Genomic DNA, 40,470 nt, shown 5'->3' with positions numbered 1-40,470 from the left:
CCGCGCGGCAGACCCCGGCCCCGATCCGCCCCGGCAAACCCCTTGCTGCCGCACCACGACCAGGAGAACGCTGGGAGGCGTCCCCGCCGCCGCACCAGCCGCAGCGCGAAGGAGCGCCCGCATGACCGCATCGGTGAGCACCCAGGACGTCGACGGCCTGCGCGCCCGGTTCTCGGGCCGCGTCGTGGAGCCGGGCGACCCGGACTACGACGCCCTCCGGGTGGTCGTCCTCGGCGGCGTCGACCCGCGCCCCGCGGTGATCGCCCGACCGCACGACGACGCGGACGTGGCCGCGGCGGTCGCGTTCGCCCGGGACACCGGCCTGCCGCTCGCGGTGCGCAGCGGCGGGCACAGCGGTGCGGGGCACGGCACGGTCGACGACGGCCTGGTGATCGACCTGCGCGACATGCGCGCCGTCGACGTGGACCCCGGGGACCGCACGGCGTGGGTCCAGGCCGGCGCGACCGCCGGCGAGACCACGGCCGCCACGGCGGCGCACGGGCTCGCGGTCGGGTTCGGCGACACGGGCTCGGTCGGCGTCTCGGGCATCACCCTGGGCGGCGGGGTCGGCTTCCTGTCCCGGTCGCACGGCCTCACGGTGGACAACCTGCTGGCCGCCGACGTGGTGCTCGCGGACGGCCGGGTGGTGCGCGCGGACGCCGACCAGCACCCCGACCTGTTCTGGGCGCTGCGCGGGGGTGGCGGGAACTTCGGGGTCGTGACCCGGCTGCGGTTCCGGCTGCACCCGCTCGACGGCGTGACCGGCGGGATGCTGCTGCTGCCCGCGACGCCGGCGGTGCTCGCCGGGTTCGTCGCGGCGCTGCGGGACGGTCCCGACGCGCTCACCGCGATCGTGAACGTGATGCCGTGCCCGCCGCTGCCGTTCGTGCCCGCGGAGCGGCACGGCGTGCTGTCGGTGATGGCGCTGGTCTGCTGGTCCGGACCCGCGGAGGGCGCCGACGCCGCGCTCGCGCCGGTCCGCGCGCTCGCCGAGCCGATCGCCGACCTGGTCCGCCCGGTCGCCTACCCCGAGCTGTTCCCGCCCGGCGACCCGGAGTACCACCCGACCGCCGTGGCCCGCACGCTGCTGCTGGACGACGTCGACCTGCCGCTGGCCGAGGCCGTCGTCGAGCGGCTCGGGCAGCTCGACGGGATGCGGGTCGTCCAGCTGCGGGCGCTCGGCGGGGCGATCGGGCGGGTGCCGGCGGACGCCACCGCGTTCGCGCACCGGTCGAGCCGGCTCATGGGGAACGTCGCGGCGTTCGTGACGGGTCCGCAGGACCGGGCGGCCCGCACCGCGTGGGTCGAGGACACGGTCGCGCTGCTCGACCAGGGCGACGCGGGCGCGTACGTGAACTTCCTCGGCGACGAGGGACCGGAGCGGGTGCGCGCGGCGTACCCGGGCGCGACGTGGGACCGGCTGGCGGCCGTCAAGGCGGCGTACGACCCCGGCAACCTGTTCCGGCGGAACCAGAACGTGCCGCCGGCGGGTGACCTCGCCCCGCGGACGGGGCGCGGGCGTCATCGCCGCGCACCCGCCCGCGGCGGACGCGGCGGCCGGACGGCGGCGTGCGTGGGCGGCGGCGGGGCGACGACGTACCCCGCGTCCGCGGACCCGTAGACGACGAGCGCCCCGGGCCGGTGGTGCCACAGCCAGGCCAGGTGCGCGCACAGCACCGCGTCGAGCTCGTCCTCCACCCGGTCGAGGTCGCCCGGCCCCGGGTCCGCGACCACCGCGCGCAGGTGCGCCCACCGCGGGCTGTCGCCCACCCGCAGCCCCGGCACCGACTCCAGGTGCCCGACGAGCGCCGCGAACCCGGCCCGCCGCCGCTCTCGCGGACCCCTCTTGTAGTCCAGCCGGTACGGCAGCCCGAACAGGGCGACCAGCGCGGGGTGCGGGTACACCTCGAGGCAGACCGTGCGGCCCGCGCCGCCCACCGGGGTCGCCGGGTCGACCGCCCAGCCGAACCGCTCGGCCAGCCGCCACGCGCGCGGGTCCGCTCCCCCGGAGGTGCCCCGGTTGGCCGTGTGCGCCGACGCGCCGTAGGCGCCGAACGCGCGCCCGATCGCCCGCTCCGCCTCGCGCTGCCCGGTCGCGTTCGGCACGACCAGCGGGGCGTCGACGCCGACCACCGCGACCGTGCCGTCGAGGCGGCCCAGCCACGCCGCGATCTCGTCGTCGGTGCGGCACGACCCCGAGTCGAGCAGGCGGCCGGCGTCGTCGACGACCGCGAGACCGGTGACGCCGGTGGACCACGCGAGGTCGAGGCCGACGTGCAGCGCGGTGGTCGTCACGCGCCCGAGCCTACGGAGGACCCGGACCGTGCCTCACCCCGGCCGGGCGACGCCCGGTCACGCGCCCGCGCGGTGGGATCGGCGCATGACCGCGCACCCGCACCCCGGCCACGAGCACCCGCATGCCTGCTGCGCCCCCGGCCCCGCACCGCGCACCACCGGCGACGCGTCGTCGGCACCCGGCCCCGCGGCCGCCCGCACCCCCGGCACCGCCGCCGACCTCCTCGCCCTCCCCGGCGGCGAGTTCGTCATGGGCCACGACGGTCCCGACGGCTACCCGGAGGACGGCGAGGGCCCGGCGCACCGCGTCCGCCTGGCCCCGTTCCGGATCGACGCCACCGCGGTGACGAACGCGCGGTTCGCCGCGTTCGCCGCCGCGACCGGCCACGTGACGCAGGCCGAGCGCGACGGGTGGTCGTTCGTGTTCGCGGGCCTGCTCCCCGACGACTTCCCGCCGACGCGCGGCGTGGTCGGGGCGCCGTGGTGGCGGCAGGTCGAGGGAGCCGACTGGCGGCACCCGCGCGGGCCCCGCTCGGACCTGGACGGGATCGCCGACCACCCCGTCGTGCACGTGACCTGGGACGACGCGGCGCGGTTCGCCGCGTGGGCGGGCGGGCGCCTGCCCACGGAGGCGGAGTGGGAGTACGCGGCGCGCGGCGGCCTGACCGGCGTGCACTACCCGTGGGGCGCCGAGCGCGAACCGGGCGGCCGGCACCGGATGAACGTCTGGCAGGGCGACTTCCCCGCGCGCGACACCGCCGAGGACGGCTACGCCGGCACGGCGCCGGTCGACGCCTACCCGCCGAACGGCTTCGGGCTGTCCGGGACCACCGGCAACGTGTGGGAGTGGTGCGGCGACTGGTTCGCCGCGGACACCTACCGCGCCGGCCCGCGCACCGACCCGCGAGGTCCCGCGCGCGGTGACCGGCGCGTGCTGCGCGGGGGGTCGTACCTGTGCCACGCGTCGTACTGCTTCCGGTACCGCGTCGACGCCCGCAGCTCGAGCACACCGGACTCGGCCGCCGGGAACGTCGGGTTCCGGTGCGCCGCGGACGCCTGACGCCGCGACCGGTGGTCGCCGGGACGCCCGTCGCGGGTGAGGCGACCCCGCACCCGGCCTCCGTAGCGTGCGAGGCACGTGCCCCGACCCGTTGGAGACCCGCCATGCGCCCCGACACGCACGCCCGCACGATCCTGCCGATCCCGGACCGGGTGCCGACGGGGCTCGTCACCTACGACGCCAAGGACCCCGAGACGGCGTTCCCGCCCATCGAGCCGCTGCTGCCGCCGGAGGGCGCGCCGAACGTGCTCGTGGTGCTGCTGGACGACGTCGGCTTCGGCGCGCCCAGCACGTTCGGCGGCCCGTGCCGGACCCCGACGGCCGACCGGCTCGCCGCCGGCGGGCTGCGGTTCAACCGGTTCCACACCACCGCGCTCTGCGCGCCGACGCGGCAGGCTCTGCTGACGGGCCGCAACCACCACTCGGTCGGGATGGGCAGCATCACGGAGACGGCGACGTCCGCGCCCGGCAACTCGTCCCTGCGCCCCAACACGATGGCCCCGCTCGCGAAGACCCTGCGGCTGAACGGCTACGCGACGGCGCAGTTCGGCAAGTGCCACGAGGTGCCGGTGTGGCAGACGTCGCCGGTCGGGCCGTTCGACGCCTGGCCGACGGGCGGCGGCGGGTTCGAGACGTTCTACGGCTTCATCGGCGGCGAGAACAACCAGTGGGACCCGGCGCTGTACGAGGGCACGACGCCTGTCGAGCCGCCGGCGACGCCCGAGGAGGGCTACCACCTCACCGAGGACCTCGCCGACCGCGCGACCGCGTGGATGCGCATGCAGCGCGCCCTCACGCCGGACCGGCCGTTCTTCGTCTACTTCGCCCCGGGCGCCACCCACGCCCCGCACCACGTCGACGCCGCCTGGATCGACCGGTACGCCGGCCAGTTCGACGACGGCTGGGACGTCCAGCGGGAGCGGACCTTCGCGCGCCAGGTCGAGCTCGGCGTGGTCCCGCCGGACGCCGAGCTGACGCCCCGGCACGAGGAGATCCCGGCCTGGGACGCGATGCCGGAGGACCTCAAGCCCGTGCTGGCCCGGCAGATGGAGACCTACGCGGGGTTCCTCGAGCACACCGACGCCCAGGTGGGGCGGCTCGTCGACACCCTCGAGGAGCTGGGCGAGCTGGACCGGACGATCGTCTACTACATCCTCGGCGACAACGGCGCGTCGGCGGAGGGCACGGTCAACGGCGCGTTCAACGAGATGGCCAACTTCAACGGGATGGCCGCGCTCGAGACGCCGGAGTTCCTGCGCAGCCGGATGGCCGAGCTCGGCTCCCCCAGCTCGTACAACCACTACGCGGTGGGCTGGGCGTGGGCGATGGACACCCCGTACCAGTGGACGAAGCAGGTGGCGTCGCACTGGGGCGGCACCCGCAACGGGACGGTCGTGCACTGGCCCGCCGGCATCGCCGAGCCCGGCGGGCTGCGGTCGCAGTTCACGCACGTGGTCGACATCGCGCCGACGATCCTGGAGGCGGCGGGGCTCCCCGAGCCCGTCTCGGTCGACGGCGTCCAGCAGGCCCCGATCGAGGGCACGTCGATGCTGTACGCCTTCGGCGAGGCCACGGCCCCCGAGCGGCACGACCTGCAGTACTTCGAGATGTTCGGCAACCGCGGGATCTACCACCGGGGCTGGAGCGCCGTCACGAAGCACCGCACCCCGTGGGTCATGGTCGGCGGCACGCTCCCGCCGTTCGACGAGGACGTGTGGGAGCTCTACGACGGCCGGAGCGACTTCAGCCAGGCCCACGACCTGGCGGCCGAGCGCCCGGACCTCCTCGCCCGGCTGCAGCGGCTCTGGCTGATCGAGGCCGTCCGGCACCGCGTGCTGCCCCTGGACGACCGCACGTCCGAGCGCCTCGACCCGGCCGCGGCGGGCCGACCGACCCTCGTGCGCGGGGACACCCAGCTCTTCTACCCGGGGATGGGCCGCCTGTCTGAGAACAGCGTCGTGTCGATCAAGAACCGGTCGTTCGCCGTGACCGCCGAGGTCGACGTCCCGGCCGGCGGCGCCCGCGGCGTGCTCATCGCGCAGGGCGGCAGGTTCGGCGGCTGGGCCGCGTACTGCGCCGACGGCCGGCTCGCGTTCGTCTACAACGTGCTCGGCCTCCGGGAGTTCGTCGTCACGGCCGGCTCCCCGGCCCCCGAGGGGCTGCACCAGCTCCGGGTCGAGCTCGCGTACGACGGCGGCGGCCCGGGGCGCGGCGGCGACGTCACCCTGTACGTCGACGGGGCGCCGGTCGGCGCCGGCCGGGTGGAGGCCACGCAGCCGCTGGTGTTCTCGGCGGACGAGACGACCGACGTCGGCCGCGACACCGGCACGCCGGTCGGCTCCGGCTACACCACCGCCACCAGCCGGTTCACCGGGCGGATCCACTGGGTGCAGCTGGACGTCGGGCCGCTGGACGCCGACCACGTCGTGAGCGCGGAGGAGCGGATGCGGGTGGCGATGGCGCGGCAGTGACCGGCGCCGGCCCCGGACGAGGTTGACGCGACAGGCGCTAGTAAGGATAGGTTGCCCTTACTTCGGCCGCTGGTCCCTGTCACCGACTCCCTGGAGCCACACCCATGCCCACGCGCACCCCCGCACGCCGGTTCGCCGCCGTCCTGACGGCCGCACCGCTCGCCCTCGCCCTCGCGGCGTGCGGCGGCACCGCCGACGCCGGCACCGACGCGGCCGAGACCACCGCGACGCCGACGACGGTCACGATCGAGGACAACCACGGCAGCGTCGAGGTCCCCGTGAACCCGGAGCGCGTCGTCGCGCTCGACAACCACGTGTTCGAGACGCTGTCGGCCTGGGACGTCCCGCTGGTCGCCGCGCCCAAGGGCATCATGGGCGACGGCCTGTGGCCCGAGTACACCGAGGACGACTCGGTGCTGGACGTCGGCACGCACCGGGAGCCGGACCTGGAGTCGGTCGTCGCGGCGGAGCCGGACCTGATCATCGGCGGCTACCGGTTCTCCGACAGCTACGACGACATCGTGGCCCAGAACCCGGACGCGGTCGTGATCGAGCTGCACCCGCGCGACGGCGAGGAGCAGTCCGACGAGCTCGTCCGCCAGGTCGAGGCGCTCGGCCGCATCTTCGACCGCGAGGACGAGGCCGCGCAGATCGTCGCGGACTACGAGCAGGCGATCGCGGACGCCGCGGCGGCGTACGACGGCGAGAGCACCGTCGTCGGCCTGATCACCTCGGGCGGCGAGATCTCCTACAGCGCGCCGGTCACCGGCCGCAGCATCGGCACCCTGTTCCCGACGCTCGGCCTGCGGCCCGCCATCGAGCAGGCGGCCGAGGACACGTCGCACGGCGACGACATCAGCGTCGAGGCGATCGCCGCCGCGAACCCGGACTGGATCATCGTGCTCGACCGCGACGGCGCGGGCGTCGGCGAGGGCGAGTACCGCCCGGCGGCCGAGCTCATCGGCGGCTCCGAGGCGCTGCAGGGCGTCACCGCCGTCGCGCAGGACCAGGTGATCTACCTCGACCCGGACTTCTACCTGACCGAGGACATCCAGGCCTACACCGCGCTGTACGAGCAGGTGGCCCAGGCCTTCTCCGACGCCGCGTGACCCTCGCACCTCCGGCGGCGGACGCCGCCCCGGGCACCCGCCCGGGGCGGCGGTCCGGCGCGCCGCTCCTCGCCGCCGGGCTGGTCACGCTCGCGCTCGTCGTCGCGTCGCTGCTCGTCGGCGTCTACGACCTGCGGGCGGACGGCGGCGGGGAGATGTTCCTCATCACCCGCGTCCCGCGGACGCTCGCGCTCGTGCTGGCCGGCAGCGCGATGGCCGTGAGCGGCCTGGTGCTGCAGCAGCTCACCCAGAACCGGTTCGTCGAGCCCACCACCAGCGGCACCAGCGAGTGGGCGGCCCTCGGCCTGCTGCTCTCGGTGATCCTGCTGCCCTCGGCGGGCATCGCGACCCGGATGGCGATCGCCAGCCTCGCCGCGTTCGCCGGGACCATGGTGTTCCTGGCGGTCCTGCGCCGGGTCCAGGTGCGCTCCACGCTGGTCGTGCCGGTGGTCGGGATCATGCTGGGTGCCGTGGTCAGCTCCGTCACCACGCTGATCGCCGTCTCGACGAACTACCTGCAGCTGCTCGGCACCTGGTTCATGGGCAGCTTCACCAGCGTGGTCCGCGGGCAGTACGAGGTGCTGTGGGTGGTCGCCGCCGTGTGCGTCGCGATCTTCGTCCTCGCCGACCGGCTCACGGTCGCCGGGCTCGGCCGGGACGTCGCGACCGGCCTGGGGCTGCGCTACGACCGGCTGATCCTGGTCGGGACCGCGCTGGTCGCCGTGGCCTCCGGCGTCACGACCGTCGTCGTCGGCTTCCTGCCGTTCCTCGGTCTCGTCGTGCCCAACGTGGTCTCCCTGCTCCGCGGCGACGACCTGCGCTCGAACCTGCCGTGGGTCTGCCTGGGCGGCGTCGCGCTGGTCACCGCCTGCGACCTGGTCGGGCGGACCGTGCGGATGCCGTTCGAGGTGCCCGTCGCGATGGTGCTCGGCCTGGTCGGCGCGGCCGCGTTCATCGCGCTCGTCCTGCGGGTGCGGCGCCGTGGCTGAGGTCGCGACCACGTCCCCGGCTCCCGCACCCGCGACGCCGGCCGGTCGCGCGGCGCCGCCCGCGCGCGCCGCGCGGCTGCGGGCCGTCGCCGGCTCGTACGGCGTCCGGCTCGCGGTCGTCACGCTCGTCGCCCTCGCGGCGGCGGTCGGCGTCCTGACCTACGGCAACCCCGCTCCCCCGGGCTCGCCGGGCTTCTGGGTCATCGTCCGCAGCCGGTTCGCGTCGGTCGGCACGATCCTGGTCGTCGCGTTCTGCCAGGGTGTCGCGACCGTCGTGTTCCACACGGTCACGAACAACCGGATCCTCACCCCGTCGATCCTCGGCTTCGACGCCATGTACCGGGTCATCCAGACGGCGCTGGTGTTCCTGTTCGGCGCGGGCACGCTCGCGGCCACGGACGGTCTCGGCAAGATCGCCCTGCAGAGCCTGCTCATGGTCGGCGTCGCGTCGCTGCTCTACGGGTGGTTGTTCACCGGGACGCGGGCGGACCTGCACCTGCTCCTGCTGGTCGGCGTGGTGCTCGGCATGGGGTTCGGCTCGCTGTCGACGTTCATGCAGCGGCTGCTCACGCCGAGCGAGTTCGACATCCTGTCGGCCCGGCTGTTCGGGAACATCAGCGTCTCGGACGCCTCCTACCTGCCGTGGGGCGCGCTGGTCTGCGTCGTCGTCGGCACCGTGCTGTGGCGGCGCCGGCACGTCCTCGACGTCGTGGCGCTCGGCCGCGGGACGGCGACCAGCCTCGGGGTGCGGCACCAGCGCGAGGTGCTGCTGACGCTGGTCCTGGTCGCCGTGCTCATCTCCGTGTCGACGTCGATGGTCGGCCCGATGACGTTCTTCGGGTTCGTCGTCGCGATGCTCACCTACCAGGTCGTCGGCACCAGCCGGCACGCGCAGACCCTGCCGATGGTCGTCGCCGTCGCGTCCGCCACGCTCCTGCTCGCCTACCTCGTGCTGCGGCACGTGTTCTACGCCGGCGGCCTCGTCTCGGTCATCATCGAGCTCGGCGGCGGCCTGGTGTTCCTCGTCCACCTGCTGCGGAAGGGCCTGCGGTGATCACCCTCGACGGCGTCGCCAAGACCTACGGGGACGTCCACGCCCTCGGACCGGTCGACCTCGAGATCCCCACGGGCGGCGTGACCGCCCTCATCGGCCCGAACGGCGCCGGCAAGTCGACCATGCTGACGATCGTCGGTCGGCTCCTCGGCGCGGACACCGGCCGCGTGACGGTCGGCGGACTCGACGTGGTCACCGCGCGGCCCCGCGACCTCGCGCGGCGGCTGGCGATCCTGCGGCAGGAGAACCACTTCGTCGCCCGGCTGACCGTGCGGCAGCTCGTGCGCCTGGGCCGGTTCCCGCACTCCCAGGGCCGGCTCACCGCCGACGACGAGGCCGCGGTGGACACCGCGCTCGGGTTCCTCGACCTCGCCGACCTGCAGCACCGGTACCTCGACGAGCTGTCCGGCGGGCAGCGGCAGCGCGCGTACGTGGCGATGGTGCTCGCGCAGGACACCGAGTACGTGCTGCTGGACGAGCCGCTCAACAACCTCGACATGCAGCACGCCGTCGCGATGATGGCCCGGCTGCGCCGCGCCGCCGACGAGCTCGGCAAGACCGTGGTGCTGGTCGTGCACGACATCAACTTCGCCTCGGCGTACGCGGACCGGGTGGTGGCGATGACCGAGGGGCGGGTCCGGTACGTCGGGACGCCCCGCGAGGTGATGACGGACGCGGTGCTGTCGGACGTGTTCGCGACGCCGGTGACCGTGGTCGAGGGGCCGGGGTACCCGCTGGCGGTGTACTACCGGGCGTGAGGTGGGTCGTCCGGGTCGTGCCGGGCCCGGGCGACCCGCCCGCACGACCCGGGCCGGCGTCAGGACGCCGCCCGCCGTCGCCCGGCCAGCGCCGCCGCGGCGCCCCCGAGCAGCAGGGCCGCGAGCACGGCGACCTGACCGGCGTGCGCACCGGTCGCCGCGAGCGCCCCCGGGTCGGCCGGGTCCGCCACGCCGCGGGCGCCGCCCGAGCCGGGGTCGGTCCCGGGCAGGCCGGGCACCGGCGCGCCCGGTGCATCCGGTCCGCCCGGCACCTCGCCCCCGCCCGGTGCCCGCGCCCCCGGCTCCGGCCCGAGCAGGATCTCGGTCGGGTTCGGGTTCGGCGCCAGCCGCGCCCCGGTCCCCACCGGCGCCGCGGCGGTCAGCTCCAGCAGTCCGTGCATGTCGACGCTGCCGTCGGCCGCGATGGTCGGCTCGACCGACGTGTCCAGGCTGACGAACCAGTCGTCCCGCACCGGCACCCCGAGCGCGTTGCTGCCGTCCAGGTAGTTGCTCGGGTCCGTCCGGATCGTGTCCACCTGGTCGCGGAGGGAGATCTGGTCGGCGCCGCGCGGTCCGGCCGAGAGGAACCCGGTGACCCGGTAGTCGGTCACCGGGTGCGTGGTCGTGGACAGCGTGAGGTTGTTCTGCTCGTTGGCGTACGCGGTGACCCCGTGCACCGAGCCGTCCGGGCTGGAGTTGCTGGACACGCCCTGGGTGACGTTGCCGTAGGCCACCGAGTTCGTCAGCACGTTGCCGAGCGGGATCGACTCGCCGCCGAGCTTGAAGCCCTTGCCGCTCTGGCCCGAGACCTCCGCCGGGTCGTCGGTCAGGTAGCCGTTCCGGTAGGCGACCGAGTGCTCGATCGCCACCGACCCGTGCGGCCCGAGGGTGGACTTGGCGTACAGGTCGAACCCGTCATCCACGTTGTGGTGCGCGATGCAGTACCGGAACACGTTGCCGTCGCCGACGGTGAGCTTGGCGGCGAACCCGTCGGCGTCGTTGCGCTCCGGGTCGGCGTTGTGGTGCGAGACGCTGGACAGCACGAGGTTGCGCGCCGGCCACATCGACCGCGGCTCGGTGTCGTCGCCGGAGATCTGCAGCCCCGTGTTGCCGTTGTGGTGGGTGTGCAGCCGCTCGACGACGTTGTCGTTCCCCATGACGGAGAACGCCTTCTGCCGCCCGCGGGCGCCGGTCACCTCGAGGTCGTGCACGTGCCAGAAGTCGCCGCGGAGCACGAACCCGCCGTCGGGCGAGCCGGACAGGTCGACCACGACGTGCTCGCCGGGCGCCGAGGTGAGCAGGATGCGCGCGTCGGCGGTCCCGTCGCGTCCCCGCGGGATCACCACCGCCCGCTCGGGGCAGTAGGTGCCGCCGCGCAGCACGACCTGCTGCCCGGGCTGGGCGAAGGCGAGCGCGGTGGCGAGGTCGAGCGGCGCCGCCCGGGTGCCCGTGCCGTCGGGCGAGCCGACGACCCCGCCGTGCGCGACGTCCGCGGCCACGACCGGCGCGACGTGCAGCGCGTCGCCGGGCACCCCGTACCGCCGGACCTCCAGGGCGACCGGCAGCGGCACCGGCTCCGTCGAGCCGAGCCGGACGCCCTCGTCGAGCTCCTGCTCGGCCTCCGGCGCGGGCTCGAGCACGGCGGTGAGGTCGGACCTCCCGTCCGGCAGGCGCAGGGGCACGCGGGCGGGGATGCCCGGCGCGGCCGGCACCGGGCCGCCCAGCACGGCGCCGGCCGCGTCCCGCACGTGCACCGCGCCGCGGACGTTCGACGTGAACCCCGGTGCGTAGTCCCGCGACGGGGTCGTGGCGGCCGAGTCGAGCGCCAGGGCGGGCTCCAGGACCGTCACCGGTCGGGGCACCGCGGGATCGTCGTCGTCGGGGTGCACCGTGGTCAGGCGCAGGTCCGTGACGGTCACCTGGATCTTGCGCCCCGCGAACACCCCCACGGTCATCGCGTCGTCGGTCTGCTGCAGCAGCATGGCCGGGTCGTACGCGATCACCTGGCGGTCCACGTCGTCGCCGAGCCAGGCGTGGAACCCGGTGTTCGACCGGCGCAGCGTGAGCGTGAACGTGTCGCCGGTCAGGATCTTCGGCGGGTTGGCGTTCTGCTCGGTCACGAGGTCGGACCGGAAGCCCCAGTCGAACGCCGCCGAGTCCCGCACGGAGCGCGCGGTGGACGCGACGTCCGGCGCCTCGGTGTAGCCGGAGACGAACCGCCCGCCGGCCGTGCCGTACCGGAACTGGCCGGTCTCCGGGTCGGTCTGCCGGGCGAACGCGGCCGCGGCCGAGTTGAAGTACCGCGCGCCCTTGCTGCCCGGCACGAACGTGTCCAGGGCGATCACGCCGTAGCCGCTCTGGTTGTCCACCGCGGAGGCGTCGTCGACGTGGAACGTCGCGGTGAGCGTGAAGTTCTCCGTCGCCGGGTCGATCTCCGTGTAGTGGTAGACGAACCCGTCCTCGGACTCGGCGATCTTGCCGTCGACCGAGGTCAGCCGCACCGCTCCGTCGTCGAGGACCTCCACCGACCCGGCGTCGGCGCCGGAGCCCGAGACGTTGCCGACGAAGGCGGAGCGCCACGCGCGCGGCTCCGGGTCGTCGGGCGGAGGCGCGGCGACGGCGGCCGGGGCGCACACGAGCACCACGGCGAGCACGGCGGCTCCGAGGACGGGCGGGGTGGGACGGGGACGGGCGCGCACGCGTGCTCCTTCGACGACGTCGTCGTGGACCCGGTGTGCGGCTGTGCCCCGTCCGGGACGAGAAACCGGTTCCTGAGAACCTAACGAGCAGCCCCGACGGCCGTCAACGCCGGATGTCGCGCCGCGCTGCCGCGCGGGACCGGGGGCGTCGGCCTGCCACACTCCCCTGCATGACCGACCAGCTCGTGCCCGGCGCCCTCGCCGACCTCGTCGCCGACCGCCCGTGGTTGCTGGTGCTGCTCGCGGGCGCGGTGGTCCTGGTGCTGCGGCTGCTCGGCCGCGCCGGGGCCCCGCGGGCGCGCCGGGGTGACGTGTGGTTCGCGATGGTGCCGTTCCGGGACGGGACCGGCGCCAAGGACCGGCCGGTCGTGGTGCTCGCGGCGCGCGGGCGGCGGTGCGCGGTGGTCCGGCTGACCTCGCGGGACCAGGACGGGCGCGACGGCTACGCGCGGTCGCCCCGGACCCTGCCGGGCCTGGACCACCGCGGCTGGGTGGACCTGCGCCCGATGGAGCTGCCGCGGACCGCGCTGCGCCGGCGCACCGGGGAGGCCGGGGCGGCGTGGCTGCGCTGGTACGAGGACGCCGCGCGCGACCTGGGGTGACGCGGGGCCCCGGTCGCCGGGAGTGGAAGGTCTGGCCTTCGAGTGGATGGTCACCACGTAGCCGTCGGGGTCGCGGAACGCGAACGTCGTCCCGAACGGGGTCTCGGACGGCGGCTGCACGACCGGCACGCCGGCCGCGACGAGCCGGTCGTGCAGCCCCGCCGCGTCCGGGTGGTGGAACCACACGCCCACGCCGGCACCGAGCGCCCCGGCCGCATCGAGGTCCACGCCCGGGAACGGCTCCCGCACCGCGAAGGAGACGGCGCCGTCCGAGAAGACGACGGCCTGCGGGTTCGGCGCCGGGAGGCGGGTGAGCCCCACGAGCCGCTCGTAGAAGTCGGCGGAGGCGGGAAGGTCGCGCACCTGGAAGGAGACGAAGTCGGGTCCGGACGTGCGGGCGGTCGAGGCGTTCATGTCAACATCCTGACACTGGTTCCCCGGCATGTGTCAAGATGCTGACATGAACGACGCCGACGACGCCGCGGACGCCGCGCTCGCCCAGGAGCTCGGCATCCTGCTCAAGGCCACCCAGGCCGCGCTGAACCAGCGGATGGACGAGGTGCTGCGACCGCTCGGGCTGACGGTGTCGCAGTACGCCTGCCTCAGCACCCTGCAGGCGACGCCGGGCATCACCGGCTCCGAGCTCGCCCGACGGACGTTCGTCTCGCGGCAGTCGATGAACGTGCTGGTGCAGGGCCTGGAGCGGCACGGGCTGGTCGAGCGGGCGGGCGACCCGGGTCCGCGCCGCGAGCGGGCCACCGTCCTGACGCCGGCCGGCACCGGCGCGCTCACCGCGGCGCAGGAGCGCGTCGCCGGGGTCACCGCCCGGATGCTGTCGGGGCTCGACCCGGCGCAGCGCGCGGCCCTGCGCGACGCGCTCACCGCGAGCCGGGACGCGCTGCTCGCCGACGGGTGACGCGCGAGAGGCCCGCCCCCGGGACGGGGACGGGCCTCTCGGCACTCGAGTGGAGGTGGCGGGAATCGAACCCGCGTCCGATGACGTGGAACCAGGGCTTCTCCGGGCGCAGTCTGCAGCTGCTTTTCTCAGCCCCCGCGATCACGCAGACAAGTCGCGGACGGGCTCAGTCACCTGAAAGTCCCCGCAGCCCCGGTGACGAGGACTGCGAGCAGTGGCTCCCTAGATGACGCCAGGATCTGAGTCGGAAGCTAGCTCAGGCTGACGGACTTCGAGGCTCGCTCAGGCGGCGAGGGCGAAGTCGGTGCGCTTGTTATCGGCACCTATGGGTTTACACGGAGCGTTAGCGAGATAACCGTGTGTCCTCGGCCCGCTTCTCCTGGCTCGACGATCACCGTCGAAACCGATCACCCCCATGTGGAGTTGTCAATCGCCGCCGCCCCCGTCCGCTCACCCCGTGGGGGTCCCGGCCGTCGGCTGCAGCAGGTCCAGCATACGTGTCCAACGCGGAGGGCCGCACCGTGATTCCCGCGGCCGTGGCCGCTCGACCTGCGGCGCGCGACCGGTCGCGGCACCATCGGCTCAGACGCCGCCGAGGACCCGGGCGGCGCGCACCGCGCGAAGGACCGACCATGCCGCAGCACGCCGACACCACCCGTCCCGAGGACCGCGACGCCGACCCCCGCGACGGCCGCCACGAGACGCCCACCGAGCGGATGGACCGCAACTGGAACGAGCTGCTCCAGGAGCTGCGCGTCGCGCAGACCGGCGTGCAGATCCTCACCGGCTTCCTGCTGACGGTGCCGTTCCAGCAGCGGTTCCTCGACCTGGACGACTACCAGAAGACGGTCTACCTGGTCCTGGTGGTGCTGGCGGTGACGGCGACGGGGTTCATCGTGGCTCCCGTGTCGCTGCACCGGATCCTGTTCCGCCGGCACCTCAAGCGGGAGCTGGTGGACTCCGCGGACCGGATGGCCCAGACGGGGCTCGCCGCGCTGGCGCTCGTGCTCGCCGGGTCCGCGCTGCTGCTGTTCGACGTGGTCGTGGGCCGGACCGCCGGCCTGGTCGCGGGCGGCGCCACGATCGTCGGCCTGGCCGTGGTGTGGCTCGTCCTCCCGCTGCGCCTGTCGCGGCGCGCTCGGCAGGAGGCCGACTGACTCCGCGCGCGCCGTGGGCGCGACGGGCCCCGGTCAGCCCCGGAGCAGGCGCGCGATCACCCGGGAGCCCGCCGCGGGGGACGCGTGCGGCGAGCCGGTCACCGCGCCGAGCAGCAGCGCGATGTTGGACACGCTGACGACGGCGAGCGCCGTGTCCCAGTCGGCCTCGACCGGCGCCGGGGCCGCGGGGTGCCGGGCGCGGCCCACCTGCCCCGCGAGCTCAGCGAACCCGTCCTCGTAGAACGCGCCGATCTCGGCGCGCGCCTCCGGGTGCCGGACGGCGAACGACAGGATCTCGAGCGCGAGCAGCAGCTGGTCCTCGTCGACCATGCCGTGCAGCGCGTCGGACAGCTCCCCCTCCAGACCCTCGGCCCCGAGGTCGGGCAGGCAGGGCTGGGCGGGCGCGGCGGCGATCTGCCGGCGGGCGACCTCCAGGAACAGCTCGTGCTTGGAGCCGAAGTGCGCGTACACGGCGCCCTTGGTGTACCCGGCGTCGGCGGCGATGTCGCCGAGCGCCGCGCCCTCGTAGCCGTGGCGGGCGAAGGCCCGCGCCGCGGCGTCGAGCAGCTCCTCGCGGGTGCGGTTCGCCCGCTCGGTGCGGCGCTCCTCCGCGCGCCCGCCGGTCCGTCGGCCGACGCTCTCGGAGGCGTCCGCGAGCCCGCGGGACGCCTCGCGCAGGCTCGCCGCGACCGCGTCCGACACCTCGGGGACGACGGACTGCACCTGCCGGCCGATCAGGCGGGTGAGCGCGGCGGTGGCGTCGGCGAGCGCGCGGGTCGCGGCGCCGATCGAGTCGTCCGTGGTCCCGCCGTCGGGGGTCTCGTCGTCCTGCCTGCGCGCCATGCCGTCATCGTAGCCCGACCGCGTACCGATCGGTATGTCGGACCTCGCCCCGGCGGCAGTCAGCCGTGCTACCTGCACGGACGCCGCACAACCCGATCTGGATACCGTCTGGTATCCCCGTCGACATCCTGCTACGTTCCAGCATGTACCGATCGGTATGCGAGCGGTCGGGTCGGACGAACGAGGGAGTGCGGAGATGGGCGCAGCGACGGTGCTGACCGTCCGCGGGCTGCGGAAGCGGTACCGCGGGCGCGGCGGCGTGCAGGCGAACGACGGGATCGACCTGGAGGTGGCGGCCGGCCAGGTCGTCGGCCTGCTCGGCCACAACGGCGCGGGCAAGACGACGCTGGTGAACCAGGTGGTCGGGCTGGTCCGCCCGGACGCGGGCACGATCCACCTCGACGGCGTGGACGCGGTCGCGCAGCCCGCCGAGGCGCGGCGCCGGACCTGCATCCAGGCCCAGGCGAACGTCCCGATCACCGGCCTGACGCCGCGCCGGGCGATCGAGCTGGTCGGGCGCATCCGCGGCGCGGAGCGCACCGCCGTGCGGGCCCGGACGGACGAGCTGCTGGACGCGCTCGACCTGCGACCGTGGGCCGACACCCCGGCCGAGAAGGTGTCCGGCGGCATCGCGCGGCTCACCGCGTTCGCGATGACGGTGGTCGCCCCGGGCCGGCTGGTGGTGCTGGACGAGCCGACCAACGACGTCGACCCGGTCCGCCGCCGACTGCTCTGGGGCCAGATCCGCGCGCTCGCCGACGAGGGCCGGGCCGTGCTGCTGGTCACCCACAACGTGCGCGAGGCGGAGCGGGTGGTCGACCGGCTCGCCGTGCTCGACCGCGGCCGGGTGCTCGCGGACGACACCCCCGCCGGGCTCACCGCGCACCTGCAGGGCACGCTCACCGTCGAGGCGGACCTCTCCCCCGGCGCCGTCGACGCCGGCTGGCGGTGGCACCCCGCCGTACGGGCGGTGTCCGGCGCGCGCGGCCGCGAGGTCGGGACCGTGGGCGCCGCCGACGCCGCGGACGTCGTCCGGTGGGCGCAGGGCGAGGTCGCGGCCCACCGCCTCGAGCGGTACGCGCTGACGCCGGCGTCGCTCGAGGACGTGTACGTCGACCTGGTCGGCCACGAGCACGCCCCGCACGGCGAGACCGCGGGGGTGGCGGCGTGACCACCGTCCAGCAGACGCTGCTGCTCACCCAGTGGCAGTTCCGCCGCCAGGCGACGATGCTGCCGCTGCTCGTCGTGGTGCAGGTGTTCCTCGCGATCGCCACGATCCTCGGCTTCGGGCTCGTCATCGGCGACCCGCCGCCCGAGCAGGCGCTCTACCTCGCGACCGGCGCACCGACCATCACGCTCGTCATGGTCGGGCTGGTGATGACCCCGCAGATGCTCTCCCAGTCCCGCACCGAGGGCAGCCTCGACTGGATGCGCACGCTGCCGGTCCCGCGCGGGTCGTTCCTGGTCAGCGACCTGCTGGTCTGGACGCTCATCGCCCTGCCGGGCATGGTGCTCGGCATCGTCACCGGCGTGCTGCGGTTCGACGTCCACCTGTCCCCGGCGCCGTGGCTGGTGCCCGCGACGCTGCTGGTGTCGCTGACCGCGGCGGCGGTGGGCTACGGCATGGCGTCGCTGCTCAAGCCGACCCTGGCCATGCTGATGACCCAGGTGCTCGTGTTCGTGATCCTGCTGTTCACGCCCGTCAGCTTCCCGGCCGACCGGATGCCCGCCTGGCTGCAGACGGCGCACGAGTGGTTCCCGTTCGAGCCGATGGCCCAGCTCATCCGCTCCGGGCTCGCGCACGACACGTTCTCGATGCCGGGCCGATCGCTCGCCGTGCTGCTCGCCTGGTGCGCCGCGTCCGTGGCGGGCGCGACCTGGGCGCTGCGCCGCCGGGCGTAGCGCCGGTCGCACGGTCCCGCCTCCCCGCCACGGGCGGCGGGACCGTGCCTAGGATCGCGGGCATGCCCTTCCTCGCGACGTCCGCCGGCGCGGCGGAGCACGGCCCGGCCACCCGCCTCGACGACGAGGCCGCGCCGGACGGCACCACCACGCTCTACCTGGTGCGGCACGGTCGCACGGAGTTCAACACCGCCCGGCTGCTGCAGGGCTGGTCGGACTCCCCGCTCACCCAGGACGGCCTGACCGGCGTGCGCGCGACGGCGCGGGTGCTCGCGGGCAGGACGTTCACGGCCGCGTACGCGAGCCCCGCGGGCCGGACCGTCGCCACCGCGCGCGAGCTCCTCGCACCGCACCCCGGCGTCGGGCTCACCACGGACCCCGGCCTGCGGGAGATGCACTTCGGCGACCTGGAGGCGCGGCCCGAGGCGGAGCTGCTGGCGCTCGGCGACCCGGTCGAGCTGTTCGGCGGCATCCTCACCGGCACGTACCCCGGGCTGCCCGGCGCGGAGCGCACCACCGACTACCTGGAGCGCGTCGCCGACGCGTTCGGGCGGATCGAGCGGGAGCACGCGGGCGGCGGCGACGTCCTCGTGGTCAGCCACGGCGTGACCCTGCTGGCCTATCTCGCGATGGCCGGGACCGTCCCGATGGACCCGCTGGCGAACGCGAGCGTGTCGACGGTGCGGATCGGGCCGGACGGCGAGCGGGAGGTGCGCACGTTCGGGTTCGACCCCGCGGCGCAGGGCGCGCCGGGGCTGCCGGTGCCGGGCACGGAGCAGCCGGTGCGGTCGCCGGAGCGACCGGACGCGGGCTGACGCGCCACCCCTGGCCCGCCGCGCCGCCGCCGAGCAGGATGGGCGCCATGGACCTGCCCGTGATGCCGCCCGTGTCCCCGATGCTGGCCAAGGCCGTGCCCGAGATCCCGGACCTCGGCCACACCGAGCCCAAGTGGGACGGGTTCCGCACCATCGTGTTCCGGGACGGCGACGAGGTGGTGCTCGGCAGCCGGAACGGCAAGCCGATGACCCGGTACTTCCCCGAGCTGGTCGAGTCGATCCGGGCCTCGACCCCGGAGCGGTGCGTGCTCGACGGCGAGATCGTGATCGTCCGGGGCGACCGGCTCGACTTCGACGCGCTGCAGCAGCGGATCCACCCGGCGGAGAGCCGGGTCCGGCTGCTCGCGGGCGAGACGCCCGCGTCGTTCGTGGCGTTCGACCTGCTCGCACTCGGCGACGAGGACCTGATGCGCACCCCGTTCGGCGACCGGCGCGCGCGGCTGGTGGACGCGCTCGGCGCGACGATCACCGGCGACGACCCCCGCGTGCACGTCACGCCCGCGACCGGCGACCTCGCGGTGGCGCAGCAGTGGTTCACGCAGTTCGAGGGCGCGGGGCTCGACGGCGTCGTCGCCAAGCCGCTGGACGGCACGTACCAGCCGGACAAGCGCACGATGTTCAAGGTCAAGCACGCCCGCACCGCGGACTGCGTCGTGGCGGGCTTCCGCTGGCACAAGTCCGGCGACGTGCTCGGCTCGCTGCTGCTGGGCCTGTGGACCGACGACGGCCGGCTGCAGCACGTCGGCGTGGCGGCGTCGTTCCCGATGGCCCGGCGCACGGCGCTCGTCGAGGAGCTGGCGCCGCTGCGCGCCGACGACCTGTCCCGGCACCCGTGGGGCGACTGGGCCGACCAGTCGGCGCACGAGGGGAAGCGGATGCCGGGCGCGGTGAGCCGGTGGAACGCGAGCAAGGACCTGTCGTTCGTCCCGCTGCGCCCGGAGCTCGTGGTCGAGGTGGCCTACGACCACATGGAGGGCGACCGGTTCCGGCACACCGCCCAGTTCAAGCGGTGGCGCCCCGACCGCGACCCGGCCACCTGCACCTACGCGCAGCTGGAGGAGCCGGTGAACTTCCGGCTGTCGGAGATCCTCGCGCCGCCGGCCTGACCGCTCGGCGCGCGCTCCGCCCGGGCCGCTCGTAGGGTCGGACGGGTCCTGAGAACCGACGCGGAAGGACCCCCGATGAGCACCGGCGTCCCCTCACGCACCCCCGGCAAGCCGCACGACGTCGTCGTGATCGGGTCCGGTTTCGGCGGCTTGTTCGCGACGAAGGCCCTGGCGGACGCGCCGGTCCGGGTCACCGTGATCGACGGCACCGCCACGCACCTGTTCCAGCCGCTGCTGTACCAGGTCGCCACCGGGGTGCTGTCGGTCGGCGAGATCTCCCCCGCCACCCGCGACGTGCTCAAGAGCCAGCGGAACGCCCGGGTGCTGCTGGGCGTCGTCACCGACATCGACCTGGACGAGCGGGTCGTCGTGTCGTCCTCGCCGCTCGGCGAGACGCGCACCCGGTACGACAGCCTGGTGGTCGCGGCCGGTTCGGGGCAGTCCTACTTCGGCAACGACCAGTTCGCCGACTTCGCGCCCGGCCTGAAGAGCATCGACGACGCGCTCGAGATCCGCGGGCGGGTGTTCGGGGCGTTCGAGCTCGCCGAGCTCGCGACCGACCCCGCCGAGCGCGCGCGGCTGACCACGTTCGTCGTCGTCGGCGCCGGCCCCACGGGCGTCGAGATGGCGGGCCAGCTCGCCGAGCTCGCGCACCGGTCGCTGCGCGGGTCGTTCCGCAGCCTCGACCCGACCCAGGCGCGCATCCTGCTGGTCGACCCGGTGCCGAAGGTGCTCCCGGGCAACCCGGAGGAGCTGCAGGACGCGGCCGCGCGGGTGCTGGAGGGGCTCGGCGTCGAGCTGCTGATGGGCCACAAGGTCGTCGACGTCGACGACGAGTCCGTCACCGTCGAGGACGGCGACGGCAACCGCACCACCATCGAGGCGCAGACCAAGGTCTGGGCCGCCGGCGTGCAGGCCTCGCCGCTCGGCCGGCAGCTCGGCGAGAAGACCGGCGCCGAGGTCGACCGCGCCGGCCGCGTGCGGGTGGAGCCGAACGGCTCGCTCCCGGGCCACCCGGAGGTGTTCGTCGTCGGCGACATGGCCCTGCGCCCGGGGGTGCCGGGCGTCGCGCCCGCCGCCATGCAGACCGGGCGGTACGCCGCGCAGGAGATCGTCCGCCGCGTGCAGGGCGAGCCCAGCGCCGGACCCTTCCGGTACAAGGACAAGGGCTCGCTGGCGACGGTGTCCCGGTTCCAGGCCGTCGCGAAGATCGGGCCGGTCAAGACGGCCGGGTTCGGCGCGTGGCTGCTGTGGCTCGGCGTCCACCTGTTCTACCTGGTCGGGTTCAAGAACCGCGTCACGACGCTGCTGCACTGGGCGGTGAGCTTCATCGGCCGCGGCCGGTCCGAGCGCACGGCGACCTGGCAGCAGGTGGTCGGCCGCGGCGCCCTGCGGACCCGGGGGGTCGACAAGCCGACCGTCCCGACCCGCGAGGTGCTGGGCGACTGAGCGCCCGTCAGGCCTGCGCCGCGAGGCGGTCCAGTTCGCGCTCCAGCATCGGCAGCAGCGCCGGGTCCGCCAGCGAGCGGAAGTGCCCCGGCGTCGCCAGCCGCACGTTCCGGGCACCCGGCAGCTCGCTGCCGGTCGGGATGTGCGGGTCGAAGCAGGTCGCGACGGACACGATCCGGCCGTGGTCGGCGCGCTGCGCCGCGAGCGCCGTCAGCACCTCGTCGTCCGGCAGGAACGCCCGGATGGACCGCACCGGCAGCAGCCGCGCGTAGGGCGACCCGGAGAACGGCGTGTTGATCGCGACCATGCCGAGCACCCGGTCGCCCACGTCGGCGCGCCCCATGACGCTCTTGCCGATCAGCCCGCCCTTGGAGTGCGCGACGAGGACGACGCCGCGCAGGTCGGCCTCCCGCAGCTGCGCCGCCGCGAGGTCCGCCATGTCCGGGACGCTCCCCCGGTTGAGGCCGAACGGGGCGACGACGTGCACGGGGTGGCCGCCCGCGAACAGGCCGCGGGCCAGCGGCTCCAGGAACCGCCACGTCTCCCAGACGCCGGGCAGCAGCAGCACCGGCGGCCGCCTCGGGTGCGCGGGGCGGGTGTACGAGTCGGGCGACGTGCGGGACAGCAGCCCGCGCGCCTGCCGCCAGCCCGCGTAGGCGTAGTCCTGCCCCCACCACACGGCGCGCCGGGCGCCCTCGGCGGCCGTCAGCACGGCGCCTCGCGCACCCAGCGGGCGAGCAGCGGGGCGTGCGAGGCCATCGCGACGTGCCCGGCGCCGGGCACCTCCCGCACGTCCGCCCGCGGGGCGAGCGCCCCGAGCCGGCGCGCCCACGCCCGCGACGACACCGGGTCGCGCTCGCCCCGGACGATCAGCGCCGGCCCCGGCAGCCGCGCCACCGCACCGGCCGTGTCGTAGGCGAACATGTGCGGCAGCACCGCCGAGTACCAGGACGGGCCGGTGCGCAGGTAGTCGCTGGCCACGACCGCGTTGACCCGCAGCGGCTCGTGCAGGCCGTCCCTCGCCAGCCGGAGCGCCTGGCGCAGCACGGAGGGCGCCTCCGGGTCCACGACCGCGCCGATCAGCAGCACGCGCTCCACCACCTCGGGCGCCCGCAGCATCGCCTCCGCGACGACCTGGGCGCCCATCGAGTGCCCCACCAGCGTCGCCCGCTCGATCCCGCGGTGCCGGAGCACGGCCAGCACGACGTCCGCCAGGTCCTCGACCGCGGGGACGCGGGCCGGGCGGGGGCTGCGGCCGAACCCGGGCAGGTCCGGGACCAGCACCCGCCGGTCGGTGGCGAGCTCGCGGGCCAGCCCCCGGTAGTACCGCTCGGAGACGCCGATCCCGTGCACCAGCACGACCACCGGGTCGTCCGTCCGGCCGACGTCGGTGACCACCACACCCGCGGCGGGGTCGAGCCCGCGCGGCGGGGCGCCGCCGACCGTCCGGGCGAGCAGCCGCCCGGGGTGCCGCCGGTCCCCGTCGCGGGTCGGCGTGTCGGGGGGCGACGACGGCACGGACGGTCTCCTTCGGTTCGGGGGCTGGGGTCCGACTCTGGCGGACTCCGCACGCCCCGGCCACCCGGGCGCCCGCCGGGGTCGCGGCGGCCCCACCCCGGAGCGAGAGTGGGGGCATGCCCAACCGCCTCGCCCGCAGCACCAGCCCGTACCTGCGGCAGCACGCCGAAAACCCGGTCGACTGGTACGAGTGGGGCGAGGAGGCGTTCGCCGAGGCCCGCCGCCGGGACGTGCCGCTGCTGGTCTCGGTGGGGTACGCCGCCTGCCACTGGTGCCACGTGATGGCCCACGAGTCCTTCGAGGACGAGGGCGTCGCCGCGGTGATGAACAGCCGGTTCGTCAACGTGAAGGTCGACCGCGAGGAGCGCCCCGACCTGGACGCGGCGTACATGGCGGCGACGCAGGCGATGACGGGGCAGGGCGGCTGGCCCATGACGGTGTTCGCGACGCCGGAGGGCGACCCGTTCTTCTGCGGCACGTACTTCCCGCCCGTGCCGGTGGCCGGGCGGCCGTCGTTCGGGCAGGTGCTGGAGGCGCTGTCCCGCGCGTGGCGGGAGCGGCGCGACGAGGTGCGCGGCGGGGCGGCGGAGCTGCTGGCGCACCTCGGCGGCCCGGCCCCGGCCGGCGAGGACGGGGGCCCCGCGGGCGATGCGGGCGACGCGGGGACCGACGACGCCGACGGACCCGTCCTCGACCTGGACGCCGTGGCCCGGGTGTCGGACCTGGCGGTCGAGGCCCTGGCCACGGCGTACGACGCCGACCACGGCGGGTTCGGCGGCGCCCCGAAGTTCCCGCCGTCGACCGCGCTGGAGTGGCTGCTCCGGCGGCACGCGCGCACCGGCGACGAGCGCGCCCTCGCGATGGCGACCGGCACCCTCGAGGCGATGGCGCGCGGCGGGATGGCGGACCAGGTCGGGGGCGGGTTCGCCCGGTACGCGGTCGACGGCACGTGGACCGTGCCGCACTTCGAGAAGATGCTCGAGGACAACGCGATGCTGCTGCGGATCGGCGTGCACTGGTGGCGCAGCACCGGGTCGGACCTGGCGCGCCGGGTGGTCGAGGGCACCGCGGACTGGCTGCTGCGCGACCTGCGCACCCCGCAGGGCGCGTTCGCCTCGTCGCTCGACGCCGACACCGAGGGCGTCGAGGGCGCGACGTACGTCTGGACCCGCGCGACTCTGGACGAGGCGCTGGGCCCGGAGGACGGCGCGTGGGCCGCGGCGCTGTTCGGCGTCACCGAGGAGGGCACGTTCGAGGCGGGCACCTCGGTGCTGCAGCTGCGCGCCGACCCGGCGCCGGAGGACGAGGTGCGGTTCTCCCGGGTGCGCCGGGCGCTGCTGCGCGCGCGCACCGCCCGGCCGCAGCCGGCGAGGGACGACAAGGTGGTGGCCGCGTGGAACGGGCTGGCGGTCGCCGCGCTGGCCGAGGCCGGGACCGCCCTGGAGCGGCGCGAGTGGGTCGCGGCGGCGGTCGACGCGGCCCGGCTGCTCGACACCGTGCACACGCTCGACGGCGGCGACGGGCTCCTCCGCCTCGCCCGCACGTCCCGCGACGGCGCCGTCGGCACCGCGCCCGGCGTGCTCACCGACTACGCGGCGGTGGCCGAGGGCTTCCTCGTGCTCGGCGGCGTGACGGGCGACCCGCACTGGGCGGCGCGGGCGTCCGCGCTGCTGGACACCGTGCTCGCGCGCTTCCGGGCCCCGGGCCACGGGTTCCGGGACACCGCGGACGACCAGACCGACCCGGTCGTGGCGCGCCTGGCGACCCGGCCGGACGTCGCGGACGGCCCGTCGGCCGCCGGGCAGTCCGCCGCGGCGGCCGCGCTGCTCGCCCGGGCCGCGCTGTCCGGGTCGGCGACGGACCGCCGGGCCGCGGAGCTGGCCCTGGCGGGGCCCCTGTCCATCGCCCACCAGCACCCGCGCGCGGTGGCGTGGGCGCTGGCGACCGCCGAGGCGGTGCTGGACGGCCCGCGGGAGGTCGCGGTGCTCGGCCGGTCGGACGACCCCGGCCGGGTCGCGCTCGTCCGCGCGGCGGTGCGCTCCCCCGCGCCCGGCCTGGTGCTCGCGCAGGGCGACCCGGACGAGGTGGCGGCGGACCCGGCGGCGGTGCCCCTGCTGCGCGACCGCCCGCTGCTCGGCGGCCGCGCGGCGGCCTACGTCTGCCGGGGCTTCGTCTGCGACCGCCCCACGACCGACCCGGGCACCCTCCGCGCGTCCCTCACCTGACCTGGCCCGCCGACTCTCCACTTCTCGCCTCTGCGCCGCCGCCCGCGCGCAGACACGTTCTGCAGACTCGCCGAGATGGCGGCGCGTCAGCGGTCGCGCTTCTCCCGCATGGCGCGCTGCGCCTCGAGGTTGTCCTGGCGCTCGCGCAGCGCCTGGCGCTTGTCGAACTCCCGCTTGCCGCGCGCCAGGGCGATCTCGACCTTCGCCCGCCCGTCGAGGAAGTACAGGCTCAGCGGGACGATCGTCTGACCCTTCTCGCGGGTCTTCGCCTCGAGCCGGTCGATCTCCTGCCGGTGCAGCAGCAGCTTCCGCTTGCGCCGCGGGGCGTGGTTCGTCCAGGTGCCCTGCGAGTACTCGGGGATGTGCACGCCCTCGAGCCAGGCCTCGCCCGACTCGATCGTGCACCAGCCGTCGACCAGCGACGCACGCCCCGCGCGCAGCGCCTTGACCTCGGTGCCGCTGAGCACGACGCCGGCCTCGAACACGTCCTCGATGAGGTAGTCGTGGCGCGCCTTGCGGTTGGACGCGACGAGCGACCGTCCGCTCTGCTTGGCCATGACTCTCCTCCTGGGGTCGTGCGGGTGCCCCGGCGGGATCCAGGGGCGACGCAGCAGCCTATCCGGCGGCGCGCCGGCCGCCCACCGGATTCCGCTACAGGCCGAGCAGCGGCCGCGGGTTCACGGTCGCGCCGTTGACGTACACCTCGAAGTGCAGGTGGCACGCCGCCGACGTCCCGGTGTTTCCGGAGTAGCCGAGCAGCTGGCCCTGGGACACGTGCTGCCCGCCCCCGACCACGAAGCTCGTCATGTGGTTGTACGACGTCATCAGCGAGCTGCCGTTGTACAGCCCGTGGTCGACCATCACCTGGTTGCCGAACCCGTTGCGCCAGCGCGCCCACTGCACGGTGCCCTCGCGGGCGGCGTAGATCGGGGTGCCGCAGTAGGTGCGCAGGTCGATGCCGGCGTGCAGCCGGTAGTACCCGAGGATCGGGTGCAGCCGCATGCCGTACTCGCTGGTGACGTGGATCGGGTTGATCGACGTCGGGTTGCCGAACAGCGCACCGGACACCGGGCCGGCGGCGGGCGCCGGCTGGCCGGCGGCGGCGGCCGCGGCGGCGGCGCGGGCGCGCTGCTCGTTCGCGACCTTGGTCAGCTCGGACTCGATCGACGCCTTCTCCGCGTCGATCGACGCGATCTCGGCCTCGGCGGCGGCCTTCTGCGACGCCAGCTGCTGCTGCTTCGCGGTCTGCTCCGCGATGAGCCGCTCGACCTCGGCCTTGCGGTCGGCGGCCTCCTGGCGCGCCTGCTCGGCCTCGGCGACCTTGGCGTCCGCCTCGGCCTTCAGCTCGGTGATCCGCTCGCGGACGGCCGTCAGCCGCGCCTGGCTGTTCTTGTTGGCCGCCTCGATGTCGGCGAGCTCGTCGAGCACCTCGTTCTGGGTGCGCTGCGCCGCGGTCGCGAGGCCGTACTGCTCGGTGAACTCCTCGACGGTCTGCGCGCCCACCATGATGCTGAGGCCGGACAGGCTCGGGCCGCCCTGGTAGGCCTGCCGCGCCATCTGGCTGATCTGGCTGCGGATCTGGTCGGACCGCTCGGTGTCGGTGGCGATCGTCGCGCTGATCGACGTCTCCTGGTCCTCGGCGTCCTGCAGGCGCGCGGCGATCAGCTCCGCCTCCCGCTCGTAGCCGGCGAGCGCCTCCTGCGCGGCCGTCAGCGCCGCCTGCGCGGGGGCGAGCTGCTGCTGGACCGCCAGCAGGTCCTGCGCGGTCTGCTGGTACTGCGCGCTCAGGCCCTCGAGCGCCGCCTCGGCGTCGGCCCGCTGCTGGTCGTTCTGCGCCTGCTGCCGCTGCAGCGCGGACTGCCGGTCGTCGAGGTCGTCGCCGACGGCGGGCCCGGCCGCGGTCAGGCCGACCAGGACGGCGAGCGCTCCGGCCAGCGAGCCGGCGACGGCGCGGACGCCGCGCGCGCGGCGGGGGGTGCGGGTGCGCATGCTCGCCATGTCAGACCTTCGTGTAGCGGCTCAGGGTGACCAGGGACGAGATCGCGGCGAGCAGGATCGCGGCAGCCACGAGGAACGGCGCCACCTGCCACACCTCGTTCGTGGTGACGTACGGGATCCAGGCCACCTGGCCGCCCAGCCAGTCCGTCACCAGGTAGCGGACGCCCGCCCACAGCCCGACGACCGACAGCACGGCGCCGATCGTCGCGGCGATCGCGCCCTCGAGCATGAACGGCAGCTGGATGAACAGGTTGGACGCGCCGACCATCCGCATGATCCCGGTCTCCCGCCGGCGGCTCATCGCCGACAGCCGGATCGTCGTGGTGATCAGCAGCACCGCGGCCAGCAGCATCACGCCGGCCAGGCCGAGCGACAGCAGCGTGGCCGAGTTCAGCACCTTGAACAGCGTGTTGTAGAGGTCGCGCTGGTCCTGCACCGTCTCGACGCCCTGGCGGCCCTGGAGCACGTCGGCCACGACCTCGAACTTCTCCGGGTCGGTGAGCTTGATGCGCAGCGACTCGTTCATGTCGTCGACGGTGGTGACCTGCGCCCAGAACTGGCCCTCGAACTGGCGCTGGAACGTCTCGAACGCCTGCTCCTTGGACTCCTCGGTGACGCTCTCCACGTAGGGGGCCACGTCGGGGGCGTCGAGCGCGTCGAGGATCGCCTGCTTCTGGTCGTCGGTGACCTCGCCGCCCGCGCAGGTGGGCTCGGACGAGGTGCCGGCCGGGCAGAGGTACACCGCGACCTCGACCTTGCCGTAGAAGTCGTCCTGCATCTTCGTGATCTGCATCTGCAGCAGCGCGGCCGCGCCGACGAAGGTCAGCGACACGAAGGTCACGAGGACGACCGAGATGGTCATGGAGAGGTTCCGGCGCAGGCCGATGCCGATCTCCGAGAGGATGAACTGCAGTCGCACGTCGATCCTCCCCTCAGCGGTCCGAGCCGTAGACGCCGCGCGACTGGTCGCGCACCATCTCGCCGCCGGACAGCTCGACCACGCGCTTGCGCATCTGGTCGACGATCTCGTCGTCGTGCGTCGCCATGACCACCGTGGTGCCCGTGCGGTTGATCCGGTCGAGCAGGCGCATGATCCCCAGGGAGGTCGTCGGGTCGAGGTTGCCGGTGGGCTCGTCCGCCAGCAGGATCGCCGGCCGGTTCACGAACGCGCGGGCGATGGCGACGCGCTGCTGCTCGCCGCCGGACAGCTCGTGCGGGCGGCGCTTCTCCTTGCCGGCCAGGCCGACCATCTCCAGCACGTCGGGCACGGTCGTGAGGATGTGGTGCCGCGGCTTGCCGATCACCTGGAGCGCGAACGCGACGTTCTCGAACACGGTCTTGTTGTGCAGCAGCCGGAAGTCCTGGAACACCGCGCCGATCTGGCGGCGCAGGTGCGGGACCTTCCAGGACGACAGGGTCGTGAGGTCCTTGCCGGCGACGAAGACCTTGCCGGCCGACGGCCGCTCCTCGCGCAGCGCCAGCCGCAGGAAGGTCGACTTCCCGGAGCCGGACGCGCCGACGAGGAACACGAACTCGCCGCGCTCGACCTCGAGGTCGATGTGGTCCAGCGCGGGGCGCGCGCCGCGCGCGTAGACCTTGGTGACGTTCTCGAATCTGATCACGGGGCTTGGGCGGCCGGTCGGTCGGGGACTGAGGGGCGTGCGGAGGGTGGTGCGACCGGGCCGCGTCGAGCGTAGGCAGCGGCCCGTCGTGACCCCTCCGTGACACGCCGCGCGGCAACCTGTGAGTCGCCCCACCGGGCCCCGCGCCGGGCGTTATGCCCGATTCACACCCTCGTCCGCCCCGATCGGGCGGGAATCAGGCCTCGACGGACGCCTGCCGGCGCCACCGGATGCCCGCCTCGATGAACCCGTCGATGTCGCCGTCGAACACCGCGGAGGTGTTGCCGACCTCGTGCTCGGTCCTCAGGTCCTTGACCATCTGGTACGGGTGCAGCACGTAGGACCGCATCTGGTCGCCCCAGGACGCCTTGATGTCGCCCGCGAGCTCCTTCTTCTTCGCGTCCTCCTCGGCCTTGCGGACCAGGAGCAGGCGGGACTGGAGCACGCGCAGCGCGGCGGCGCGGTTCTGGATCTGCGACTTCTCGTTCTGCATCGACACGACGATGCCGGTCGGGAGGTGGGTCATGCGGACCGCGGAGTCGGTCGTGTTGACCGACTGGCCGCCGGGGCCGGACGACCGGAACACGTCGACCTTGATCTCCGACTCGGGGATCTCGATGTTGTCGTCGCTCTGCTCGATGAGCGGGATGACCTCGACCGCGGCGAACGACGTCTGCCGGCGGCCCTGGTTGTCGAACGGCGAGATGCGCACCAGGCGGTGCGTGCCGGCCTCGACCGAGAGGTGGCCGAACGCGTAGGGCGCCTTCACCTCGAAGGTCGCCGACTTCAGGCCGGCCTCCTCCGCGTACGACGTGTCGAGCACCGTCGTCGGGTAGCCGTGCCGCTCGGCCCAGCGCAGGTACATGCGCATGAGCATCTCGGCGAAGTCCGCCGCGTCGACGCCACCGGCGCCCGCGCGGATCGTCACGACCGCCTCACGCTGGTCGTACTCGCCGTTCAGCAGCGTGCGGACCTCGAGCTCGCCCAGGTCCTTGCGGATCGCGACCAGCTCCGCCTCCGCCTCGGCGAGGGTCTCGGCGTCGCCGCCGTCCTCGGTCGCCATCTCGACGAGGGTCTCGAGGTCGTCGATCCGCCCGCCCAGCTTGTCGACCCGGTCCAGCTCGGACTGCGCGGCGCTGAGCGCGCTGGTGACCTTCTGGGCGGACTCGGGGTCGTCCCACAGGTCGGGGGCGGACGCCTGCTCGGAGAGGTCGGCGATCTTCGCCCGGAGGGCCGTGGGGTCGGACACCGCCTGGATCGACTGCAGGGTGCTGCGCAGGTCGCGGATCTCGGCGGGGAAGTCGGTGGCTGCCACGACGGTCCAGGCTACCCGGTGCCGCACGGAGGTGTGCTCACGGCCGTCGCCACGTCGGTCGGCGGGGACGCGCGCCCGAAGTGGGGACGTAGGTCCCGGCCCGGCGACGGCCCCACTCCGCCAGGGTGATGGTCGAGGACCAGACACCACCCCCGCGGTGTCCAGCCGCTCGTTCCTCCGACGCACGAAGGAGCGCGCGCATGTCCATGCCCCGGTGGCGGCCGGCAGCCGCCCTGGTCGCCACGATCCTGCTGCTGACGACGCTCGGTCCACCGGCGACGGCCGCCGACCCTCCCGCGTCCACCTCGGACGGGCCGGGTGGCGAGACCTCCTCGGTCGAGGTGGGCGCTGAGTTGCGCGCCAGCCTCACGACCACCGCGGACGAGATGGAGACGATCACCTTCTCGGAGTTCCCGGTCGGCACGGCGATCACGACGCAGTACCAGCAGCGCGGCATCGCCTTCGGCGGCGACGCACCGTTCATCGCCCAGACGGCTCGAACCCCACCAGCCCGGTGCTGTCCGGCACGCCCACGTTCCAGGGGGCGATCGAGGGGCGGTTCGTCCGTGCGGACGGTTCGCCGCGCACGGTGAACCACCTCGCGCTGTCGGTCGGGTACATCGACACACGGAAGAGCGTGCGGGTGATCGCCCGGGACGCGGACGGCGCCGAGCTGCTCTCGGTGCCGCTCGACGCTCTCGGGATCGTCCGGGTGACGATCACGCAGTCCCGCATGGCCTCGTTCCGGGTCGAGGCGGTCGCCGCCGAGCCGGCCGGGTTCGCCATCGACAACGTGACCTTCCTCTCCGCGTCCGCGCCGGACGTCGTGCACGTCGACACCTACGTCGCGCTGGGTGACTCGTTCCAGTCCGGCGAGGGCGCCGGGAACTACGAACCCGGGACCGACTGGGACGGCAACAGCTGCCGGCGCTCCTACGCTGCGTACCCGCACCTCCTGCTCCAGCGGGGCACCACCCGGCTGTCGCTGGACTTCCGCGCCTGCTCGGGCGCCGTGATGCGTGACATGTACCGCGCGCAGAAGGCCGACCAGGGTCCCCAGCTCGGAGCCCTCGGGTCGGACACCCGGCTCGTCACGGTGGGCATCGGGGGGAACGACCTGGGCTTCGTCGGGACACTGGCTGGATGCCTCCTCTCGCACGCGATCGGCGACTGGGCCGACCCGGTGACCAACTGGTGGCGCAGCTGCGCACGCAACCAGGGACCTGCGATCGACGCCAAGATCGCCGAGCTCCGGGAGGGGACCCTCGCGCGCGAGCTGTCCGACCTCTACGCCGACATCCGACGTCGGGCGCCGAACGCACGGGTCGTCGTCGTGGATTACCCGCAGTTCTTCACCCCGACAGGCCTCGGCGGGTACTCGGGCTGCGCCGGGGTGCGGTCCTCCGACCAGGTGTGGCTCAACGAGAAGGTCCGGCAGGCGAACGAGGCGATCGCCTCGATCGCGACCCGCGCGGGGTTCGAGCACGCCTCCATGACCACCGCCCTGGCCGGGCACCACCTGTGCGACGCCGAGCCCGGGATGAACCCGTTCTCGCTCGAGAACGTCTCCGGGTCGTTCCACCCGAACGCGCTCGGCCACGCGCTCATGGCCAACCGCGTCGCTTCGACGATCGGCTCCCCGATGCGCCCGAGTGTCGTGGTCAGGTCCCGGCAGACGGTCACCACCCACTACACGGTGCGCGGCTCGGTGATCGACCTCGACGCGTTCTTCCCGCCGTACCTCGCGCCCGACGCGGGCTCACGGACGACCACGGCGCTCTCCGAGGTGGTGATCGCGCCGGAGCGCCGCGACGTGGTCACGTCGCTCGTCTCACCGTCCGGAACCCGCTACTCCCGCGACACCCCGCGCGACGCCGAGCACGAGGTGGGGCCGACGTTCGAGCACTGGACGATCCGCGACCCCGAGCCCGGGGTATGGACCGTGGAGATGTTCGGTGCCGACGTGCCCGAGGAGGGCGCGGGGGTCGTGTCCTCCTTCGTCGACCACGTCGCGCCGAACCAGCCGCCCACCGCCGAGGTCGTCGCGACTCCCGGGTCGTCGCTGCTCCCCGGCAGCGTGGCCGGTGCGGGGACGTACACGTTCGACGCGTCGGGCTCCACGGACCTCGACGGGCGGATCGTGGAGTACCGGTGGGAGTTCGGCGACGGCACCACCGCCTCCGGGCAGGTGGTGACCCACACGTTCACGCCGGGGGTGTACGACGTGACGCTCGTGGTGACGGACGACTCGGGCGCCCTCGGGTTCGGGCACCCCGAGGACGAGATCACCGTCGCGCTCGGGCCGATGCTGCCCGGCGGGGGCGGCTCGGGACCGGTGCCGCTGTGGTGAACCCAGCAGGCTCGGGGCCCGGCGGAGCCGCTCCGCCGGGCCCCCAGCCCGCGCCGTCGTGGTGGTCGACCTGGGGCCTGTTCCTGGTGGTGACGGGCATCGGCTGGCTCCCGCTCCCGATGGTGACCATGTGGGGGTGGGTCGTGCTGGGCGGTGCACACGGCGTGTTCTGGGGAGGCAACCCGCCCCTCGCCGGGCTCGGCACGCTGATGTGGGCCGCGTCCGCACTGCTGCTGGTTGGCCCGGGCTGCCTCGCGAGCTCCCGGTTGTGGCCGCTCAAGCACCGGCTGATGGTGGCGGCGCCCGTCGGCGCGGCCTGGTTCGCGCTCGGGCGCTTCGTACTGCCCGCCCCCGGCGTCCCCGGCTCGATCCGCTCGACCACGGACGCGCTCGCGCCCCTGCTGCTCGGGTGATGATGGCCCCGGGAGGCCGTCCCGCTACGGTGTGAGCGTGAACACGCCCGCACCCTCCGGACAGCAGCACCCCCTCGCCCACGGCGCGCACCGCGCCGTGATCGCCGAGGTCGGGGCCAGCGTCCGCTCCTACAGCGTCGGCGGCCGCGACGTCGTGCTGCCGTTCGACGAGTCCGACCTGGCCCCGGCCTTCTCCGGCGCCGTCCTCGCCCCGTGGCCCAACCGGCTGCGGGACGGGCAGTACACCTGGGACGGCACCGACTACCAGGTCGCCGTCACCGAGCCCGACCGCATGACCGCCCTGCACGGCCTGGTGGCCCAGGTCCGGTACGCGAAGGTCGCCTCCGAGACCGGCCCCGACGGCGACACTTCCGTCACGCTGCGGCACGACCTGGTCCCGACGCCGGGCTACCCGTGGTCGCTGCGCGTCGACGTCACCTACTCGCTGTCCGACGCCGGGCTGCGGGTGCACGTCGCCACGACCAACCTGGACGCGACGGCCGCCCCGTACGGCATCGGCTTCCACCCGTGGCTGTCTCCCGGCGACGCCGCCGTGGACGACTGCACGCTGCGCGTCGACGCCGCGTCGCAGGTGACCGTCGACGACCGCCTGCTGCCGACCGGCACCCGCCCGCTGTCCGGCGCCGAGGACCGCCGCACGCCGCAGCCGCTGGCCGGCGTGGCGCTGGACGACGCGTTCGTCGACGTCACCCGCGACGCCGACGGGCTGTCCTGGATCGTGCTCGGGTCGCCGGACGGCCACGGCGCGGCGATGTGGATGGACTCCTCGATGGACACCTGGCAGGTGTGCACCGGCAACGGCATCCCGAAGATCGACCGCCGGGGCGTCGCCGCCGAGCCGATGAGCTGCATCGCCGACGCGTTCCGCACCGGCGAGCGTCTGGTCCGCCTGGAGCCGGGCGCCACCCACGAGGTCACCTGGGGCATGACCCTGTCCTGACGGGCCCGCCCCGCCGAGCCCCGAGCAGCCCCGCCCAGGCCCGAGCACCGCGCCGAGATAGGACACCGCGGCCGAGGTAGGACCGCAGACGGTCCTACCTCGGCGCGGAGGTCCTACCTCGGCGCAGGATCCGGCCCGGCACCGGGTCCCCGGTACGCGAACGGCCCCGCCTCCCGAAGGAGGCGGGGCCGTTCCGCGTCGCGGGGCGCCCCGCGTCAGCCGTAGTACTCGCCGTCGGCCATGACGCCCTTGGTGTACTCCCAGTGCCAGCGCTCGTACGGGCCGGAGCCGCCGGGGCGCGCCCAGTCGGGGTTCTCCCAGCCGAACACCGGCGCGTTCTCGTTCAGCCACTCCCACTGCGCGCCCGTGGTCTGCGAGGTGCACAGGTCGACCGCGAGGCCCCAGCCGTGGTTGCTGCGGCCCGCCGGGGCGGCGAGCGAGCCCTTGGCCGCCTTGACGGCGCGCTGCTCGGCGAGGGTGCGGTAGCCGCTGGACAGGCAGAGGTCGGTGCCCCACCGGGTGACCCACATGGCGTTGAGCTCGGCGAGCGCCTCGGCGGCGTCGGCGCGCAGCTGGGTCTTGCCGTCCCACAGGTAGCAGAGGTCGGACTGCGGGAGCTGGCCGTTGGCGCTGGCCGTGCCGGCGTCGCCGTCGCAGCCGGGCAGGATCTCGCGCTCCTCGCTGCGGCTGACGTCGACCTGCGCGCGCAGCGCGGTCGCGTCGCTCGACACGAGCGAGGCCGGCGGGAGCACGGAGGTGGCGGACGAGGTGAGCGCCTCGACCGTGCTCGGCAGCGTCGCGTCGGCCTGCGCGTCGGTGAAGCCGTCCTCGCTGCGGGCCGCGCCCTGCGACAGCGGGACGGCGACCGTGACGGCGGCCAGCGTGACGAGCACGCCGGCGCGGGTGCCCCAGCGGGCCAGCGGGCTGGTGCGCCGGCGGTGCTCGGCGACGGCGACGGGCGCCTCGACGGCGGGGGCCGCGGTGGCGGCACGTCGCGTCCGGGACGCCTCCCGGAGCTGGCGCCGGGTGGGGGCACCGGCGTCGGCGGCGGGCTGCACGCGGTGCGACGCCACGGGACCTCCGAGCACGGGCAGGCGACAGGTCGCCGACGGACGAGGGGCGCCACCCGGGGAGGGCGGCGCGCTGGGAGCGCGACCGCCGGGGGGATCCGGGTGAGCGATCACGAAACCATAACGGCAGCGCCCCGCCCGTTCCAACCCCCCGACCGGGGGTAGCTGACGGATCATCGGCGTGTCGCGCCTGTTCACCCACCGGGACCACTCTGTCGTGTGACGAAGGTCCCACGAACGGCCCAGCGACGGGCGCTCAGGCCCCGGTCCGGTGCCGGAAGGTGCCGCGCTGCATGGCGTCACGGACCTCGCCGACGAGCTCCTCGAGGATGTCCTCCAGGAAGACGACGCCCACCGCGCGGCCACCGTCCTCGACGCGCGCGAGGTGCACGCCCGAGCGCTGCATGGCGGTCAGGGCCTCCTCGACCTCGTCACCCGGTGCCACGACCGCGAGCGCCCGCACGCGCCAGGTCGGCACCGGGAGCCGGCGCGAGCCGTCGTCCGCGTACAGCACGTCCTTGACGTGCAGGTAGCCGCCGGGCGCACCGTCCCGCCCGAGCACCGGGAACCGGCTGTACCCGGTCCGGGCGACGAGCCGCTCCACCTCGTCGGGCGTCACGTCGACCGGCACGGTGACGAGGTCCGCGACGGGGACCATCACGTCGGCCGCGGTGCGGTCGGAGAACTCCAGCGCACCGGAGAGCAGGCCCTGCTCGTCGTCCAACAGCCCCTCCGCCTGCGACTGCTCGACGATCGACTGCACCTCCTCGGCGGTGAACGCCGAGGCGACCTCGTCGCGCGGGTCCACCCGGAACAGCCGCAGCACGTGGTTCGCGATCCAGTTCAGGGCCGCGATGACCGGCCGCACCACCCGCCCGAGCCAGACCAGCGGCGGGCCGAACACCAGCACCGCCCGGTCCGGGCCGGACACCGCCAGGTTCTTCGGCACCATCTCGCCGAGCACCACGTGCAGGTAGACGACGACCAGCAGCGCGACGACGAACGCGATGGGGTGCGCCAGGCTCGTGCTGACCCCGAGGGCGTGCAGCGGGTCCTCGATCAGGTGGGCGATCGCCGGCTCGGCGACCAGGCCGAGGCTCGTCGAGCAGACGGTCACGCCGAGCTGGGCGCACGCCAGCATGAGGGACACGTGCTCCATCGCCCACAGCACGGTGGTCGCCCGCCGGTCGCCCGCGGCGGCCAGCGGCTCGATCGCGGAGCGGCGCGCGGAGATGATCGCGAACTCGGCCGCGACGAAGAACGCGTTGCCGGCGAGCAGCGCGACCGCGAGCGCCAGGGCCACCGCCGGGCTCACCGGGCGCTCCCCTCGGCGCCGGCGGGCGCGTGCGCCGGACGCACGAGCACGCGCTCCACCCGACGGCGGGCCATCGTCTCGACCCGCAGCAGCACGTCGCCGGCCAGGACCTCGTCGCCGGCCTCCGGCACGCGGCCGAGCGCGGCCATCACCAGGCCGCCGAGCGTCTCGTACGGGCCGTCCTCCGGGACGACCAGGCCGGTGGTCTCGGTGAGCTCGTCGGGCCGGAGCAGCCCCGACACGACCCACGCGCCGTCCGAGCGCCGCGAGGCCGCGGTGCGCCGGCGGTCGTGCTCGTCCGCGACGTCACCGACCAGCTCCTCGACGACGTCCTCGAGCGTCACGACGCCCGACGTGCCGCCGTACTCGTCCACGACGACGGCCATCTGCAGGCCGTGCTCGCGCAGCTCGACCAGCAGCGGGCCGAGGTGCACGGTCTCGGGGACCCGGGGCGCGTCGACCATGAGCGCGGCCGCGGGCACCTCGTCCCGGCGCTCGTACGGCACCGCGATCGCCCGGCGCAGGTGCACCAGGCCCACGATGTCGTCGGAGTCGTCGCCGATCACGGGGAACCGGGAGTGCCCCGTCTCCCGGGACAGCCGGACGACGTCGGTCGCCGTGTCGCCGCGCCGGAGCACGACGACCCGCTGGCGGTCGGTCATCACGTCCACGGCCGTGAGGTCGGTGAACTCGATGGAGTTCGTCAGCAGGGTCGCGGTCGACTCGTCGAGGGTGCCCTGCTGGGCGGAGCGCTTCACCAGCGCGGCGAGCTCCTGCGGCGACCGGCCGCCCGACAGCTCCTCGCGCGGCTCGACGCCGAGCCGGCGCAGCAGCGCGTTCGCGCTCGAGTTGAACAGCGTGATCAGCGGCCGCAGCGCGGAGGTGAACCCCGCCTGGAGCGGCGCGACCCAGCGCGCGGTCCCGAGCGGGCGGCTGATCGCGAAGTTCTTCGGCACCAGCTCGCCGAACAGCATGGAGAAGCCGTTGACCAGGACGAGCGTGACCACCAGCGCCACGCCCCCGCCGATCGCCGGGCCGAGGAACGACCCGCGCAGCGGCTCGGCGAGCAGCGCGTTCACCGCGGGCTGGGTGGTGTAGCCGAGCAGCACGGTGGTCACGGTGATGCCCACCTGGGCGCCGGACAGCTCCGTGGACAGCCGGCGCAGCGCCTTGAGCACGCTCTGCCCGCGGCGGTCGTCGGGCCGGGTCTGGCCCTCGACGACGCCCGGGTCGAGCGTGACGAGGGAGAACTCGCTCGCGACGAACACGGCGGCGCCGGCGGTGAGCACGACGCCGAGGGCCACGAGCAGCCAGTCGGTCAGCACGGGTCACCCCCCGCCGTCGCGCGGGTGCGGCGGTGCCGGGACGCGCGCGGGGAGGGTCAGGAGGCAGGAAGGGCCGGCATGGTCTCCCCCGGGCGCGTCGGCCCGGGAGGGACGCCGGCAGCGACTTGAGCTGCTCATGGTGGCGCAATCATACGAAACCTCCACACCCGCGCTCTACGCTGGCGGGATGACGTTCGCATCCCGCCCCGGTGCCGCCGCCGGAACCCCCGCGGGCGCCCCGGGCGCCGCGTCCACCTCCGTCCTCGTCGTCGAGGACGAGCCCGCCATCGCGACGGCCGTCGCGCGCCGGCTCTCCGCCGAGGGCTGGCAGGTGGAGACGGTCGGCGACGGCCTGCAGGCGGTCGACGCCGCGGCCCGCCTGGCGCCCGACGTCGTCGTGCTCGACGTGATGCTGCCCGGCATCGACGGCCTCGAGGTGTGCCGCCGGATCCAGGCCGACCGCCCGGTACCCGTGCTGATGCTGACGGCCCGGGACGACGAGACGGACATGCTGATCGGCCTCGGCGTCGGCGCGGACGACTACATGACCAAGCCGTTCTCGATGCGCGAGCTCGTCGCCCGGGTCAAGGCCCTGCTGCGCCGCCAGCAGCGCGCCGCGCTGGCCGCCGAGCTCGCCGCCGCGGGCTCCGGGTCCGCCGAGCCGCCGGTCGCCGTCGGCGACGTGGTCATCGACCGCGCGCAGCGCCGCGTGCACCGCGGGGGCGAGGAGGTGCACCTCACGCCGACCGAGTTCGACCTGCTGCTCGCGCTCGCCGCGAGCCCGCGCACGGTGCTCACCCGGGAGCGCCTGCTGGCCGAGGTGTGGGACTGGGTGGACGCCTCCGGGACCCGCACCGTCGACTCGCATGTGAAGGCCCTGCGCAGGAAGCTCGGCGCCGACCTCATCCGGACCGTGCACGGCGTGGGCTACGCCCTGGAGCCGGCCACCGCGCCCGGCGCGACCCCGGGAGGCGGCACGGCGTGACGGGCCCGTCGACGCCCCGGCACCAGCGGACCGCCCGGGTGGGCCGGCTGCCGGACGTGCGGCCGCTCGACCGGCTCCGGTCGATCAAGATCAAGCTCGGCGTCCTGGTGGCCGCGGCGGTGTTCGTCGCGGCGCTGCTCACCTGGATCGGGCTGAACAACGCGCTCGGACCGACGCGGACCTTCCCGATCGTCATCGTCCTCGCCCTGGTGATGACCCAGATCCTCGCGCGGGGCATGACGTCGCCGCTGCGGGAGATGACCTCCGCGGCGCGCGCGATGGCCGCCGGCGACTACAGCCGCCGGGTGCGGGCCACCAGCCGGGACGAGGTCGGGGAGCTCGCCACCGCGTTCAACCGGATGGCCGACGACCTGGAGCAGGCGGACTCCCTGCGCCGGGAGATGGTCGCGAACGTGTCGCACGAGCTCCGCACGCCGGTGACGGCGCTCCAGGCGCAGCTCGAGAACATCGTCGACGGCGTCGAGGACCCGGACCCCGAGGCGATGCGCGCCGCGCTCGCGCAGACCCAGCGCCTGAGCCGGCTGGTGGCGACGCTGCTCGACCTGTCGCGCCTGGAGGCCGGCGCCGTCGACCTGCAGGTGACCGACGTGCCGGTGCAGCAGTTCCTGGAGGAGGCGGCGCAGGAGGGGCGGCTGGTCGGGGCGTCGAAGGACCTCACGTTCCCCGTGGTCGTGGACCCGCCCGACCTCACCCTCCCGGCGGACCGGGAGCGGCTGCACCAGGTCGTGGCCAACCTCGTGCAGAACGCCGTCCGGCACTCCCCCCGCGGCGCGCCGGTCCGGCTGGAGGCGCACCGCGCCGGCGGATTCGTGCGGCTCGACGTCGTCGACCAGGGCCCCGGCATCGCGGCCGACCAGCGCGAGCGGGTCTTCGAGCGGTTCGCGCGCGGCAACACCCCCGCGATCACCGGGCAGATCTCCACCGGCGGCACCGGCCTGGGGCTGTCGATCGTGCGGTGGGCGGTGACCCTGCACGGCGGGACCGTCGAGGTGGCGGACAGCGAGTCGGGCTGCACGATGCGGGTGATGCTGCCCTCGCGCCGCACCTCGCGGCCGACGACCGCGGCGTTCTGAGGCCGCCGGACCGCCCGCCCGCCCCCGGCTCCGTCGGGCGGCGGAGGTGGCGGTGCCCGACGGCTCCGCCTCGCGGCTGATCCGCCGGGTGGGGCCGCGTCCCTAGGGTCGAGGCATGCCACCCGACGCGACGCACGCCATCGAGGTCTCCCACCTCACGAAGACGTTCGGCCAGGTCCGGGCCGTGGACGACCTGAGCTTCACGGTCCGCCCCGGGCGGGTCACCGGGTTCCTCGGACCGAACGGCGCCGGCAAGACGACGACGCTGCGCATGCTGCTCGGCCTCGTGCAGCCCACCGCCGGCACCGCCACCATCGGCGGCCGCCGGTACGGGGCGCTCGACCGCCCGATGCGCACCGTCGGCGCCGCGCTGGAGGCCGCCGACTTCCACCCCGGCCGCACGGCGCTGGACCACCTGCGGGTGTACGCGCCTCAGGCCGGCGTCCCGGACCGCCGCGCGCACGAGGTGCTCGATCTCGTCGGCCTCACCGCGGCCGCGAAGCGCCGGGTCGGCGGGTTCTCGCTCGGCATGCGCCAGCGGCTGGCGCTGGCGACGACGCTGCTCGGCGACCCGCCGGTGCTGCTGCTCGACGAGCCGGCCAACGGCCTGGACCCCGAGGGCATCCGGTGGCTGCGCGACCTGCTGCGCGCGCTCGCCGCCCAGGGGCGCACCGTGCTGGTGTCCTCGCACGTGCTGTCCGAGGTCCAGCAGACCGTGGACGACGTGGTGATCATCGCCGGCGGCCGGCTGGTGCACGCCTCGACGCTCGCCGAGCTGAGCGGGCTCGCCGAGCCGCGGGTCCGGGTCGCCTCCCCCGACGCCGCCGGGCTGGACGCGCTCGTCGCGGGCGCCGGCTGGCAGCGCGCCGCGGACGCGCCCCCGGCCCCCGGGGTCGCCGAGCTGGTCGGCACCGACGTCGCGGCCGTCGGGCACGCGGCGTTCGCCGCGGGGCTCGAGCTGCACGAGCTCGCCACGCGCGGCGTCGGCCTCGAGGACGTGTTCCTGCGCCTCACCGCCCCGGCCCCGGTGCGC

Annotated in this window: 36 protein-coding genes, 1 other RNA gene and 1 pseudogene; 23 read left to right on the top strand and 15 right to left on the bottom strand. The window is 74.8% G+C overall.

The window, feature by feature from the left end; all coding sequences use genetic code 11:
• The first annotated feature begins 121 nt into the window (after positions 1-121).
• Positions 122-1,621 carry an FAD-binding oxidoreductase gene (locus MHY85_RS06710; RefSeq protein WP_239194460.1) on the top strand — a complete coding sequence of 500 codons (1,500 nt, stop codon included), beginning with the start codon at positions 122-124 and terminating at the stop codon, positions 1,619-1,621.
• On the opposite strand, the gene MHY85_RS06705 is transcribed toward MHY85_RS06710, so the two are convergent.
• Positions 1,522-2,295, bottom strand: coding sequence for a DUF429 domain-containing protein (locus tag MHY85_RS06705; protein WP_239194457.1), 774 nt, complete (start codon positions 2,293-2,295; stop codon positions 1,522-1,524). The two genes, MHY85_RS06710 and MHY85_RS06705, sit on opposite strands and share 100 nt — an antisense overlap.
• Before the next feature lie 85 nt (positions 2,296-2,380).
• On the opposite strand from MHY85_RS06705, the gene MHY85_RS06700 reads away from it, so the two are divergent.
• The 6 genes from MHY85_RS06700 (at position 2,381) to MHY85_RS06675 (ending at position 9,736) form a co-directional block, all read left to right on the top strand.
• Positions 2,381-3,355: a formylglycine-generating enzyme family protein gene (locus MHY85_RS06700; RefSeq protein ID WP_239194454.1), complete on the top strand. Its 975-nt coding sequence runs from the start codon at positions 2,381-2,383 to the stop codon at positions 3,353-3,355.
• Between the two features lie 104 nt (positions 3,356-3,459).
• Entirely contained in the window at positions 3,460-5,826 is a 2,367-nt protein-coding gene (locus tag MHY85_RS06695) for an arylsulfatase (RefSeq protein WP_239194451.1), read from the top strand.
• 104 nt (positions 5,827-5,930) lie between these two features.
• A complete protein-coding gene (locus tag MHY85_RS06690; protein ID WP_239194428.1) occupies positions 5,931-6,935 on the top strand; it encodes a siderophore ABC transporter substrate-binding protein in 1,005 nt (334 codons plus the stop codon).
• Positions 6,932-7,924, top strand: a complete 993-nt coding sequence (locus tag MHY85_RS06685) for an ABC transporter permease (RefSeq protein WP_239194426.1) — start codon at positions 6,932-6,934, stop codon at positions 7,922-7,924. The genes MHY85_RS06690 and MHY85_RS06685 overlap by 4 nt, the downstream gene beginning before the upstream one ends.
• The gene (locus MHY85_RS06680; protein WP_239194424.1) at positions 7,917-8,978 is read left to right on the top strand and encodes an iron chelate uptake ABC transporter family permease subunit; all 1,062 of its coding nucleotides are present in this window, start codon (positions 7,917-7,919) and stop codon (positions 8,976-8,978) included. The genes MHY85_RS06685 and MHY85_RS06680 overlap by 8 nt, the downstream gene beginning before the upstream one ends.
• A complete protein-coding gene (locus MHY85_RS06675; RefSeq protein ID WP_239194422.1) occupies positions 8,975-9,736 on the top strand; it encodes an ABC transporter ATP-binding protein in 762 nt (253 codons plus the stop codon). Before MHY85_RS06680 ends, MHY85_RS06675 begins: the two co-directional genes overlap by 4 nt.
• 59 nt (positions 9,737-9,795) lie before the next feature.
• On the opposite strand, the gene MHY85_RS06670 is transcribed toward MHY85_RS06675, so the two are convergent.
• On the bottom strand, positions 9,796-12,435 hold the full coding sequence (locus MHY85_RS06670; protein ID WP_239194420.1) for a right-handed parallel beta-helix repeat-containing protein: 2,640 nt from the start codon (positions 12,433-12,435) through the stop codon (positions 9,796-9,798).
• 170 nt (positions 12,436-12,605) lie between these two features.
• Between MHY85_RS06670 and MHY85_RS06665 the strand changes: the two genes are divergently transcribed.
• Positions 12,606-13,037, top strand: coding sequence for a hypothetical protein (locus tag MHY85_RS06665; RefSeq protein ID WP_239194463.1), 432 nt, complete (start codon positions 12,606-12,608; stop codon positions 13,035-13,037).
• A 63-nt stretch (positions 13,038-13,100) separates the two neighbouring features.
• Here the strand turns inward: MHY85_RS06665 and MHY85_RS06660 are convergent.
• A pseudogene (locus tag MHY85_RS06660) lies at positions 13,101-13,451 on the bottom strand (VOC family protein); the annotation flags it as partial.
• A 46-nt stretch (positions 13,452-13,497) separates the two neighbouring features.
• Here MHY85_RS06660 and MHY85_RS06655 point away from each other — a divergent pair.
• Positions 13,498-13,953: a MarR family winged helix-turn-helix transcriptional regulator gene (locus tag MHY85_RS06655; protein ID WP_239194418.1), complete on the top strand. Its 456-nt coding sequence runs from the start codon at positions 13,498-13,500 to the stop codon at positions 13,951-13,953.
• Positions 13,954-14,000: 47 nt separating this feature from the next.
• On the opposite strand, the gene ssrA is transcribed toward MHY85_RS06655, so the two are convergent.
• Positions 14,001-14,368, bottom strand: a transfer-messenger RNA (tmRNA) gene (ssrA, locus tag MHY85_RS06650).
• Positions 14,369-14,585: 217 nt separating this feature from the next.
• Here ssrA and MHY85_RS06645 point away from each other — a divergent pair.
• Positions 14,586-15,110: a DUF6328 family protein gene (locus MHY85_RS06645; protein ID WP_239194416.1), complete on the top strand. Its 525-nt coding sequence runs from the start codon at positions 14,586-14,588 to the stop codon at positions 15,108-15,110.
• A gap of 33 nt (positions 15,111-15,143) precedes the next feature.
• Here MHY85_RS06645 and MHY85_RS06640 read toward each other — a convergent pair whose 3' ends face one another.
• Positions 15,144-15,953, bottom strand: coding sequence for a TetR/AcrR family transcriptional regulator (locus MHY85_RS06640; protein ID WP_239194414.1), 810 nt, complete (start codon positions 15,951-15,953; stop codon positions 15,144-15,146).
• A gap of 196 nt (positions 15,954-16,149) precedes the next feature.
• Here MHY85_RS06640 and MHY85_RS06635 point away from each other — a divergent pair, with 196 nt between their 5' ends.
• The 5 genes from MHY85_RS06635 (at position 16,150) to MHY85_RS06615 (ending at position 21,246) form a co-directional block, all read left to right on the top strand.
• Complete coding sequence (locus tag MHY85_RS06635) at positions 16,150-17,124, top strand: ABC transporter ATP-binding protein (RefSeq protein WP_239194412.1); 975 nt, start codon at positions 16,150-16,152, stop codon at positions 17,122-17,124.
• Complete coding sequence (locus MHY85_RS06630) at positions 17,121-17,855, top strand: ABC transporter permease (protein WP_239194410.1); 735 nt, start codon at positions 17,121-17,123, stop codon at positions 17,853-17,855. Before MHY85_RS06635 ends, MHY85_RS06630 begins: the two co-directional genes overlap by 4 nt.
• A gap of 62 nt (positions 17,856-17,917) precedes the next feature.
• Positions 17,918-18,670 carry a histidine phosphatase family protein gene (locus MHY85_RS06625; protein ID WP_239194408.1) on the top strand — a complete coding sequence of 251 codons (753 nt, stop codon included), beginning with the start codon at positions 17,918-17,920 and terminating at the stop codon, positions 18,668-18,670.
• A 47-nt stretch (positions 18,671-18,717) separates the two neighbouring features.
• The gene (locus MHY85_RS06620; protein ID WP_239194406.1) at positions 18,718-19,797 is read left to right on the top strand and encodes an ATP-dependent DNA ligase; all 1,080 of its coding nucleotides are present in this window, start codon (positions 18,718-18,720) and stop codon (positions 19,795-19,797) included.
• 75 nt (positions 19,798-19,872) lie between these two features.
• On the top strand, positions 19,873-21,246 hold the full coding sequence (locus MHY85_RS06615) for an NAD(P)/FAD-dependent oxidoreductase (protein WP_239194404.1): 1,374 nt from the start codon (positions 19,873-19,875) through the stop codon (positions 21,244-21,246).
• Positions 21,247-21,253: 7 nt separating this feature from the next.
• On the opposite strand, the gene MHY85_RS06610 is transcribed toward MHY85_RS06615, so the two are convergent.
• A complete protein-coding gene (locus MHY85_RS06610) occupies positions 21,254-21,958 on the bottom strand; it encodes a triacylglycerol lipase (protein WP_239194402.1) in 705 nt (234 codons plus the stop codon).
• Positions 21,952-22,764 (bottom strand): alpha/beta fold hydrolase, encoded by an 813-nt coding sequence (locus MHY85_RS06605; protein WP_239194400.1) that lies wholly within the window; start codon positions 22,762-22,764, stop codon positions 21,952-21,954. Before MHY85_RS06605 ends, MHY85_RS06610 begins: the two co-directional genes overlap by 7 nt.
• Positions 22,765-22,880: 116 nt before the next feature.
• Here MHY85_RS06605 and MHY85_RS06600 point away from each other — a divergent pair, with 116 nt between their 5' ends.
• Positions 22,881-24,989 carry a thioredoxin domain-containing protein gene (locus MHY85_RS06600; protein WP_239194398.1) on the top strand — a complete coding sequence of 703 codons (2,109 nt, stop codon included), beginning with the start codon at positions 22,881-22,883 and terminating at the stop codon, positions 24,987-24,989.
• An 86-nt stretch (positions 24,990-25,075) separates the two neighbouring features.
• Here the strand turns inward: MHY85_RS06600 and smpB are convergent, their stop codons facing one another.
• The 5 genes from smpB to prfB all read right to left on the bottom strand — a co-directional run bounded on the left by smpB (position 25,076) and on the right by prfB (position 29,924).
• On the bottom strand, positions 25,076-25,546 hold the full coding sequence (smpB, locus tag MHY85_RS06595) for an SsrA-binding protein SmpB (protein ID WP_154728081.1): 471 nt from the start codon (positions 25,544-25,546) through the stop codon (positions 25,076-25,078).
• Between the two features lie 94 nt (positions 25,547-25,640).
• Entirely contained in the window at positions 25,641-26,978 is a 1,338-nt protein-coding gene (locus tag MHY85_RS06590) for a M23 family metallopeptidase (protein WP_239194396.1), read from the bottom strand.
• Between the two features lie 10 nt (positions 26,979-26,988).
• Positions 26,989-27,906: a permease-like cell division protein FtsX gene (ftsX, locus tag MHY85_RS06585; protein ID WP_239194394.1), complete on the bottom strand. Its 918-nt coding sequence runs from the start codon at positions 27,904-27,906 to the stop codon at positions 26,989-26,991.
• Between the two features lie 13 nt (positions 27,907-27,919).
• The gene (gene ftsE / locus MHY85_RS06580) at positions 27,920-28,609 is read right to left on the bottom strand and encodes a cell division ATP-binding protein FtsE (RefSeq protein ID WP_154728078.1); all 690 of its coding nucleotides are present in this window, start codon (positions 28,607-28,609) and stop codon (positions 27,920-27,922) included.
• A 196-nt stretch (positions 28,610-28,805) separates the two neighbouring features.
• Positions 28,806-29,924, bottom strand: a complete 1,119-nt coding sequence (prfB, locus tag MHY85_RS06575) for a peptide chain release factor 2 (protein WP_158372414.1) — start codon at positions 29,922-29,924, stop codon at positions 28,806-28,808.
• A 200-nt stretch (positions 29,925-30,124) separates the two neighbouring features.
• On the opposite strand from prfB, the gene MHY85_RS06570 reads away from it, so the two are divergent.
• From MHY85_RS06570 to MHY85_RS06555, 4 genes are read left to right on the top strand one after another with little or no spacing between them, the layout of a single operon-like run.
• Positions 30,125-30,517: a hypothetical protein gene (locus MHY85_RS06570; RefSeq protein WP_239194392.1), complete on the top strand. Its 393-nt coding sequence runs from the start codon at positions 30,125-30,127 to the stop codon at positions 30,515-30,517.
• The gene (locus MHY85_RS06565) at positions 30,514-32,274 is read left to right on the top strand and encodes a GDSL-type esterase/lipase family protein (protein ID WP_239194390.1); all 1,761 of its coding nucleotides are present in this window, start codon (positions 30,514-30,516) and stop codon (positions 32,272-32,274) included. Before MHY85_RS06570 ends, MHY85_RS06565 begins: the two co-directional genes overlap by 4 nt.
• Positions 32,268-32,687 (top strand): hypothetical protein, encoded by a 420-nt coding sequence (locus tag MHY85_RS06560; protein WP_239194388.1) that lies wholly within the window; start codon positions 32,268-32,270, stop codon positions 32,685-32,687. Before MHY85_RS06565 ends, MHY85_RS06560 begins: the two co-directional genes overlap by 7 nt.
• A gap of 37 nt (positions 32,688-32,724) precedes the next feature.
• A complete protein-coding gene (locus MHY85_RS06555; protein WP_239194386.1) occupies positions 32,725-33,648 on the top strand; it encodes an aldose 1-epimerase family protein in 924 nt (307 codons plus the stop codon).
• A 215-nt stretch (positions 33,649-33,863) separates the two neighbouring features.
• Here the strand turns inward: MHY85_RS06555 and MHY85_RS06550 are convergent, their stop codons facing one another.
• The 3 genes from MHY85_RS06550 to MHY85_RS06540 form a co-directional block, all read right to left on the bottom strand.
• Complete coding sequence (locus MHY85_RS06550) at positions 33,864-34,721, bottom strand: M15 family metallopeptidase (RefSeq protein WP_239194384.1); 858 nt, start codon at positions 34,719-34,721, stop codon at positions 33,864-33,866.
• 253 nt (positions 34,722-34,974) lie between these two features.
• The gene (locus MHY85_RS06545) at positions 34,975-36,033 is read right to left on the bottom strand and encodes a hemolysin family protein (protein ID WP_239194382.1); all 1,059 of its coding nucleotides are present in this window, start codon (positions 36,031-36,033) and stop codon (positions 34,975-34,977) included.
• Positions 36,030-37,358: a hemolysin family protein gene (locus tag MHY85_RS06540; protein WP_239194380.1), complete on the bottom strand. Its 1,329-nt coding sequence runs from the start codon at positions 37,356-37,358 to the stop codon at positions 36,030-36,032. Before MHY85_RS06540 ends, MHY85_RS06545 begins: the two co-directional genes overlap by 4 nt.
• A 187-nt stretch (positions 37,359-37,545) precedes the next feature.
• Between MHY85_RS06540 and MHY85_RS06535 the strand changes: the two genes are divergently transcribed.
• The 3 genes from MHY85_RS06535 to MHY85_RS06525 form a co-directional block, all read left to right on the top strand.
• Positions 37,546-38,343 carry a response regulator transcription factor gene (locus MHY85_RS06535; protein WP_239194378.1) on the top strand — a complete coding sequence of 266 codons (798 nt, stop codon included), beginning with the start codon at positions 37,546-37,548 and terminating at the stop codon, positions 38,341-38,343.
• Positions 38,340-39,437, top strand: coding sequence for an ATP-binding protein (locus MHY85_RS06530; protein ID WP_239194376.1), 1,098 nt, complete (start codon positions 38,340-38,342; stop codon positions 39,435-39,437). The genes MHY85_RS06535 and MHY85_RS06530 overlap by 4 nt, the downstream gene beginning before the upstream one ends.
• 115 nt (positions 39,438-39,552) lie before the next feature.
• Positions 39,553-40,470: ABC transporter ATP-binding protein (locus MHY85_RS06525; RefSeq protein ID WP_239194364.1), on the top strand; the 918-nt coding region annotated here is incomplete at its 3' end.

The sequence above is a fragment of the Cellulomonas sp. ACRRI genome (assembly GCF_022346185.1).
Taxonomy (GTDB): domain Bacteria; phylum Actinomycetota; class Actinomycetes; order Actinomycetales; family Cellulomonadaceae; genus Cellulomonas.
Note: the sequence above shows the minus strand (reverse complement) of the source record. Positions and strands in the feature narration are given on the sequence as shown.

Excerpts from the sequence above, each read along its gene's own strand:
- MHY85_RS06655 (WP_239194418.1), top strand. The coding sequence starts at position 13,498 with ATGAACGACGCCGACGACGCCGCGGACGCCGCGCTCGCCCAGGAGCTC.
- MHY85_RS06640 (WP_239194414.1), bottom strand. The coding sequence starts at position 15,953 with ATGGCGCGCAGGCAGGACGACGAGACCCCCGACGGCGGGACCACGGAC.
- MHY85_RS06700 (WP_239194454.1), top strand. The coding sequence starts at position 2,381 with ATGACCGCGCACCCGCACCCCGGCCACGAGCACCCGCATGCCTGCTGC.
- MHY85_RS06635 (WP_239194412.1), top strand. The coding sequence starts at position 16,150 with ATGGGCGCAGCGACGGTGCTGACCGTCCGCGGGCTGCGGAAGCGGTAC.
- MHY85_RS06690 (WP_239194428.1), top strand. The coding sequence starts at position 5,931 with ATGCCCACGCGCACCCCCGCACGCCGGTTCGCCGCCGTCCTGACGGCC.
- MHY85_RS06625 (WP_239194408.1), top strand. The coding sequence starts at position 17,918 with ATGCCCTTCCTCGCGACGTCCGCCGGCGCGGCGGAGCACGGCCCGGCC.
- MHY85_RS06695 (WP_239194451.1), top strand. The coding sequence starts at position 3,460 with ATGCGCCCCGACACGCACGCCCGCACGATCCTGCCGATCCCGGACCGG.
- MHY85_RS06570 (WP_239194392.1), top strand. The coding sequence starts at position 30,125 with ATGTCCATGCCCCGGTGGCGGCCGGCAGCCGCCCTGGTCGCCACGATC.
- MHY85_RS06590 (WP_239194396.1), bottom strand. The coding sequence starts at position 26,978 with ATGCGCACCCGCACCCCCCGCCGCGCGCGCGGCGTCCGCGCCGTCGCC.
- MHY85_RS06615 (WP_239194404.1), top strand. The coding sequence starts at position 19,873 with ATGAGCACCGGCGTCCCCTCACGCACCCCCGGCAAGCCGCACGACGTC.
- MHY85_RS06535 (WP_239194378.1), top strand. The coding sequence starts at position 37,546 with ATGACGTTCGCATCCCGCCCCGGTGCCGCCGCCGGAACCCCCGCGGGC.
- MHY85_RS06620 (WP_239194406.1), top strand. The coding sequence starts at position 18,718 with ATGGACCTGCCCGTGATGCCGCCCGTGTCCCCGATGCTGGCCAAGGCC.
- MHY85_RS06710 (WP_239194460.1), top strand. The coding sequence starts at position 122 with ATGACCGCATCGGTGAGCACCCAGGACGTCGACGGCCTGCGCGCCCGG.
- smpB (WP_154728081.1), bottom strand. The coding sequence starts at position 25,546 with ATGGCCAAGCAGAGCGGACGGTCGCTCGTCGCGTCCAACCGCAAGGCG.
- MHY85_RS06665 (WP_239194463.1), top strand. The coding sequence starts at position 12,606 with ATGACCGACCAGCTCGTGCCCGGCGCCCTCGCCGACCTCGTCGCCGAC.
- MHY85_RS06600 (WP_239194398.1), top strand. The coding sequence starts at position 22,881 with ATGCCCAACCGCCTCGCCCGCAGCACCAGCCCGTACCTGCGGCAGCAC.
- MHY85_RS06645 (WP_239194416.1), top strand. The coding sequence starts at position 14,586 with ATGCCGCAGCACGCCGACACCACCCGTCCCGAGGACCGCGACGCCGAC.